Here is a 54,787-nt window from a genome sequence, read left to right as displayed (position 1 = left end):
GGGGGGGCGGGCTCCGCCCCCCGCCCTTATCGGGCTGGCCGTGAGCCGGGCGCCGCCCCCGGGGGGCTGACAGCCGCGGGGTGGGCGTCCGCCGCCGGCCCCGGCCGGCGGCGCACGCGCACCCCATCCACCACGGAGCAGTGGGAGGAATCCACATGCCCAGGCCCGACCCCGCCGCCCTCGCCCGTCCCCACTCGCCCGTGCACGACGTGGTGGCCGCCGTCGCCCGCAGGGTGCCGGCCCGCACCGCCGTGCGCACCGGAACCGATGCGGTCACCTACCGCGAACTCGACCTGTGGGCAGGGCAGATCGCCCGCCGGCTCACCGCCGCCGGAGTGGGCCGCGGCGACCGCGTCGGCGTGCTCGTCGAACCGTCGCCCGCCCTGGTCGCCGCCGCGCTCGGCGCCCTGCGCGCGGGCGCCGCCTACGTTCCCCTCGACCCGGCGACCCCGGCCGGTGACCTGGGTGCCGCCCTGTCCGGCGTCGCGGTGCGCTGCGTCGTGACCCGGGGTGCCGACACCGGCGCGACCCGTCCGGGCGGGCCCGGTGCGGGGCGGCTGCCCACCCTGGCGGTGGAGCCGTACGCCGCTCTGCCGGCGCCGGTGCCGGGCCCGGAGCGGGAGGGCGCCGCATCCCCGGTGAGCGGGCCGGACGGGCCCGCATGCGTGGCCGTTCCCCTGCCGCGAGGGCCGGGCGCCCCCGTCGGCGTGGTCGTCACGCATGCCGAGCTGTCCGCCGCGATGACGACGCGACGTGCGCTGTGTCCGGGCACCCCGGTCCTTCTGCTGACAGAGCCCCTCGCCCACGAGGCCGCCGCGGCGGGCCTGTGGGCCACGCTCGCCGCGGGTGGCCGGCTGATCCTCGCCGGCGCGGAGCAGACGCGTGCGCCCGGAGCCCTGGCAGGGCTCGTGGAGCGCCACCGGGTGACCCAACTCCTGTGCACATCGGCCCTCTTCGAGGACCTGCTGGGAGCTGCCGGCGGGCCGGGCCTCCGGCAGCAACTGCGCACGCTGGACACGGTGACGCTGGCTGCCGGACCGCCCCCCGCGTCCCTCCTCGATCGTCACGAGGCCCTGCTCGGCCGGACCGTGGCCCTCGTGGACCTGACCCGGTCCCCCACCACCGCCCCCGCGACGGGCGCGACCGGCGCGGCCTTCGACGCGGACGCCCGCGGACGCTTCGGCCGCCCGGACGCCGTCGTCCGCTGCCTCGCCCGGCCCACCGCGCGCACCCGGTCCGGGGCCGTGCCCGCGCGCTAGTCGGAGACCCGGGGCGGTCTTGCCGATCCCCCGGATCCCCCGGATCCCCCGGATCTCCCGGATCTCCCGCCGCCGAACCGGAAGGAGCACGACGCCCATGCCCTCCGTACCTCCCGATCCCGCCCCTCCCCATCCCCTGCGCCCCCTGCGTGCCGAGGAGTTCGAGGCCTGGGCCCTGGTCGTCGCCGACAGTTACGGCGAGGACCGGACGGCGTCCCAGCTGGCCGTGGAACGGACCACGATCGAACTCGACCGCACGCTCGCCGCGTTCGACGGGGACCTGCCGGTCGGCGGCGCCGCGCTCTACACGCGGGCGCTGACGGTGCCCGGCGCGATCGTTCCCGCCGCCCGCGTGGTCTGGGTGGGCGTGGCCCCGACCCACCGGCGGCGGGGCATCCTCACCTCCCTCATGCGCCGGCAGCTGCACGACGTCCACGCGGCGGGACGGGAGCCGATCGCCGTCCTGAACGCCTCCGAGGCCCCGGTCTACGAGCGCTTCGGCTACGGGGTGGCCTCGTACCAGGCGGACTACCTGGGCGACACCCGGGCGATGGCCTTCCGCCCCGGGACCGACCTCGGCCGGGGCCGCATCCGGCTGCTGCCCCGCGAGGCGGCCCGGCCGGTCCTGGAGCAGCTCTACGACCGGGCCCGCACGCTGACCGTGGGCCGCATCGACCGGCCCGGACCCTTCTGGAACGACCGGCTCTACGACGAGGAGCACGCGCGGAACGGGGCCACGGCCCTGCGCTTCGCCGTGCACACCGAGCCCGACGGCGAGGTGAGCGGATACGCCTTCTACCGGCTGCGCGGGGGCGGCCACGAGAACCCGCACAGCGCGGTGGAGGTCGGCGAGGTGCTGACCACCACCGGGCCGGCGTACGCGGCCCTGTGGCGCTATCTCATCGACATCGACGTCCACCCGTGGGTCCGCTACCGCGGTGCGCCCGGCGAACCGCTGCTGCACCTGCTGGCCGACATGCGGTCCCTGCGCACCACCGTCTCCGACGGTCTGTGGGTACGGCTCGTCGACGTCGGCCGGGCGCTCGCGGCGCGCCGCTACGCGGCACAGGTGGACGTCGTCCTCGATGTCGAGGACCGGTTCTGCCCGTGGAACGCGGGACGGTACCGGCTGTCCGCCGACGGCGGGCAGGTCTCCTGCGTCCGTACGGCCGCTGCCGCGGATCTGCGCCTGACGGCCGCCGAACTCGCAGCCGCGTACCTGGGCGGCACCACGCTGGAGACCCTCGCCCGCGCCGGCCGCGTCACCGAGCTGCGCCCCGGCGCCTTGGCACGCTCCTCGTCGGCTTTCCGGTGCGGCCACGAGCCGTGGTACTCGGCCGAACACTGACCGCGGCCACCCACCCCGCAAGCCCCGCGGAACGAGCTCCGCGGGGCTTGCGGCGTGCCGGGCCCGGCCGGTCACGGGGTCCGCTGGTTGACCCAGCGGCGCTGCCCCGACGGCCAGGGCTCGCTGCTCGCGGGGGTGGCGAGCAGGCTCCGGAGCCGGGACAGGCGGGCCCGGAGGGACGGGTACGGCCCGGCCAGGAGCAGCGCGAGAGCCGCGGTGTCCAGGGCGGCGAGCACCCCGAAGACCGCGCCCGTACCGGCGAGGAGGGCGAAGAACACGCCGAGCGGCGGACCGGCGCTCCATACGAGAGCGGTGCCCGCCGGCGCCGCGCGCGGTGCGCAGGCCGTGGCGCAGCCGAGCAGGCAGAGCAGTCCTGCCATCGCGGGAACCGTCGGGGACGGACCCGCCCCGGCCAGGCCCGCTGCCGCGACCGCGCCGAGGCCGAGGGACACGGCCGCCCGCGTACGGGGACCGGTCGCGGCCGGCCGGTGGCCCGGGGCGGCGGCGCTGCGTGTACGGGAGCGCAGGCGCGGGCCGAGCAGGGCCGCGCCCGTCGCCGCCGCGGCGAGGACCGCCCCGACGGCGTAGCCCCCGGGCGTCCGTCCCGCCAGGAGCACGCCCGCCGGTACGGCGACGGCTGTCTGCAGCGCGCACAGCAGCCGTGTCGCGCTGCCTGCGTGCCGTCCGGTCACCGTCGCGGTCGCGGTCACCCGCCGCCCCCCACTCTCTCCGCCGTGCCGGTCAGAAGAAGGTCCGGACGAGATCGATCACGGTCTCGCCGCGGGTCACCGGGATGAGCTGCCACTTGTCGAACGCGGTGCACGGGTAGGCGAGGCCGATGCCGGCCCAGTCCCCGACGCGGACGTCGTTGCCGGGGGCCAGCCGGATGAAGGCGTGCTGGTCGTTGACTTCCCTGATCACGCAGTCGTGCAGCGGCTGCGTGGATCCGTCGTCGCGGCGGACCAGTTGCGGCTCGGGCTGCCAGGCGTCGAAGGACAGGTCGCGCTTGCCGGCCGTGACCAGGGCGAGGCCCGGTTCGGGTCGCGAGGTGACCCGGCCCCAGGCCCGCAGGGCGGGTCGCAGCCGTCCCTCGCCCGCCGCCTCCCGGGAGAACGGCGACATCCAGCGGTAGAAGCCGTCGTCGTGGGCGATGTAGCAGCCGCTGCGCAGGACCGGCAGCACGTTCAGCCCCTCGGGCCAGGGTGCGGTGAGGGCCTTGGCCACCTGGTCGAAGAAGCAGCTGCCGCCGGCCGTCACCACGACGGTGTCGGTCTCGAACAGCCGCTCCTCGTGGATGAGTTCCGTCACCTCGCGGATGCGGCGCAGGAAGCCGTCGATGACCCCGAGGCTGTTCGGGGAGGGGTCGTTGACGAGGACGCCTTCGTATCCCCCCACTCCGGCCAGCCGCAGTACCGGGCTGTCGGCGACCGCGCGGGCCGTGGCGAGGGCGTCCGCCACGGTGCGGGCGCCGGCCCGGCCGCCCGTACGGCCGATCTCGACGATCACGTCGATCGGCCGCGAGGGCGCGGGCCGCAGGGCGCTGAGGGCCTCGTGCATGCGCCGGACCACCTCGGGCGAATCGGCGAAGCAGCTGAAGCGGTAGCCGGGGTCGCGGTCCAGGTCGGAGCTGACCCAGTGCAGGGACGGGGCGTCGACGAGTTCGTTGGCGAAGAGGACGTTCGCCACGCCGAAGTGGCGGTAGACGCGCAATTGCGCGGTGTTGGCGGCGGTGATCCCCCAGGCGCCGGCGTCGAGTTGGCGTGCCCAGAGCTGCGGCGCCATGGTGGTCTTGCCGTGCGGGGCGAGCTCCACACCGCGCTCCGCGCACCATTTGGCCATGGTGGTGACGTTGTGTTCCAGGGCGTCGGCGTCGAGCGTGAGAACGGGCCCTACGAACCCGTCGTCGAAGAGGTTCAGGCCCCGGGCGGCCAGCTCGGCCACCGTGCCGCCCTCCGCGGAGACCGGCAGTCCCTTGAAGCGCCAGTCGATCACCTCGTCGCCGAGGGCCCGGAGCGCCTCCCGGTCGATGGCCTCGTGCGGTGTGGTCACCGTGATTCCTCCCGTGTTCGGTTCGGTCTTCTGTGTCCGGCCGGGCCGGCCCCGCCTGCCGACCGGCCCGGCCGCCCCCTTCGGTCAGGCGAGGATCGCCCGCAGTTCGCGTGCGAACACGGCGACGTCCTCAGGGGTGTTGTAGTGATGGGGCGCCACGCGCACGGCGTGGTCCACTCCCTCGCTACGCATGAACAGCGGCGTGTGACTGCCCTGGGCCACCCAGACGTTGACGCCGCGGGCGGCGAGTTCGTCCCGCAGGCGCGGCGCCGGCGCGTGGTCGCACACGAACGTGACGATCGAGGCGTGGTGCGTGCCGGGGTCGACGAGCCGGATGCCGGGCAGTTCCTCGACCGCCGCGCGGACGAGGTCGCGCAGCGGGCTTCCGGAGGGCTCGACGGCGCTCTCCGTGCGGCGGAGCTGGTACCGCAGGGCTGCGTCGAGCCCCATGACGGCGGCGGCCGAGCGCTCGGCGTACTCGAAGCGCCGGGAGCCCTCGGTGTGTACCTGGTAGGTCGTGCCGGAGGTCATGTCGGCGACGTGCAGATCGTGGAACGGGGGGTGCGCCCGCTCGCGCAGACGCGGTCCGATGTACGCGAAGCCGGTGCCGCGCGGCCCGCGGAGGAACTTGCGGCCCGCACCGGTGAGCAGGTCGCATCCGATGTCCCGTACGGATACGGGCAGTTGTCCCACCGACTGGCAGGCGTCGACGAGGTACAGGCACGGCCAGGGGGCCAGGAGCTGCCCGATCTCCTCGACGGGGTGGACGATGCCGCACCCCGAGGGCACGTGCGGGACCGAGACCACGGCCACGTCCTCCCGGATGGAGTTCCGCATCCACTCCACGTCCAGGTCGCCGCCCGGCAGCAGGGGCACGACCTCGATCCGTACGCCGGTGCGCCGCCTCAGCTCGGTCCACAGGATGAGGTTGCCCGCGTACTCGTACGGGGTGATCCAGATACGGTCCCGTGCCGACAGGGGCAGGGCCGTGACGGCCGAGGTCCATGCGCGGGTGGCGCTGTCGAACAGTGCGAGGTCCTCGGCCGGGGCGTCGAGCACGCGGGCCAGGCTTTCGTACACGCCCTTGTCGAGCGTGTCGGCGTGCCGCAGTTCGGTCTCGTACGCACCGTCGCGCGCCTCCCCGCGCAGACAGTCGGTCATGGCGTCCACGACGGCGTCGGGCATGAGCCCGGCGCCCGCGGTGTTGAGGTGTACGGGCATGGCGGGGCTCTCCTCGTGGTTCCCGTGCGTACGGTTCAGGAAGCCCGTGCGAGAGCGGCCGCTTCCGCGAAGGAGCCCTCGGTGCCGAGCTGTTCGGGGTCGCCGCCGGCCCGCTTCCACCTGCGGTACTTGGAGGCGTAGCTGAGCAGCGTCTCCTGGTTGCGCCGGCCGCGGGACCGGGTCAGGATGCCCGCCCACAGTCCGTCCCAGCGGGCGTAGGCGGGGTCCCGCAGCAGGACGCGGTGGGCGCGCTTCATGTTCCAGAACGGCACGCCCGTGTTGAGGTGGTGCACCAGGTGGTAGTTGTCGTGGTGGCGCCCGAGCAGGAAGCGCTCGATCGCCCAGCCGTGCCGGTTGCGCGTCATCAGGATCTGGCGCGACTCGCTCTCCGGCAGCGGGTAGTGCTCGGCGAGCTCCGACAGCCAGCCGATGGCGATGGCCGTGGTGAACAGCGGCACGAACCAGAAGAGGAGCAGTTCCAGCAGCCATCCCTGCCACGTGCACACGGCGGCGATCGCGGCCCACTGCGAGAGCATCAGCACGAGTTCGGTGCGCTGGCGGATCGGCATGGACACCGCGGCCCCGTCCGCCTTGAAGAGGATGCGGTCGCGGACGACGTACGTCACGTACTCCGCGGCCCGCAGGCCGAGGATCGCCTGGGCGATGTTGCGCAGGAAGAACGCCCGGTCGGACTGGGTGTGGTCGTAGAGGCCGACGCCGACGTGGAAGTTGTAGTCGGGGTCCTTCTCCGGATCGCCGAGGAACCGGTGGTGGAAGCCGATGTGGGAGTGCCGGTACGGGTTGTACATGTGCAGGACGAGATAGCCGGAGAACACCGTGCCCAGGGTGAGGTTGAGCCGGCCGTTGCGTGCGAGCACCTTGTGCGAGGACTCGTGCAGCAGGTTCACGAAGGCCCGCTGCGTGGACCCGATGAGGACGAGCGCGACGGGGTAGAACCAGTAGGAGACGCCCACGCTCAGCCAGACCGAGGCGGCCAGGATGAGGTAGTCGCAGAGCAGCGCCAGCGGGGCATGGTGGTTGTCCAGCGTGCACAGCTCTCGGAGCTCCTTGCGCACGGTGCGGTCGAGCCTGCTGAAGTCCAGGCTGCGGAGGTCGTTCTGTACGGAGGTCGTCACGTTTCCTCTCCAGGTGCAAAAAGGGCAGCACGGCGCGGACCGGAACAGACGGGGACGGGCCTCGTCGCGGGGTCGGTTCCGGGAGCTGGGCGGCGCGTCGCGGACCCCGGCGGACGGCGGCGGGCGGCTGGCGGCGGGCGCATGCCGATCGCGCCCGGGCCGCCCCGGCCGCCGGGGGAAGGCGACTGCGTCGTGTGGCGTCAGGCGGTGGGGCCGGCGAGGATCGCGTCCAGCAGCTTCTCGGCGCCGTAGCGGACCACGTCGGTCGCCGGCAGGCCGGTGGCCTCCTCGATGGCGGCGATCTCCTCGCGCGCGCGTTCGTCGGAGAGTCCGGCGGTGATGAGGGAGAGGCCCACGATCGGGCAGCGGCCCTCCGGCCACACCCAGCTCGCCCCCTCCGCGTGCATCTCGATCGCCCGCTCCAGCGACGGCAGCGGGTGGTCCGGCAGGTACTTGATGGCCGGCCGGCTCAGGTCGTGGCACATGATCAGGGAGTCCGCGCGGCTGCCGTGCATCAGGAACAGCGGACCGCCGGAGCCCCGCGGGTGGTTGAGCGCGCCCTGCCCCTCGACCAGGACGAGGTCGCTCCCCTCGACGGCGGCGACGACCTCCTCCTCGATGATCTTGGCGACGTAGTCGACCATGATCGCGTCGATCGACACCCCCTTGCCGGTGATCATGGTGCCGATCTGCCCGGTCGCCACGAAGGCGGGTGCCAGGCCGCGGCGCAGCGCCACCTTCTCGATCTCCAGCATGGTGGTCATCTTGCCGATACCGCAGTCCGTGCCGACCGTGAGCACCGTCCGCGATCCGGGCCGGTGCGTCTGTATCTCGAACACGGGCTTGCCGTCCTCGTGGAACTCGACGACGTAGCGCTCCTTCGGCTCCCGGCGGACGTCCCAGAGCGTGGCCCCGCTGCGCTCGGCGGCGGCACTGATCTCCTCGTCCTCGGCCAGCATGGTGTGCAGCCCGTTGATCACGTCGAGGCCCCGGCCGATCGCCTCCAGGACCGTCGGCCGCCAGTGCGGCGGCAGGATGCCGCCGGTGGGCTCGGTCCCCAGCAGGACCGCGTCCGGCTCGAAGGCCATGGCGGCCTCGATGTCCGCCACGATCGGGATCCCGGCGCCGAGGCCGCCGGTGACCACCTCTCCGGCGTCCCGGCCGGCGTTGTCGCGGTCGACCACCGCGACCACGCGGTCGGAGCGGTACCGCAGGATGCCGGTCACGGTCTTGGCCGTGCTCGGGGTGATCTCCCCGTCGGCGAGGATCGCGATGCGCTTCAGATGGTCCATGTCAATGCCCTTCGATACGAGGTGCGGTGGTGGTGTGGTCTGGCACGGGGGTGTGGTCGTGTACGGGGCTGCGGTCTTGGACGGGGGTGTTGGCTTTCGCCTGCGTACGGGCTTTCGCCTGCGTGCGGGCTTTCGCCTGCGTACGGGCTTTCGCCGGCCTGCGGGCTTTAGCCAGGTGGAGGCAGACTCCGGCGATGGCGGCCGTGCCGAGGCCCAGCCAGTACCAGTCGCCGGCGCCGTGGTGGTAGCTGGTCAGGAAGACCGCCCCGCCGAACAGCGAGCCGAGGGCCTCGCCCGAAGTCAGCGAGACGCCCTGGAGGTTGGAGGACGCGATGGGGGACACGTTGGTCAGCCGGTTGAACGCGATGCTGACCATCGGCGCGTAGAGCATCTCGGCGAAGGCGAACACCCCCATGGCAACGGCCGCACCGGCCACGGCCGGCAGGCCGACGCCCAGGAGGACGATCCCGCTGCCGAAGGCGATCACCCCGAAGGCGAGCAGGGTGTTCGGCTCCACGCCGGCCCGCAGCCTGCGGTTGGCCAGGACGGTCACCCCGGACTGGAGCAGCACGATGACGACCGGGGGGCCGCCGAGCAGCACCGCCCGGAGCATCGGAGCGTCGACCGCGAGGCTCACGTAGAGCGCGAACGCGGAGTAGAACTGCCCGTAGACGAAGGCCCCGGCCACCGTGAGCCCGATGGCGCGCGCGCACTCCGGATCGCGCAGCGCACGGAGCCGCGCCCGGGAGCCTTCGGCGGGCCGGACCGTGCTCGGCGGTCGCAGTCTGCGCGGCACCCCGACGAGGAGCGTGACCGCGGCGGCGAGGTAGGCGAGGGAGACCAGGGCGATCAGCGGCCGGTTGTCACCGGAGACGTAGAGCGCGCCCGCGATGAACGGACCCAGCGCGGCAGCTGCGTTGGTGGCCATCTGCATGATCGCGTAGACGATGTTGCGGGCCGGCTCGGCGGCGAGGTTCTCCGCGACCAGCACGCGGACGAGGACTCCGTGGACGCTGTTGCCGAAGCCGGCGAGGCACAGCGCCAGCACGACCGGTACCGGGCGGGTGGTGTAGGCCAGGGCGCCGAATCCGGCGGCCGAACAGACCATGCCGGCCGCCATCGTGACGGAGTACGGCAGTCTCGGCAGCCAGCGGCTGACGGGCAGCGAGGACAGGCCGATGCACAGGAGGAAGGCGAACATGCCGAGTCCGGCGATCGACGCGTTCCCCTTGCCGCCCTGGGTCAGCATGACCGCGAGGACCGGCATCAGGGAGAACTTGCCGAACTGGCAGAACAGGTAGTTGGCGGCGACGACGCGCCGCAGGGCCGATTCGCCCATCAGGGGCCCGGCGCCCTTGCGTTCGATCACCTCAGTCATCGCTGACCCCGTCCGTCCGCTCGTAACCGACGTGCCGGGAGAGGTCGTTCTCGCGGCTGAGGTCGCGGTCGGCGGCCGGGTGCGGCACGGGCCCGGCCGTGGCGGCGGCCTTGGCGGTGGCGGAGGCCGTGGCGGACGCGGTGCCCGTTTCCGGGGCCGGCGCAGACTCCGGGAGGCGGGTGCCCGAGGACGGGGCGTCCGACTGGGGCGCGCCGGACGGCGGGGTCACGGTGAAGACCAGCCGTGCCGCGCTCGCCACGGCCTTGGCGGCCGCCTGCGCCGGAGTGGCGCCGGTGGCGATGACGTATCCGGCGCGGTCGCCCGACCAGCGGACCGGGCCGATCCGCCGGCCGACCTCGTGCAGGACGCGGACCTCGGCCACGTCCGGGTCGGCGAGGACCTCGGCCTCCCCCGTCACCGCGGCCAGTTCTCCACACGGGGCCTCGGCGAACGCGATCGCCGAGGCCCGCAGGGCCTGCGGCGGTCCGGCCAGGGGTTCCGTCCGGTCCAGCGCCCAGGCCACGGTCAGCTCTTCCATGTCCACGCCGTACGCGAGGCGCACCAGTTCGTTGATCCGGTCGCCGCCGCGGCGGCAGTGGCCCTCGACGATCCGCGGACCGGCGGAGGTCAGCTTCACCTCCACGTGGGACGGACCGTCGGTCAGGCCGACGGCGTCCAGAAACGCCCCGACCACCTCGACGGCCTCCGTACGCACGGCCTCGTCCAGGGTGGCGGGCATGGTGTGCCCGCTCTCCACGAAGCCGTGACCGGTCGACTTGTCCGTGAGGGCGAGGACGACGTGGCGGCCGGCGAAGGTGAAGGTCTCCACACTGATCTCGGGGCCGTCGAGGTGCTCCTCCATCAGGAACGCGCTCACTCCGGTGCCCGCGAACCCCTCGGCGACCGCGTCCACCCCGTGCGGGTCCACCAGGACCACCCCGAAGCTGCCGGTCGCCGCCACCGGCTTGGCGATGAACGGGAAACCGTGCTCGGCGCCGAACGCGCGCAGGTCGTCCGCGGTCCGCCCGAGGGCGGCCGCCACCGGACTCACCCCGCGTTCGGCGAGCCTGGCGCGCATGGCCCATTTGTCGGTGACCAGCCGCGCCGTCTCGCGGTGCGGCCCGCGCAGCCCCAGCCGCTCGTTGAGCGCGGCGAGGGACAGCAGCGCGTGCTCCTGGATGCTGACCACCGCGTCGAAGGGCCGGAGTGCGTGCAGATGCGCGACGAGGTCGACGAAGGCCGGATCGGTGTAGTCGGTCAGCAGCGTCACGACCGGAGCGACGGCCTCCTCGGCCCGGACACGCTCGGGGCGCTGCGCCCACCACACCTCGGCTCCCAGCTTGACCGCCGCGTCGACCATGGTCTGCTGATCGCCGAGGACAAGTACACGAGGCTTCATGGCAAGAATGGTGACAGTGGGTTGCCTAATTTGGCAACCCCCTTTGCCGAGGTGCCGCAGGGGAAGCCCGAGGCTGCCGGTCTCAGGCCAGCGCGGCTCCGCCGTCGAGGGTGAGCACCGTGCCGGTCGCGTAGCCGTTGCCCAGGAGGTACAGGTAGGCCTCCGCGGCTTCCGCGGGGCTGCCGACCCGCCGTACGGGAAGGGCGTCGCCCTGCGCCCGGAGGAAGGCCTCCGGGTCGGGCACGCTGCTGTCCCAGAGCTCGGTGCGGATCGCACCGAGGCGGACCGCGTTGACCCGCAGCGGGGCGAGTTCCAGGGCCAGGGCGCGCGTCAGGCCCTCGACGGCCGCCGTGATGCTCGCGCCGAGCGCGGCCCCGGGGGCGGGGCGGGTGGCGAAGGCGCCGGAGGTGAAGGTGATCGAGCCGCCCGTACGGAGCTTCGGCGCCGCGTACTTCGCGGCGAGCAGGGCGCCCCAGTACCGGCGCTCGAAGAACGCCCGGGACTCCGCGGCGGTGAGGTCGGCGAGCGGCTTCAGCACCAGGGGCTCCCCCGCCGTGTAGACGAGGTGGTCGAAGGCGCCGGTCCGGTCGAAGAAGGCGGCGAGCGCGGCCTCGTCGGCTACGTCCACCCGGACCCCCTCCGCCGGACCGTCGAGCCTCTTCACGGCCAGGTCGACCCGCTCCTGGCTGCTGGAGGCGACGACCACCTCCGAGCCCTGGGCAACTGCGTTCTGTGCGACGGCGAATCCGACGCCGGAGGTACCGCCCATGACGACGACACGCCGGGTGTTTGCTGTGGTGTTCATGACCAGGACGCTACGTGTCACGGGAGAGACGATGAATGGCCTGAAGTCTCGATTCCCTGTCCGGTCGTCTCGCGGTCGGGACACTAGGGTGAGCGCATGGACATACTCAGCGACACGCTCGCGGCCCTGCGCACCGGGCGTCCGTCGGTGGTCCGTACCGACGCCCGGGCGCCGTGGGGCGTGCGTTTCCAGCCCGTCGCGGGAGCCGGGTTCCACGTCGTCGTCGAAGGGAACTGCTTCCTCCTGCCGGTCGCCGGCGATCCGATCGCCCTGGGCCCCGGCGACGTCGTGTTCCTGCGGCGCGGCACCGGCCACGCCATCTGTGACGCGGCCCCCGGCGAACCGGTCGCCTTCGAGCCCTCCCGCGTCGACACCTCCTCGCCGATCGGGCGGTTCGCCGTCGAGGGCGACGGCGCCCGCAGCGTGCTGGTGTGCGGGGCCTACCACCTCGACATCGACCGGCCGCATCCGCTGCTCGGCGATCTCCCGGAGGTCATCCACCTCCCGGCCGGCCCCGGCCGCGATCCGGCGCTGCGCTCGGCGGTCGACCAGCTCTGCGCCGAGATCCACCGGCCTCAGCCGGGTTCGGACTCGGTGGTGGCGGCGCTCGTCGATCTGCTGCTCCTCTACATCCTGCGGTCCTGGTACGCCGAGTTGACCGGGGAGCGGACGCAGGGCTGGGCCTCGGCGCTGAACGACCCGTTGATCGCCCCGGCGCTGAAAGCGATCCACGAGGATCCGGCGCATCCGTGGACCGTCGAATCGCTGGGGAGCCGGTCCGGGCTGTCGCGGGCCGCGTTCGCCCGGCGGTTCACCTCGGTGGTCGGTGAGCCGCCGCTGGGCTACCTGACGACGTGGCGGATGGCCCGCGCGGCGCGGATGCTGCGCGAGACGGGCGACCCGCTGGGCGCCGTGGCCCAGAAGGCCGGCTACACCTCGGAGTTCGCCTTCGCGAAAGCCTTCAAGCGCCACTTCGGCACCCCGCCCGGGGCGTACCGGCGGGAGCGGCGGCCGGCATCGGGGGCGGCGTCGGCGTCTGCCGGGCAGGGCCCGAAGGGGACCACCTAGGGCGGTGCCGCGCTGCCTCCGGGCCGTCGCGCGGTGTTTCCGGGCCGCCCCTGGGTGCGGTGAGCCACCCGGCGACCGCGCTCAGCGCAGCTCCGGGTGACGCCGGGCTCGATGCCTCCCCACGCCCCGGAGGCGGCACGACCATGGGGCCCCCTCCTCCCGCGCGAGCTTCGCATACGCGAGCGTGCGCACCTTGTCGCTGGCGGCCGGGTCCCAACGAGCCGGGGCTCGTGCTCCGATGCCGGAGATCGGGGGCTTCGGGGAGGCGGCACCAACGCCCGGAGTGCGGCCCGGCAGACCGTCCGGGGATTCCGCTCCCCCGCGCCGGACCGGGCTGCCACGGCGGCCACCTACGCCCCGCACAAGGGTTGGCGCGACTGATCTACCCGCACCGGTAGGCATCTTGATGAACTGTCAGGGATGGGCAGACCTGCGGGCGTTTGGGTGGACGTCGGCTGAGCTCGGCCCGTACATGGTGGTTGATTCCGGGCCGTGGACGGCTCTTGACGGTACTTGGGCGTTGTGCGAATCTCTCGACAGGTCTGGACCAATTGTCTTCATCGGGTGGGGGCCCGAGCTGCCGACGTCTCCGGCGATCCTCGGATTTCCGGCGGTCCGGACCACTCACGGCCATCGGCCGGTCCCCGGGGGAGGGCCGGACGTCCCATGGTGGCCGGCGCCGTCACCGAACCCGTTCGCCGCAGCCTGCCGTCGACCTCTGAAGTCCTCACGTGCGGTTTTCCGCGCCCAACGACGCGTCCGCACGTTGACACGTGCCGCTCCTCCCTTCCGCCCTGCTCCGACGTCCTAAGTGAGCCCCGATGTCCGAAGTACTCCCCCTGCCCGACCGCACACCGGCCTCGCCGGCCCAGCAGGGCGTATGGCTGACCGACCGACTGGGACTGGCCCGCGAGGCGTTCCACATGCCGGTGCGGATCTCCTTCGACCGGATCGACACGGCTGCGCTGACCCGCGCGGTGACCGCGGTGACCGGGCGCCACCCGGCCCTGGGCGCACGCCTGGTGGAGCGCGACGGGCTGGTCTGGCAGGAGCAGGCGGCGCGGCAGCCCGAACTGGTGCAGCTCGAAGCACCGGCGGACGAGGCCGACTTGGAGAAGCTGCTGGACGAGGAGGCGGCTCGCCCGTTCGCCCTGGAGACGGGACCGCTCAGCCGCTTCACCCTGCACCGGCGTGCCGACGGCAGCGCCGAGCTGCTGATCACCGCGCACCACGCGGTCTTCGACGGCAACTCCAAGGACGTCCTGACCCGGGACCTCGCAGCCGCGTACGGATCGGCGCTCCGGCCCGCGCCCACTTCCGCGGACCCGGCCGCGCGAGCCGCACCGGCCGCCCCGGTCGTACCGGCCGCCCCGATCGCCCCGGTCACCCCGCCCGCGGATCCCGGGGTCGTACGGAGGGCCGCCGAGTGGTACGGGCCGCGGTGGGCCGCCGCCACCGACCCGGTCCTGCCGGGCGCGCCGCGCACCCCGACGGTCGCCGGGGCCGGTGAGGCGGTCGAGTGGCGTCTCGACGGCGCGGCGGCGCAGGAGTTGGCCGCTTCGGCCGCCCTCGCCGGCACGACGGTCTTCGAGTTCCTGCTCGCGGCCCTGCACGGGCTGCTGCGCCGTTACGGCGGCGAGGCGGTCCCCGTGTCCGTGCCGCTCTCCACCCGGACGCCGGAACTCGCCGATGAAATAGGGCTGTTCGTCAACGAACTGCCCGTCCACGCGCCCGGAGCCGGCACCTCGGAGACCTTCGCCGCATTCGCCACCGCCGTCCGGGCCGAGCTGCGGGCCGGATACCCGTACCGCTGTGTGCCCTTCGGCAGCGCCGTCGCCGGGCTGGGCCCCCGCGTCGGCCTGACCGCGGTCTCGCTCGGGTACCGCCGGCGCGGCCCGGACCCGGACTTCGCCGGCACCGGTGCCCGGATCGGCTGGGCCGTGCACAACCGCACCGCCCGCAACACCCTCCACCTCCAGGTCGTCGAAGCCCCCGCCCGCCCCGACGCCCCGGGCAGCGGACTCGACTTCAGCCTCCAGTTCGACCCGGCCGTGCTCGCCCCGGACACCGCCCGCCGGATCGCCGCCCACTACGGGACCCTGCTCGCGGGAGCGGTCGCCGCACCCCATGCCCGGCTGCTGGACCTGCCGCTGCTGGACGCCGCCGAACTGCGGGCCGTCACCACCGCGCCGAACGCCACCGACCGGCCCTACCCGGCCGACCGGACCGTGCTCGACCTGGTCCGCGCCCAGGCCGCCGCCACCCCCGGCGCGATCGCCGTCAGCGCAGCCGGCCGCCACCTCGCCTACCGCGAACTACTTCTCCGTACCGACGAGTTGACCGCAGCGCTGCGCGGCGCCGGGGTTCGGCCCGGTGATCTCGTCGCCCTGCACCTGGACCGCACCGCGGACCTGCCCGCCGCCCTGCTCGCCGTCCTCGCCACCGGTGCGGCGTACCTGCCGCTGGACCCCGGCTATCCGGCCGAGCGCCTGGCCCTGGTCTTGCGCGATTCCGGCGCCGTCCTGGTGCTCGCCGACCACGAGCCCGCGCCCGAGGTGGCCGCGGCCGCCCCCGCGGTCCTACGGATCCCCGCGCCGTCGGCGCAGCATCCGGCCGAGCCCGCCTCCGGCGATGCGAGGCCCGCCGCCGGCCCGGACGACGTGGCGTACGTCCTCTACACCTCCGGTTCCACGGGCCGCCCCAAGGGCGTCTCCGTCGGCCACCGGGCCCTGGTCAACCTGCTCAGTTCCTTCGCCGACCTGCTCGGCTCCGGTCCGCAGCACGCCTGGCTCGGCCTGACCTCGCTCTCGTTCGACATCTCCGCGCTGGAGCTCTACCTGCCGCTGATCACCGGCGGCCGCCTGGTCCTGGCCCCGGACGGCCTCGCCGTCGACGGTCCCGGGCTGCTCTCCCTGATCGGCTCCGAGGGCGTCACCCACGTCCAGGCCACCCCTTCGGGTTGGCGGGTGATGCTCACGGCGGGGAGCGGCGGCTCCGAGGCCCTCACCGCCGTCACCGGCCTGGCCGGCGGAGAGGCGCTGCCGCTGCCGCTCGCCCGCGAACTGCGGGCGCGCACCGCCCGGCTGTTCAACGTGTACGGGCCCACCGAGACCACCATCTGGTCCACCTGTGCCGAGGTCCCCGCCGGTCCGGAGCAGGTCAGGATCGGCCGTCCGATCGCCAACACCCAGACCTATGTGGTCGACGAGCAGCTGAACCCGACCCCGCTCGGCATCCCCGGAGAGCTGCTGATCGGCGGGGACGGCGTCGCGCACGGCTACCTCGGCCGCCCCGAACTCACCGCCGAGCGCTTCGTGCAGAGCCCGTTCGGCCCGCCCGGAGCCCGGCTCTACCGGACCGGGGACCGCGTCGTCCGGACGTCCGACGGAGAACTCGAGTTCCTCGGCCGGATCGACGACCAGGTCAAGATCCGCGGCCACCGCATCGAACTCGGCGAGATCGAGTCCGCCCTGCTGGAGCACCCGGCCCTCGCCCAGGCCGCCGTCGCCGTCCACACCGAGGAGGACGGCGAGCCCTTCCTGGCCGGCTACCTGATCCCGGCCCCCGGCTGCCCGGCGCCCTCCCCCGCCGACCTGCGCGCCCACCTGATGCGGACGCTGCCGGCCGCGATGGCGCCGCAGCGCTGGCTCACGCTGGAGCGCCTGCCGCTGACCCCGAACGGCAAACTGGACCGGCGGGCCCTGCCGGTGCCACCCCGCGAGACCGCGGCGGCACAAGGCGGCGCGGCTCCCGCCGGCTCCGCGGACGCCGGCGACGCCGACACCGACGACGCGACGACCGGAACGGTCCGCCGGATCTGGGCCGAGGTGCTCAACCTGCCCGACGTCGGCCCCGAGGACGACCTGTTCGACCTCGGCGGGCATTCGCTGACGGTCATCCAGATCGCCTCCCGGATCCGCGACGCGCTCGGTGTGGAGCTGGACTTCGACGTCTTCTTCGACGTCCCGACCCCGGCCGGCATCGCCGCCGCCGTCCGCGAACGCCAGTAGACCCACTCCTTCCGGACGACCCTGCCGGGCCCGTGCTGCCCCGTACACCGGGCACGGGCCGCCCAGCCGTGCCCTGCCCCGCCGGGCCCGTGTCCGTACTCCCGTACCTCCGTCCGTACCCCCGCACGCTCCGATCCGCCCGCCGCACGCCCGAACAGGAACTCGATGACGGATACCCAGGACCTGCCCACCGACTGGTCCGCAGCCAAGCGCGCCCTCCTCAGCCAGCGGCTGCGCGGCGCCTCGGCCCCCGCCCGGGTGGTGGACCCCCGCCCGGCGGACACCGCACCGCCGCTCTCCAGCGGCCAGGAGCGGCTCTGGTTCATGGACCAGCTCGCTCCCGGCTCCACGGCCTACGCGCTGGCTCCGGCCCGCCGGCTCCGGGGCCCCTTCGACCGCACCGCCCTCGACGCCGCGCTGACCGACCTCGTGGCCCGGCACGAGAGCCTGCGGATGACCTTCCGCACCACCGAGGCCGGCACGGCCGAGGTACGGGTCGCCGAGCCGGCGCCGTTCGCCGCCCAGCACCTGGACGCCAGCGCGGACCCCGACCCGCAGGCACGCGCCGCCGCCGAGCTCGGCGCACTGATCGCCGTACCCTTCGACCTCCAGGCCGGCCCGCTGCTGCGCGCCCTGGTGGTCCGGATCTCCGAGGACGATCACGTCCTCGCCCTCGTGATGCACCACATCATCTGCGACGGCTGGTCGATCGACCTCCTCAACCGCGAGCTCGACCTCCGCTACGCCCACCACGCGCACGGCGCTCCGGGTGAACTGCCCGCCCTGCCCGTGCAGTTCGGCGACTATGCGGCCTGGCAGCGCGACCGCCTCGAGAACGGCCCGCTCGCCGCCTCACGCGAGCACTGGCGCACCGAGCTCGACGGGGTCCCGGCCCTGGAGCTGCCCTCCGACCGGCCCCGCCCGCCGGTCTTCACCTTCGAGGGAGCGGCGACCGAGTTCCGCTGGAGCCCCGAACTCTCCCGCCGGGTCGGCGAGGTGGCGCAGTCGTACGGCGCCTCCACCTACATGGTGCTGATGGCCGCCTTCCAGGCCCTGCTGGGCCGGCACACCGGACAACGGGACTTCGCCGTCGGCTCCGCGGTCGCCGGCCGCCTCCACCGCGAACTCGAAGGCGTGGTCGGCGCGTTCGTCAACATGCTGCCGATCCGTGCCCGGCTCGGCGCCGACCTCGACTTCGGCCGGCTGATCAGCCGGGTCCGCGAGACCACGCTCGACGCGTACGCGCACCAGGAGGTGCCCTTCGAGCAGATGGTCAACGACCTCGCGGTGGAACGCGACGTCAGCCGCGCCGCCGTGTTCCAGACCACCTTCGCCTTCCAGAACTACGGCGACCACACCGCCGCCCCCACCGCGGGCCTGGACTCCGAGGGCTTCGGCTACGAGGCCACCACCACCCACGCCGACCTCGCCCTCTACATGCGCGAGGAGGCGGACGGCGGTCTCTACGGACTGCTCACCTACCGCACCGACCTCTTCGACGCCGGCACCGTCGAACGGCTCGCCGAACGGTTCGAGCTGCTGACCGCGGCGGGCGTCGCCGACCCCGCGCTGCCCCTCGACAGCCTGCCGCTGCTCAGCGCGGCCGAGCGGACGGCCGTACTGGAGACCTGGGCCGCCGGTCCCGCGCTCCCGGACGGCGGTCCGGCCACGCTCACCCGGGCGCTGGCCGAGGCGGCGGCCCGGACCCCCGAGGCGCCGGCCCTGGTCTTCGAGGACCGTACGCTCACCTACGGCGACCTCGACCGGCGGGCCAACGCCATGGCCCGGCGCCTGCGGGCACTGGGCGTGGGCGCCGACGACCGGGTGGCCGTCTGCCTGGAGCAGTCCCCCGAGCTGGCGGTCGCGCTGGTGGCCGTACTCAAGGCCGGTGGCGGCTACCTGCCCCTCGACCCCGAGCAGCCCCCGGCCCGGCTCGCCCACCTGGTCGCCGATGCCGGCGCCAAGGTGCTGATCACCGACGCCGTGCTGCGGCCGCGCTTCGGCGACCACCCGGCCGTCGACCTGCTGACGGGCGACGGCGACGCGGCGGAGCGGTTCGCGTCCGAGGGGGACGGGGCGCCGCTGGAGGAGGTTTCCGGCGCCGACCACCTCGCGTACGTGATCTACACCTCGGGCTCCACCGGCGCACCCAAGGGCGTCGCGGTGCAGCACCGCCAGATCCTCAACTACCTGGCAGGGGCACGCGATCGGCTGCGGATCGAGCCGGGGGCCTCCTACGGGCTGCTGCAGTCGCTCTCCTTCGACTTCAGCATGACCATGCTCTACCTGGCGCTCACGACGGGCGGCCGGGTGCACCTGCTGCCGCGCCGGATCGCGGGCGTGGAACTGGCCGCGGAGATCGAGCGGGCCGGCATCGACTACCTGAAGATGACGCCCTCCCACCTTGCCGCCCTGACCGCCGACGCGCCCATGGAGCGGCTGCTGCCGCGCCGTGCGCTGGTCCTCGGCGGGGAGGCCAGCAGCTGGGCCTGGGCGGCGGGCATCGCCGCACTGGGCCGGTGCGCGGTCTTCAACCACTACGGGCCCACCGAGGCGACGGTGGGGATCACCGTCCACGAGGTCACCGCGGACGGCCTGGACGCGCCGGGCAGCACCCCGATCGGCAGCCCGCTGGCCGGCGGGCGCTGCTACGTGCTGGACGAGGCCCGCAACCCCGTACCGCCGGGCGTCACCGGCGAGTTGTACCTGGGCGGGGACCGGCTGGCCCGGGGCTACCTCGGGCGCCCCGACCTGACCGCCGAGCGGTTCCTGGCCGATCCGTACGCCGCCCCGGCCGACCTGGAACCGTACGCCGCCCCGGAGGCGACCACGCCCGGGGCCACCGGTCCGGGCACCGGCGGCCCGCGGATGTACCGCACCGGCGACCTGGCGCGATGGCGCGCCGACGGGACCCTGGAGTACCTCGGCCGCGGCGACGACCAGATCAAGGTCCGCGGCTACCGGGTCGAGCCGGGCGAGATCGAGGCCGCGCTGACCGCCCTGCCCGGCATCACCCAGGCCGTGGTCCTGGCCCGCGGCGAGGGCGTCAAGCAGAACCTCGTCGCCTACCTGGAGCGCCCCGCGGGCGGCGAACCCCCGGCCGCGGCCGAACTGCGCGCCGCCCTGGGCGAGGTCCTGCCGGACTACATGGTCCCGGCCCGCTACGTGGTGCTGGAGCGGCTGCCGCTGCTCGCGCACGGCAAGGTCGACCGCAAGGCGCTGCCCGCGCCCGCGGACGGCCCCGCCCCCGGCACGCACGTCGACCCCGAGGAGGGGACCGAGCAGGTGATCGCCGCCATGTGGGCGGACCTGCTGGACCTCCCCCGGGTGGGCGCGCTGGACGACTTCTTCGAACTCGGCGGCCACTCCCTGCTCGCCACCCAGGTGGTCGCCCGGATGCGCCGGGCCTTCCCCGAACTGGCCGCGCCGGTCAGTGTGATGGATCTCTTCAAGCACCCGACGGTCCGCCAGCTCGCCGAACTGGTCGCCACCCCCGAGGGCGACCGCGGCCCGCGCCGGCTGCTGCACCTGCTCACCCCGGAGCGCCGCAAGACGGCCGCCAGCGTGGTATGCGCCCCCTACGGTGGCGGCAGCGCGCTGATCTACAAGCCGCTCGCCGACGCCATGCCGGCCGACTGGGCCCTGCACTCCATCGCCGTCCCCGGCCACGAGCTGGGCGAGGAGGCGATGGACGTCGACGAGGTCGCCCGGCTCTGCGCCGAGGAGATCGTCGCCAACGTCGCCGGGCCGCTGGTGCTCTACGGGCACTGCGGGGTCGGCGTCCGGCTGACCGTGGAGATCGCCCGCCGGGTGGAGGCCGCCGGCCGGGAGATCGACGCCGTCCACCTCGGGGGCATCTTCCCCTTCGCCCGCCCGAAGGGCCGCGGCGCCGCGCTGGCCGAGCGCTTCGCCGAGCTGGCCGCCCGGCTGCGCAGCGACCAGGGCATGATCAACGCCCTGGCCGCGGCGGGCCTGGACGTGGACGAGGTCGACGAGGAGCAGCTGCGGCTGATCGTGCACAACCGCCGGGTCGGCACCAAGGGCGCCGAGCGCTACTTCGGCGACCTGTACGAGAGCGAGGGCGGCACCATCACGGCGCCGGTGATCGCCGTCTGCGGAGACCGGGACCCGGCGACCGAGTTCTACCAGGAGCGGTTCCGCGAGTGGCACCGGATCGCCGGCACCACCGCCGTCGTGGTCCTGGACGAGGCCGGGCACTTCTACCTCAAGTACCGCGCCGAGGAACTGGCCGGCATCCTGACCGGCGTGCACCGCTCGATCGCCGCCGGCGAGGAGGAGCGGTACGCGCGCACCGACGACGCCACCTGGTGGCTGGCCGGCCTGTCCCGCGGCGTCGCGGGGACGGAGCCCGACTCCGGGCGGGACCTCGTAGGGGAACTCGTACGGGAATCCGGGCCGGTGCCGGGGCAGGAACCCGGGCCGGACTCGGGGCACGACCCCGGTCCGGACGCCGGGCAACCGGGGCAACCCGGGCGGCCGGGGCGGTCCGGTGCACCGGGGAAGGCGCGGAAGACCCGTGCGCGCCGCCGCGTCCGCCCGACCATGGGGCGCTTCCTGGCCATCGCCACCGGCCAGCAGCTCTCGATGATCGGCTCGGCGCTCACCGAGTTCGCCCTGCCGATCTGGATCTACCTGCAGACCGGTTCGCTGTTCCAGCTCGGCCTGCTCGCCGCCTTCGGCCTGGTGCCCGGCATCGTCGTGGCCCCGCTGGCGGGCGCCATCGTCGACCGCGGCGACCGCCGCCGGGTGATGCTCGGCGGCGACATCGCCGCCGGACTGACCCAGGCGGCCCTGCTGGTGCTCTACCTCAGCGACTCGCTGGAGATCTGGCACTGCTACGTGATGATCTCGCTGCTCTCCACCGCACTCGCCTTCCAGCGCGTCGCCTGGGGATCGGCGGTGCCGCAGCTGGTGCCCAAGCGCTTCCTCGGGCGCGCCAACGGCGTGGTCCAGATGGCCCTCGGCCTCGCCCAGTTCCTCGTACCGCTGATCGCGGTCGGCATCCTGCACGTGATCGGCCTCGGCGGCATCCTCGTCTTCGACGTCGTCAGCTACCTGATCGCCACCGGCGTCACCCTGGCGGTGCGCTTCCCCGACGTGATGGCCGCCACCCGGCGCGAGAGCGTCAGCGCCGAGATCCGGGCCGGGTTCCAACGCGCCCTCGGCAGCCGCCACTTCAGGGCCATGCTGTTCTGGTTCGCGGCACTGAACATCTTCCTCTCCCCGCTCTTCCTGCTCATCACCCCGCTGGTGCTCTCCTTCTCCACCACCGCCGCGGCCGGCTGGGTGTCCACCGCGGCCGGCCTGGGCGCCGTCCTCGGCGGCCTCACCCTGCTGGTCTGGGGAGGCCCGCGCCGGATGCGGCTGCGCGGCGTCCTGTTCGCCACCCTCGGTCTCGCCGCCGCCTGCGTCGTCACCGGACTGCGGCCCTCGGTGACCGTGGTCGCCCTCGGCGCGTTCGGCATGACCTACGGGCTGGCACTGCTCAACGGCATCTACGCGACGGTCATCCAGACCAAGGTGCCGATGCGCTTCCACGGCCGGGTGATCGCGGTGAACACCCTGGTCGCCTGGTCCACCCTGCCGATCGGCTTCGCCCTGGTCGCCCCGGCCGGGCCCGAACTGCTCCAGCCCCTGATGGACGAGGGCGGCGCGCTGGCCTCCAGCGTCGGCGCCCTGATCGGCACCGGCGACGGGCGCGGCATCGGGCTGCTCTACCTGGTGTTCGGCCTCGCCATGGCCGCACTGGTCCTCGTCAGCCTCTGCATTCCCGTCCTGGCGCGCTTCGACCGGGACGTCCCGGATGCCGAGTCCGACGACCTGATCGGCCTCGAAACCCTGCAGGCCCGCGCGAAAGGCGAGACGAACCGATGACCTCTGCGCTCCCGATCCCGATCCCGGCCGCGGCCCCCGCCCCGGTCCCGGTCCCCGTCTCGCGTCATCCGCTGACCGACGAGCAGCGCCGCCTGTGGTTCCTCCAGCAACTGGACCCGCAGGACGCCGGGTTCAACATGTACCTGAACCGGCGCTGGAGCGGCCCCGTCGACCCACGGGCCCTGAGCGCGGCGCTCACCCGGCTCACCGCGCGGCACCAGGTGCTGCGCACCCGGTTCGCCCTGGACGGTGACCAGCCCGTCCAACTCGTGGAGCCGGTACGGGACATCGCCCTCACCCTGGTTCCGATACCGGAGGCCTCGGAGGAGGCCTTCACCGCGGCGTGCGCACCCTTCGTCAACGCCCCCTTCGACCTGGGCGAGCGGCCGCCGCTGCGGGCCGTCCTGGTCAGTGCCGGAGAGCACGAGCACGCCCTGAGCGTGGTGGTCCACCACATCGTCTCCGACGGCTGGTCCTTCACGGTGCTGTGGCGCGAGCTGCTCGCCCTGTACCGCGAGGAGCTCGGCGAGGGCCCGGCCGAGCTTCCCGAACTCAAGCTCCAGTTCGGCGACTTCGCCCGCGCCGAACGGACCCGGCTGGACGGCGGCGCGGCCGAGGAGGCGCTCCGGTACTGGAGCACCCGGCTGGCCGGCGTGGGCGCCCTGCGGATGCCGCTGGACCGTCCCCGGCCCGCCGAGCCCACCCACCGGGCCGGATTCGCCGAACTCGCCCTCGGCCCGGACCTGGTCGCCGGACTCGACGGCATGGCCCGCGAGCAGCGGTGCACGCCGTTCATGGTGCTGCTCGCCGCCTACCAGAGCGTGCTGGCCCGCTGGAGCGGCACCTACGACTTCGCCGTCGGCACCCCGCTGGCCGGCCGCAACGAGACCGCCCACGAGGCACTGCTCGGCTACTTCTCCCGTACCGGCGTGATCCGGGCGGACCTCACCGGCGAGCCCGATTTCCGTACCGTGCTGCGCCGGGTGCGCTCCGCCACGATGGCGGCGCTGAGCCATCAGGACGTCCCGGTCGAACGGGTGGCCGCCGAACTGGGGCTGCCGGTAGTGCCCGGCGTCGGCCCGCTCTACCAGGCGGTGTTCGTCCACCAGAGCCAGTACGAGCTGGCCGGCGGCGCGGACGAGCGGAGCTCGCTGCCCGCGGGCGTCCGGACGCAGAGCATGGACTCCGGTTTCGACCGGGCCAAGACCGATCTGCTGCTGGACAGCTGGCGCACCCCGGACGGCGGGATGACGCTCTCGTTCTGCTTCGACCGGGAGCTCTTCGAGCGCGCCACGGTCGAGGCCCTGGCGCGCCGGGTCCGCGACCTGCTCGCCCGGGCCGTCGAGGACGTGGAGGTCCCGCTGCACGGCGACTGGCTGCTCACCGGCGAGGAGCGCGCCGCACTGCTGGCGCTCGGCGCCGGACCCGCCGTCACCGAGGACGCCCGCCCGGTCCTGCGCGGCTTCGCCGAACAGGTCGCCCTCCGCCCCGGCGCACCCGCCCTCGAATGCGCGGGCAACACCCTCACCTACGCCGAACTCGACCGCGCGTCCGATGAGTTGGCGGGGCGGCTGGGCCCGGTGGCCGGCCGCGCGGTGGGCGTGCGGATAGAGCCGTCCTTCGCCCTGGTCATCGCCCTGATGGCGATCTGGAAGGCCGGCGCCGGGTACCTGCCGCTCGACCCCGCTCACCCGGCCGAACGCCAGCGGCTGATGCTCGGCGAGGCGGACGCCGCCCTGCTCCTCACCGGGGACGGGCAACCGGACCTGGGGGTACCGGTGCTGGGGGTCCCGGTGTCCGGGGCGCCGGAGGCTGGAGTCCCGGTGGCTGGAGTCCCGGGGCCGGGGGTCCCCGTACCGCCCGCGAACCATCCCGACGCCGCGCCCGCGCTGCCCGGGACCGACCCGGGCGGCCTCGCGTACGTCCTCTACACCTCGGGCTCCACCGGGGTTCCCAAGGGCGTCGCCGTCGACCACGCCGCCCTGGCCGAGCGCGTCCGGTGGATGGCCGGCCCGGAGGGCTACCGGCTCCAACCGGGCGACCGCATCGTCCAGTTCGCCTCCATCGGCTTCGACACCCATGCCGAGGAGATCTGGCCGGCCCTCACCGCGGGCGCCTGCGTCGTCCTGCTGCCCGGCGGCGGCCGGATGCTGCCCGACCTGCTGCGCGGCGAGGCCGGACGGTCCGTGACCGTGCTCGACCTGCCGACCGCGTACTGGGAGGAACTGGTGGCGCTCGGCGACCAGGCCCCGTGGCCGCCGACGCTGCGCCTGGTGGTCCTCGGCGGTTCCGAGGCCCGCGCCGCCACCCTCGCCCGGTGGCGGGAGCGGCACGGCGACACCGTCCGGCTGGTCAACACGTACGGACCAACCGAGGCCACCGTCATCGTCACTGCCGGCGACCTGGACGGCGGGCCCGTCGGCCCGTCCGGCAGCGTCCCCTCCAGCGTCCCCTCCAGCGTCCCCTCCAACGGCTCCGCCGCCGGGCAGCGCCCGCCGCTCGGCCGTCCGCTGCCGGGGGTGCGGCTCTACCTGCTGGACGAGCGCGGCAGCCTGCTGCCCGCCGGCTCCGAGGGCGAGCTCCACATCGGCGGCACCGGCCTCGCGCGCGGCTACCTGGCCCGGCCCGAGCTGACCGGGGAGGCCTTCCTCCCGGATCCGTTCGCCCGGACCGCGGACGGCCGGATGTACCGCACCGGCGACCGCGCCCGGTGGCGCACCGACGGGCAGCTGGAGTTCCTCGGGCGCGCCGACGGCCAGGTGAAGATCCGCGGGTACCGGATCGAGCCCGCCGAGATCGAGGCCGCCCTCACCGCCCACCCGGCCGTCGCCCGGGCTGCGGTCCTGGTCCGCGACGGCCGACGGCTGCTCGCGTACGCCGTCCTGCAGCCGGGCGGCGCAGGGCGATCGGCGGCCGGGCACGGGACCGTCACCGCGCCGCACGCGGCCGGACTGCGCGAGCACCTCGCGCTGCGCCTGCCGGCCTTCATGGTGCCGGACGCCGTGGTGCTGCTCGACACGCTCCCGCTCAACGCCAACGGCAAGCTCGACGCCGCGGCCCTGCCCGACCCGGACCCGGCGGGCGCCGCCGCCGGATACCTGGCGCCCCGTACCGATGCCGAGGCCCTCGTGGTCGACCTCTGGCAGGAGGTCCTCGGCCTGCCGAAGGTCGGCGTACTGGACGACTTCCTCGCCCTCGGCGGGGACTCGCTCCTGGTCACCAGGGTCGCCGCGCGCATCCGGGCGGGCGTCGGCCTCGACGTGTCGATCCGCGACGTCTTCGAGAGCCCCACCCCGGCGGCCCTGGCCGCCCGGATCGAGGCCCTGCTGATCGCGGAGATCGACGCCCTCAGCGAGGAGGAAGCCACCGACCGGCTGGAGTGACCCCGCCCCCACCGCGCCCCGCCGCTCCCGCCCGCCCATCCGCCCGCCAGCCGGCACCCGCCACCGCACCCCACCGGAGACCGCCATCGCCACCACCGCGCCGCCCGCCGCCACGACCGTCCCGGAGCTCCTGGACGCGCGTGCCACCGTCGACCCGGACCGCCTGGCGCTCCAGGTCGTCGGCGGCGGGGAACTCAGCTACCGCCGCTGGCGCGAGGAGGCGCTGCGCGCCGCCGTCGGGCTGGCCGCCGCCGGGATCGGGCCGCGCGACCGGGTGCTGCTGCGGTTCTCCAACGCGCACTGGGAGCGGTACGCGGTCGCCTTCCTCGCCGTCCAGTACGCGGGCGGGGTGCCCGTCCCGGTCCGCGAGGACGTGACCGAGGCCGATGCCGCCGCCCTGGCCGCACTGGCCGGGGCGGGCACGGTCCTCCGGGACGGTACGGGTCCCCAGGACGGGGAGCACGTCCAGGACGGGGAGCACCTCCAGGACGGCGAAGCCGAACCGCCCGCCCTCCCCGGCCTGGTGGAGCTCCGCCTGGACGCCCTGCTGGCAGCGCACCCCGAGCCGCCGGCCGGACCCCCGTACCGGGTGGGCCCGGCCGATCCGGCGCAGGTGATCGGCACCTCCGGCACCACCGGCGCGCCCAAGGGCGTGCTCGCCGCGCACGGAAACCTGACCGCGGGTCTGGTCGCCCACCCCCGGCGCCGCGCCTACGCGCACTCGCGGTACGCCCTGCACGCCTTCCCGATCGGGACCAACGCGGGCCAGGTGATGCTGCTGGGCGCACTGACCGCCGCGCCCACCACGCTCAGCCTGCCGCGCTTCGACGCGGACGGGTTCGGCGTCGCGGTCGAGAAGTTCGGGGTCGGTACCGCCTTCCTGGTGCCCTCTATGGCGATCGAACTCGTCAACGCGGGCACCGCCGGGAGGTACGACCTGAGCAGTCTGCGCCTGGTCAACTCCTCCGCCGCCGCCCTCCCCGTACCGGTGGCGGCCGCCCTGGCGGCGGCGCTTCCGGACGCGACGCTGGTCAACACCTACACCTCCGCCGAGGCCTCGCCCGCGCAGATCTCCACCGTGGTCGACACCCGGCGCCCCGGCTCGCTGGGCCGCCCGGCGGACCCGGGCGACCTCCGGATCCTCGGCGCGGACGGGCTGCCCCTGCCCGCCGGGCAGGGCGGCGAGGTCTGGCTGCGCCAGCCCGGACCGCCCCGCGGCTACCTGGGCGCCGCGGGCGAGAGCGACCGGGTGTTCCGGGACGGCTGGGTGCGGATGGGCGACGTCGGACGCCTCGACCCGGACGGGTACCTGTACCTGGTCGACCGGGAGAGCGACGTCATCAAGAGCGGTGCGCTGAAGGTGTCCACGCTGCGGATCGAGGAGGCACTGCACGAGCATCCCGCGGTCGCCGACGCCGCCGCGCTCGGGCTGCCGCACCCCGTGATGGGCGCCGTCCCCGTGGCGGTCGTGGTGGCCGGGCCCGGCGGCCTGGACCCGGACGACCTGCGGCTGTTCCTGAGCGGCCGGCTGAGCCGCCCCGAGCTGCCGGTACGGATCCTGCTGGCGGGCGAACTCCCCAGGAACCCGAGCGGCAAGGTGGTCAAACACCTGCTCCGCCCCCTCTTCGAGGCGCCCGCGGAGCCCACCGGTCCCGTGGTCGCCCCGGCCACCCCGACGGAACTGCGGCTGGCGGGACTCTGGCGGCGGCTGCTCGGGCGGCCGGTCACCGATGTGGCCGCCGAGTTCTTCGCGCACGGCGGCGACTCCTTCCGGGCGGTCCAGCTCGCCGCCGGCATCAGCGCCGAGTTCGGGGTCCGGGCAGGCACGGCCGTGGTCTTCGAGCGGCCCTCGCTGCGGTCCCAGGCCGCCTGGGTGGACCACCCCGACCGGCGGCAGAGCGCTGCCGGCGCGGCCCCCGCCGGCCCGGACACCGTGACGCCCTACCTGGCCGCGCTGCGTGCGCAGCCGCACGCCATCGCGCTCACCTCGCAGCAGGAGAACTTCTTCCGCTGGATGGCAGAGGCCCCCGGCCGGGACGCCGGAGCGGTGACCGCGCTGTTCCGGGTCACCGACCGGCTGGAGCCGGAGACCCTGGGCCGGGCGCTGACCGAGGCGGTCCGGCGCCACCCGGCGCTGCGGACCCGGTTCGAGGCGGCGGGCGAGGGGGTCGTACGCGCGGTGCTGGACGCGGAGCCCCGGGTGCGGATCACGCTGACCCGGGCCCCGGGGGCCACGGACGCCGAGGTGGACGCCCTGCTGCTGGCCGAGCGCGACCGGCTCACCGACCTGGCCGTCGACCCGATGGCGCGCCTCCTGGTGGTCAGCCGGTCGGAGACCGATCACGTGGTGCTGGTCGCGGTGCACCACATGGTCTCCGACGGCTGGTCGGTCGGCGTGCTGCTGGCCGACATGGGGGTGTTCTACTCCGCGCTGCGGCGCGGCCGTCCGGCTCCGCCGGCCCGTTCGGGGCCGAGCTACGCGGAGTTGGTGGAGTGGGCGAACGCCCACTGGCCCGCCTCCCGGGCCCACTTCCAGGCCGCGCTGGCCGGGGCGCCGGAGGCCGTGGAGCAGTTCAGCGGCCGCCGGACGGTGGAGGAAGTACTCACCCAGGCACACGAGTTCGAGGTGCCGGCGGCGCTGGCCGAAGCCCTGCGGGCCCGGGCGGCCGAGCTGGGTGCCACGCCCTTCCTGGCCGTCACGGCGGCCTGGACGGGACTGCTGGCGAGCCGGAGCGGCCGCCCCGACCTGGTGGTGATGACCCCGGTGCCCGGCCGCCCGCGCCCGGACTCCGAACGGACGGTCGGCTGCTTCGTCCAGTCGCTGCTGCTGCGCGTGGACGGAAGCGGGGAACCGGGCTTCGCCGAACTGGTGGACCGGCTGCGGACGGTCTACAGCGAGGCACTGGACCACCAGCTGTACCCCTTCGCCGAGTTCAGCCCGTCCGTACCGTTCGCGGCCTGGCTCCGCTACGAGGCGTGGGCCGCGCCCGCCCAGTTGCCCGGCCTGGCCTGCGCACCCTGGGAACTGCCGCGCGGAAGCACGGTGCCCTGGCCCCTGCCGGGCGGCGACCGGGGCGTCCCCGAGCTGACCGTCCTCGAACAGCCGGACGGCGGCCTGCGCTGCTGGCTCCAGTACAACGCGCTGGCCTTCGACCTGCCCGTGATCACCGAACTGGCAAGGGAGTTCACCTCGGCCCTGACCAGCGCCTGCGGGTGATCCCCGGCTGCGGGTGATCGATCCACCGGCTGCGGGTGATCCACCGGCCCGCGCACGGCAACGGTCACGGACGTGTCACCGCCCGCCCGGTGACACGTCCGCCGTGAAAACATCGTGGTGCGCCCACGAGGCGGGCCGCCAGGGCAGGGGGGACTGATGGACAACGACAGCGGGGCCTTCAGGTTCATCGGCCTGGGAGTGGCCGTGTACGACCACGCGGAGCGGGGCCTGCCCCACCGCCCCGGCGTGACGGAAAGCCTCGCGGATCTCGCCGGCCGGCTGCGCCAGGGAGTGTCCGAGCTGCCTGCCGCCGTGCGCGCGTCCTTCTCCGCGAACCTCGTCGAGGATCCGTCGCACGCCGACGTCGAGGAGCTCTTCGCGCGCGGCCCGTGGGCGGAGCCCGACACGCCGGAAGAACCGTTACCGAACGCGACCGATCTGATGGTGATGTGGGCGGGGCACGGCATGTCGGACGGGAACACCTTGCTCCTGGCCACCCGCGACACCTTCCCCGGAGAGAACACACCGGACGGGCCCGGCGGTTGGGCCCCGGCGGTGGCCGCCGACCGGCTGGTCGGCTGGGCCGCCGCCTCACAGGCCCGACAGCTGCTGGTCGCCATCGACTGCTGTACGTCGGGCACCGCAATCGACACCATCGGCGCGGCCGACGCCGTGGCCAACCAGGCGCTGGTGAACGGCACCGCGGACACCGCGGGATTCCTCTGGATCGGCATCCTCACCGCGAGCGGCCCCGACCAGCAGGCCGCGCAGGGGCTGTTGGCCTACCACCTCGGCCAGGTCCTGAGCGCCGGCCCCGTCACCGGCGCCAAATGGCTGGCCTGGGCGGCGAACCAGCCGATGGTCAGCGCCGCGGACGTGGTCGAGGCCCTGCGCGGCCGCTGGCGCGAGAACGTCGAACCGTACTCCGAGCAACGCCTGCACTTCGTCGCCAATCCGCTGCGCAGCCGCATGGCGCACGAAGGCGAGAAGGAGAACTGGCGGGGCATGTTCGCCAATCCCCTCTACCGGCGCGGAACCGGCCCGCAGATCGTGCAGCACCTGCGGGAAGCGGCCCGGGGCGCGGGGACGGGCGCGGCCGACGGCCGCGTGCTGTTCAGCGGACGCGCCGCGGAGGCCGACACGGTCGTCGCGCGGATCCGGTCCACCCAGCCGGGCCTGTGGACCCTGACGGGTCCGCCCGGGACGGGGAAATCGGCCCTCATCGGCCGGATCGTGAGCCTGTCCGACCCGGCCGAGCGCCTCCGGATCCTCACCGACGGCGGCCCCCTGCACCACGAGGATCCGGGCGAGCGGGTCGTGAGTGCGAACGTGCACGCCCGCAACGCGTCGGCCGACGACCTCGCCGAGCAGATCGACCGGCAGCTGATCGGCGCCCACGTGATCGGCGCCGACATGACCGGCCGGTACCGGAACGCCGAGGAGCTGGTCGCCGCATTGCGCAGGGCCGACGCCGCAGAAGCCCTGACCTCCAGGCCGGTCATCGTCTTCGACGGTCTGGACGAGGCACGCGGGCTGCACCTCCGCTCCAACGGCGTCCGGAGGGAAGCCTTCGACATCGCCGAACGGCTGGTGATCCCGCTCGCCGAGTCCGCCGTCGTCCTCGTGGCCACCCGGGACCTCGCCGACGACGGCCCGGAGGGCAGGGGGCTGATCGACCGGCTCTGCGGGACCCGCGGGCCCGATCTCGATCTGGGATCCGCCTCCCGCCGCGAAGGCGGCCGGACGGCGCTGCGCGAGTACGTCGTCCGCAGGCTCACCGGCATCGCCGACGACACCATGGACCCACAGCGCGTCGCCGACCACCTGCTGGCCGACGGGGCCGACGCCGACCACACGCCCTTCCTGCTGGCCCGGCTGCTGACCGACGAACTGGCCGAGCACCCGGTGGACACCCGTACACCCGACTGGAGCGGCCGCCTCGCCCGTACCGTCGCGGAAGCGGTGGAGGCCGACCTCGCCCGGCTGCCCGCCGACGCCTGGCCCCAGCCGACCGGAACCGCCGCCGACCACGCGCGGGTCCTGCTCACGGTGCTGGGTGCGGCGCTCGGCAACGGTTTCCCCCAGGAGGAGTGGCTGTCCGTCGCCTCGTACGCGGCCCGCGAGGAGGGGCTGCTCGCGGAAGGCGAGCAGTACACCGCCGAAGACATCGACCGGCTGCTGGATTCCCTGGGACGCTACGTGATCCAGGACGTCTTCCGCGGTCAGGACGACGGCCCCCGCCCCGCCGTCTACCGGATCTCCCACCAGGGCATCCTGGACGCGCTCCGGCCACCTTTCGTACCGAACAGGGAGACACCGTTCGACCCGGCGGCGATCGCCGTCGCGAACGCGCTGCTGAACCGGTCCAACGCGATCCTGCGCTCCGGCGGCTCGGCGCCGGACGCCCCGTACTTGTGGGAGTACCAGACGGAGATCGCCGGAAGGGCGGGCGAGCAGGGCGTCCAGCGCCTGGAAGAACTCCCCCCGTACGACGGTCAGGAATGGAAACTGGCCTCCGTGATGGGCGAGGTCGGCGAACGGCTCCTGGAGCACGGGCACACCGCACGGGCCGTGGACATGCTCACCCGGTGCGTGGCCGTGTGGCGGACCTTCCAGGACCAGGACCTGATGTGGCGCGGCGCCCTGGCCGAGAACCTCGACCGGCTGGCCGTGGCGGCCATACAGGCCGGCGACCCGGACGTGGCGCTCCACGCCTTCGACGAAGCGGTGGAACACTTCGAGGCCGCCATCGAAGGCGAGCACGAACGCTTCGCGCGCGACGAGCTCGCCCGCTGCCTGATCAACCGGGCCGAGGTCATCCACCCGACCGATGCCCGGCAAGCACTGGCGGACGTGGAACGGGGCGGGGAGCTGGCCGAGGGAACGCAGGACCGGAGTCTGCGGGTTCACGTCCTGAGCGGGCGGGCCTTCGTCAACCATGCGCTCGGTCGGCCCCGGGAAGCCCTGGAGGCCATCGCGGAGATCCTCGCGTCCGCCGATGAATTCCTCACCCTCTCCCACCTGGCGCCTCGCGCCGAGGACGCCGGGAGCACAAGGGAGACCGGGGCGGACGAGGACGAGTCCCTCGCCGAGGCCGTCGCCCTGGGACTGATGAATTCGGCCGGCATCCTGTTCGCCACGGGACGGCCGATCGAGGGTATGGAAGCGGGCCGACGGGCGGTGTCCACGGCCCGCGCCCTGTACGTCCGGCGGCCCGGCCTGTACCGCCGGTTGCTCGCCCTGTCCCTCCAGAACCTCACCGCGGCCCTGCTGAGTGCGCATCTCGCGACGGAGGCCATGCCGGTCGCCCGCGAGGCCTTCGAGCAGGCCCGCAGGCTGCACGAGGAGACCGGGGCGCACTCCCTGCTCCTGGGCAGTGTCCGGAACAACCTGGCCATGGCCTACTGCTTCGAACGCCGGTTCGGCGAGGCGCTGCCACACTCCGTGGGCGCCGTTGCGATCCTGCGGGAACTGGTGGACGAACAGCCCGCATCGATACCGGTCCTGGCGTCCGCGCTGCTCGTTCAGGCCGTGGCCATGCGCGGAGACCTGCCGCAAACAGGAAATCTGGACGATGCGGTGCGCCGGCGCCTCGACGAGTCGTCCGGCCTCATGGCCGAGGCGATCGGGATCCTCGACGAACTGCTGGCAACCGACCCCGAACGTCACTCCTCCCTGTGGGTGAAGGCAATGACCCAGTACTTCCAGGCCGGACCGTACGGCCGGCGGCGGCACGAGGACGCGACCCGGGCGGAACGGGCAGTGGCGCTGGCCGAAGAGCTCTACCAAGCGAACCCCGACGCCCATCGGCCCGTGCTCGCCCAGCTCCTCACCGCCGCGGCCACGGCCCTGACCCACGTGAGGGACGCGACCCCCGGCACACCGACCGAGCCGGAGCCGTCCCCCGGGGCACTCGGGAAGTTCCTCGGCCGCCTGCCGCGCCCGGGCCTGCGGAAGACCGCCGCAGCGGCCCCCTCGCTCGACGACCTGATCGCCGCCTACGATCGCCGGGCCGTCGACCTCCTGACCCTACTGGCAGATGCGGATCCGGACGGGTACCTCATCACGTTGTGCAGCGCCCAGCGCGACATGGCGGTCAACCTCGCTGCCGGCAGTCCGCGCCAGGCGGCGGAGCTGCGCGCCGACGCGGTCCGGCGACTGCGCCCGTACGGGGAAGCGGCGCCCGATGTCTACGGCGAGGAGCTCGCCGAGTCTCTGCACGCGATGATCTTCAGTGTCGCCCGTGCCGACCGGATCGCCCTGCGCGAAGAACTCATCGGGGTCCTCGAACCCGCCCAGGGCAGGCCTGGCGATACGGCGAGCGCCACCCGGCACCAGGCCACGCGGCGACAGGTCGAAGCCCTGACCGAGGCCGGGCGCACGGAGGAGGCCGCGGGGCTCTGGGCCCGCGTCCTGGACCCCGAGGCCCCGGCCGCCACACTGCGCCGACGCCTCGGCCTCCAGGACGGCGCGGACCCGGCCGGCATCGTCACGTACCTGCGGGAAGCTCTGGCGGACCCCGGTACGACCCCCTTCCGCCGCTACTGGCTGCGCCAGGCGGGCCGGGTGATCCGTGCGCAGGATCCCGAGGGCTGGGACCAGGAGTGGACGGAATCGGGGGAACCGCTTCCGGACTGGTACCACACCTCGGCCCGGCAGGTCGCGGACGCCTACCTCTGGCTGGTGACCCCGTCGCTCGCCGCGTGCCACACCCACCTCGTCGCACACCCGGCGCTCCTGGACGAGGAGTTCGACGCGGCCTTCGAGGAGGCCGCCGAGGCTGCCGACCGGTTCGACGACCGGCCCTTGGACCCTTCCACGTTCCGGGCCGTCCGGTGGGCGGGAACCCGGGACGGCCTGGCCGCCACCACCGAGGAAGCCGTCCGGGCACGCATCACACGGTTCTGCGAGGCCGACCCGCAGGAGCAGGTCCGCCTGCTCCTGGCGGAACGCACCTTCCTGCACAACGCGGTGGAGGACCTCATGCCCGAGATCACGGAAGCGGACAACGACAACCTCCGCCTCGTGTGCGGCCTCTCGCTCCTGAATCTGAGCATCGACCCGTCAGGACTCGCCCTGTTCACACCCGTGGCCGAGGCCCTGGGCGATCCGGATGTCCTCGCAGAGGTCTGCCGTGAAGCGGGACGGGCCGGAGCGGGGGAGGATGTTCTGTACGCCCTGTTCTTCATCCTGATCTCCGTCAGCGACGAGCTGGCACTTGTGGCGTACTGCGGCGCCTACTTGGCGATCGCCCGCACGAGGGCCCACGGGTTCGAGGCGGTCCGTGATTCGCCGCCCGACCTGACCTACCTCCGGTCGGGTCCGGGTACCGCCCTGGGCGACCGCTGGCGTGCTGACCTCGCGGAGCTGCTCGTCGAGGAACCCGAACTCGCGCCCCTGGCCGACCTGTTCGACAGTATCGAGACGGCGGACCGATGACGACCCTGGCAGCACCGCACTCCCCCTCCCCCGTCCTGGACGAGCAGTGCCTGGTGGGCCACCTCTTCGCGGCGGCCACCCCGGCCGGCTACGGGCACCTCCGCGCGCTCTGGGGGGACGCCGTCAGGCGCTGGGGCGCGAGCGAGCCCATCGGGCCCGCGTCACCGAGCAGGCACCCCGCGCTGCCCCCGGAGGTGCTCCCCTCCTCGGACGGGCTGATCTGCATGGCGCAGGCCACCGCCGCCCTGCCGGGACTCCACCAGATGCTGCTGCGCCGGCACCGCGACCGCATCTGGCTGAGCGCCACCCTCTCGCCGCCCGACGGATCCTGGAACGCCCTGTGGAACCAGTGGCGTACGGTCGTCGATCCGGACGACCCGCACCTCATCGGATCCGCGGTGCTGCTCACCGCGTTCACGGACCTGCCCGCACCGCCCCGCGACCCGGCGTTGCCGGTGGTGCAGGACGCCGTGGCCGCGCACTTCCCCGCCGCGTACGTGCCATCGGCCCGCACCCGCTGGAGGTCCGCGCTCACCGGCACCGGCCTGTACCTCACCGAGCCGGTGGCGGCCGACGCCGCCGCGTCCTCCCGCTGCCTGGCGGTCATCGCCCCGCGCAACGCCGGTCGGGAGCTGGACGCGTGGACCTGGAGCGACGGCACGGCCACGCCGACGCCGTTCGCCCGGTACCTGCTGCACGCCGTCTCGCTGCGCCTGCTGATGCGCGGCCTCGACGAGCGCGGCGCCCGGGCCGAACTCCTCGCCGGCCGGGTCGACACCGGCATCCGGGAGCTCCGCGGCCTCCTGGACGCCCCGGCCGACGCCCGGCTCATCGCCTCCGGCCGGGACCTGCTCGTACGGACCGGGATCGCCCTCCTGGACCTGGTCACGGTCCGCACCAGGGTGGCGCAGGACGCCCGGGATGCGGAGATCGTGGCCCACAACCTCCGACTGGCCGCCTCGCCGGCGCTTCCCGGCATCCTCGGGCCGGCCGCTCCCTCCGGTCCGCCGGCCGAGATATCCGAGGAGGAGGCGGAACTCCACCCCGTCCAGCACGACTTGTACCTGAGTGCGGCGCTCGCCCGCCGCGCGGAGGACCTGGAGGCCTGGCTGCGTTCGGTCGAGGAACGGGCCGGCCACATCAACGCCGCCGCGCAGACGGCGGTCGCCGAACAGCTCCGCCTTGCCGACGAACGCGAGGCCCGCCGCACGGCGCGCTTCGCCCTGCGCAACACGGCTCTGGTCGGCGCGCTCCTCATGGTCCTGACCACCGTCCAGAGCCTGCAGTACCGGCTGCCGCTTCCGGGGCGGGTGGTGCCCGCCCTGATCGCCTCCCTCGGCGGAGCGGCCCTGCTGCTCGCCGGGAGCACCGTCCGCGACGCGGTGCGGGGCTCCCGGCGCGAAGTACCGGTCTTCCTTCCACTGAGCGCGGGGGTGCTGGGGGCCGGACTCGCCTGGTCCGCGGAAGGCGTGGCCGGTTGGGCGTGGGACGCCGGCCCGAGCCCCGTGCGAAGCCTCACCGTCGCCTGCGCGGCCGCCCTCGTATCGGCCGTCGGCACCGCCCTGACCCTGCGCCGCCGCACCCCGGCACCACCGTCCGGCAACCCGCAGCTTCGCCCCCACTCCGGCGGTGGCGTCAACTAGGCTGCGCGGCATGAGCGACAGCAACCTGCCGCGTCCGCCCGCGCCCGAACTGCCCGCGCGGGACGTACCCGGCGAACTCTCGCGCCTGCTGAACGGGGCCCGACGCTGGCCACTGGACTCCGACAAGGAGAGCAAGGTCCTCGCCGTGCTGGACCGCCTCGACAGTGCCCGGCTCGCGGGCCGTTGGGACGAGGTGGGCCGCAACCTGGACGAACTGGTCACGCTGGCACCGCCGGGAGCGAACGAGGCCGTCGGGGAACCGGACGGCTCCTCGGCGAAGGTGGGCGAACGGATCGACCGCATCCTCAACGAATCCACGGACCCGCCGCCCTCGCCGCCGCCCCCTCCGCCACCCTCTGCGCCGCAGCGCCACTGACCCGGGCAGCCGCCGTCCGCGCACCTCCCTCCACCGGCCAGGAGGGAGGGAGGTGCGGCGTCACGGTCCTCTGTTACTCCGCCTGCGACGGGTCGGCCGGATCGCTGATCGGCGCGCCGTCCACGTCGGTCATGAAGTCGCGGTGGACCCGCTTCTTGTCCGTCGGGGCGGGGAGGGCCGGGCAGGCGATGCCGTCGCCGTCCCGGTCGAGCCCGTTCGGGTCGAGCGCGTCCGCCCGCAGCACCGCTTGCGCGTCGGCCTGGGCCTTGAACGCGCCGCAGTCGGCCACGTGCCCCTTCTGCACGTACGGAGCGACGTCGAACGCGTGCTCCGGGGCTTCCTTGCCGGCGCACGCGGTCAGCGTGATCGCCGCGATCACGCCGACCACCGCGATGGCGGTACGACGCCCCGGCCGTTGCCGGCGGAACCGGGCCTGGTGGTGGGTGTGTGGTTGCTTTGACATGGTCCTAGGCCGATCCCACCCGGAACACCGCGACGGTTCCGTTGTCCTGGTCGACCGCGTACACCTTCCCCGTGGTGTTGTTCGTGGCCACCGAGGCGAACTGGCGGGGCGCACCGAGCGAGGCTTGTGTCAGCAGCGTGCCGCCGTTGGCCACCCCGAGGCCGCCCGTGCCCGTGACACCGTCTTGAGCGATGAAGAGCTTGTTGAAGCCCTTCAGCATCGCGACCTTGTGCAACGGGTTCCCGAGGGCGTCCTTTGACGCCTTGCAGACCAACACCTGCCCCGTAACCTTCGTCTCGACAATCCGTTCTATGCGGGCGACGGCACCGTTGCAGTGCGCTCCGGAGCCCGTCGTATAGGTGTAGACCGCCCCTGCCGCCGCGTTGTAGATCACGGAGTGGGGAAGGTAGGACGCGCCGCCCAGATCGTCGATGGTTGTATAAGTGCCGTCGTTGGGGTTCATGACGATCGTGGTGGAGACGGTCACCTTGTTCGGGTCGCAGTTCTTGGCAACGAGGTAGACCCGATTGCGGACCGGATCGACAGCGATGCTGCCACGAACGGAGTTCGAAGGGATTCCCTCCCCCTTCGCGTTGCAGCTCTGCTTCGTCGGGAACGGCGCTACCAGCTTGGCCTGGTGGCTCTGCGTCGAGATGACGAAGATGCCTATGCGGTTGACGTCTGCAGCGCCGATACCGACGTTCGACTTCGCGAGGTACACCTCGTGGCGCTCGGGGTCGAAGGCGAAGTCCACGCCATTGGCCGTAGCCCCCAGTCCGGCGGCGGGAAGTGGGATCTTCGTCGCCGCCGAGGCGCCGGCCGCGATGTAGGCGACCACCGAGTTGTTTCCGTTGCCGCTGGCGACGTAGACGTCGCCGTTCTCGGGGGAAACGGCGAGGCCCGTGACGGTCGTCTCGAAATCGGCGACGCGGGTCACTCGATTGCCGCCAGCCGTGTCGATGATCGCGACCCCGCCCGTACCCCCGACGTAAACCCGCCCCGTGTCGGAGTGGACCGCGATGCGGTTCGGGTTCGTCACACCGGCGCTGGAGACGTCGATCGGATCACCGATCGCCGTGTCGGTCTTTCCGTCGATCACGGTCACGTTGTTGCCGACGCCGGCCACGACGTACGCGCGATCGGCCTTCTCGTCGACGATTACGTCGGTCGGGGCCTGGCCCACCCGGATCGCGTCCTTCGCGACCTCCACCGGCGTGGAGGTGTCGTTCAGCACGAAGGACGACTTCGCGCCCCGGCCGCACTTGTTCTCCTCGCCGACCACGACCATGTGGTAGACCGGTTCGCCGGTCAGCAACCCGTCGGCCTTCAGGTCCTCGACCGTCCCGTAGCGTCCGTGCTTCGCACAGAAGGACTCCTCCGCTGTGCGCAGGCCGGCCGCGTCCGCGGCGATCGCGCTCTTGGTGCCCTTGTCGCCGATGCCCCTGACGGCGAACGCCACGATGGCGGCAAGGACGCCCAGGATCACGATGACCACGAGCAACTCGACGAGCGTGAAGCCGTCCTGGCGTCTGGCGCGCAAGGGGAACAGGCGATGGTCCGGTGTCATGACAGTCGGGCTTCCTTCAATCGATGGGTCACGTCCAGCCCGAGCGCACGCGCGAGCCTTTGCCTCGTCGGCCGCGTCACGAGGTTCACCGTCGCACCGGCTTGACGTCCTTGGGGCCCGGCAGGTCCGGGCACGCGATGCCCTTCCCGTCACCGTCGAGGTGGTTCGGGTCGGCCGGCGAGAAGCGCAGGACCGCCTGCGCGTCCGCCTGGCTGGCGAAGTCCGGGCAGTCGTAGGCGTCATTGCCGTAGCGCAGGAAGTAGCGGGCGTCGAAGGCCCGCTCCGGCTGCGGGCAGCGCGCGCTGCGCACGTCGTCGGGATCGCACGTCGCGGTGCTGGTGACCGGTTTGATGTCGCGCGGTTCCGGCAGTTCGCGGCATGCGACGCCGCTCCCGTCGTCAAGGTGGTTCGGATCGCTGGGGTCGGCCCGCAGCACCGCCTGGGCATCTGCCTGAGTGGCGAAGTTGCCACACTCGAAGGCGTCGCCGTGGGTGGCGTACTCCTTCGCGTCGAACGCCTTGTTGTTCGGGCAGAGCGCGGTGCGCGGGGTGCCCGGCGTGCACCACTCGCGGTCGGGCCTCTTGGCCTCTGCGGCCGAACCCCACCCGCCGCGCGCGAGCACCACGACGGCCAGCGCCACCGCGACCACCGCGATCACGAGAACACTCCGCCTGACCGCGCGTGATCCGGACAGTCTGCTCAACAGTGCCATTCCACGCCTCTGCTCATCGTGCCGCCAGCCTCTTCCGTGCGTGCTGCCGCGGACCGACGGCACTGGCCGCCGGCCCGCGGCAGGCTGGATAGGTGCATTACATCCACAGCGAGCACGGTTGTCAATGATTGACTACTGGGCGCCCGACTGCGCACCATTCGGCATGTGCGGCACAGCCATGCCGGAAACCCTCGCAGATGCCTAGGCATATCGACCCTTTGCCTTTTCGGGCCAGCGAGGCGATCCGACGGCAGCAGCCGTCCATCAGATCTATGAGGAGTAGCAAATGCAACGACAGTCCAGGCGTACCTGGAGCGCCCCGAACTCCGGCCGCACCGCCATGCGCCGGCTGCGGAACGCCTTCGCGGTAGGCGCCCTCACCACGGCGCTCGTCACCGCCGCGGCGCCGACGGTGTTCGCAACGACGGATGCGCAGGTCGGCGTCGCGAACAACATGTACCCCGCTCTGAAGGACATGCGGCCCACGATCCAGACCCTTGAGTCGTTCACGGCCTTCACGGCCAACGCGGCTTCGCAGACCGGCGGATTCTGGAACAAGCCTGCGGTCGACACGACGACGATGCGCGGCATCACGTCCGGAAGCCTGCGTCAGCAGCTGAAGGCCGCCGGCCCGTACACCACGTGCAACCCGGCCTCGTCGAACAACTGCGTCAACGGGCCGTTGCACGTCGACGCGTTCCTCTCGGCGGACGAGTCCAACGTGGACGCGGTCATCCCGACCGCCGACGGCGGCACGTGCACGGCGGGCGGAGGTGTCGAATGCAACGGCGACGTCGGCTCCAAGTACCCCGTGGCCATCGGCCACTTGGCCATCTACAGCTGTAATGGCAGCTGGGCGGGCTCGACCAAGGGCGACGACCCGTCCAACGGCGGCACTCCCCCGCTGCCGTTCGGTGCGGACGCCAACGGCAGCGGCAACGGCAAGGCCCAGTCGCCTCGCTGCGACGCCACGCCGGTCAGCGGCGGCGCCCCCACGACCATCCCGGCCCTGGTGACCTGGCTCGGGACCAGTGGCCGCCGGGTCGCGGTCGCCGACCCGGCCTCAGCGCCGTTCGGCGCGGCGTCCAAGCAGGCGCTGATCCAGAACGGGTTCACCTGGACCGACAGCGGTGTGGGTCAGAACGTGTTCCGGGGAAGCGCGTGTGACAGCGCGGGTACCGCATGCAAGGTACGCCTGGAATCGGGCATCAGCCAGGTGCGTGGCGCGGTGACGTCGAATGCCGGCGGCAACACCCAGCTGGGTCTCGTCGCGAAGTCGAACGTCGTGAACGTGAGCTGGACGTCGAGCTCCCTGAACGGCACCACGAGCAACGACCCCAACACGTGGACCGAGGTCAATTCCAGCGCGTACTCCGGCTACGGAGACATCGCCCAGTACGGCGTCGCCCTGACCGGTGGCAACGCCGGTGCGGCGGCCGCTTGGAGCGACCTGTTCAACAACAAGTGGGACATCAACAACAACATCCAGTCGACCCTCGCCGCCTACGGCTACTAGGCGATCCGGAGTACTGGGCAACGGACCGTCGGCCGGGTGCAAACACGGCCCGCCGACGGTCCCGGCTCCCCGAGGTGCGCATCCCGCGGCGGGGGCCGGGTATCGCACTGCGCACACCGCAGTGGTTGTCGACTGTCAGCCCATGAGGTCGTCACTGGCTGACCACCGGGGCACCTTGCTCCCACAAGGTGCCCCCGCTGCAGCCGCCAGCCGCGGTACCGACTCTTAGTCATCAGGCCCTTAGGAGGGGCCTCACACATGAGCAGAACACCACGCCGGCACTTCACGCCGGACGGCCGCTCCGCCGCGCTCGCGCGCGGCCGGTCGCTCCGCGTTCCGGCACTCGTCTTCGCGGTGGCGACCGTCGTGATGGCCGGCAGCCCGGCCTCGGCGGCCGGCACCAACACGACCGCCTTCGCCACTGCGGTCAACCTCAGCGACAGCGGCCGCGGCAGCTCCGCCGTCGCGATCGGAGACCTCGACAACGACGGTAAGCCGGACCTCGTCACGGCCATCCGCGCCGAGGGCCTGGGTGTGTTCCTCGGTTCGGGCGGCGGCAGCTTCGGCGCCGTGACCAAGTACGCGGCCCCCCGCACCGCGTCGAGCCTCTTCCTCGGCTCGGCACTGATCCGCGACGTCAACGGCGACGGCCACCAGGACGTCGTCAGCCAGGACTCGCGCGGCAACGTAGCCCTGGTCTGGCTCGGCGACGGCACCGGCGCCCTCGGCGCCGGTGCGGTGGTCCAGCTCAACCCGACGGCCGGGTGCGACAGCACGGGCGACAACCCGTGTGTGGTGCGCTTCCCCAGCGACGTCACCGTGGGCGACTTCGACGAGGACGGCAAGCCGGACCTCGCGACGTCCAACTCGACCACGAACAACGTCTCGGTGGTCCTCGGCAACGGTGACGGCACGTTCGGCGCCGCGACCCAGCTCGGGCTGAACGGCGCCACCGGCCCGCAGGGCATCGCGGCCGCCGACCTGGACGGCGACGGCCACCTGGACCTCACCACCTCCAACACGTCGACCGGCACAGTCTCGGTGCTGCTGGGCGACGGCAACGGCGGCTTCGGCACGGCGTCTAGCGTCTCGGCCGGTGTGAGCCTGCCGTCCAGGCTCCAGCTCGCCGACGTCAACGAGGACGCAAAGCCGGACGCCGTCATCGTGGCGCCCGGCTCACCGGGCAAGGTCGCGGTCCTGCTCGGAACCGGTGCGGGCACGTTCGCCGCGGCGAACGTCCTGTCGGCGGGAACCAACCTCACCTCCGCGTCGGTGTCCGACCTGAACGGCGACGGGCACGTCGACCTGATCGCGTCCAGCGCCGGCACGGCCGAGGTCCTGGCGTTCGAGGGCGACGGTACGGGTGCCTTCGGCAGCCCGATCTCCTTCGGCCTGAACGGCGGCCTCAACCCGCAGGGCACGGCGGTAGCGGACCTCGACGGTGACGGACGTCCCGACGTCGTCACGGCCAACAGCAACAGCTCGGCCGCGTACGTCAAGGACGCGTCGGTGCTGCTCAACTCGACGAACCGGACCCCTGCGGCCGCGAACGAGTCGCTCAGCCACATCGGTGCGGACACCTCGCTCGTCGTCGCCGCTCCCGGTGTCCTCGGCAACGACACGGACCCCGACGGCAACACGCTGACGGCTTCCCTCGTGACCGGGCCGGCCCACGGCACCCTCACGCTCAACCCGGACGGCTCGTTCAGCTACCAGCCCACCGGCGGCTACACCGGAAGCGACAGCTTCACGTACAAGGCGACGGACGGCACGGTCGACTCGAACACCGCGACCGTGACGCTCAGCGTCTCGGCCGGCTGCCACGGCCTCGCCGCCACGATCACCGGCAACGGGATCGTGAACGGCACGAGCGGCGCCGACGTGATCGTGACCGGCAACGGGAACGACGCCGTCAGCGGTAACGGCGGCAACGACACCATCTGCACGTTCGGCGGCAACGACGCCGTGTCCGGCGGCAGCGGCAACGACTACCTCGACGGCGGTGACGGCAACGACGCCATCAGCGGCGGCAGCGGCAACGACACCGTCCAGGGCGGCGCGGGCGACGACGCCCTCTCCGGTGGCTCCGGCAACGACACCGTGATCGGTGGCGCCGGCAGCGACATCCTCTCCGGCGGCAGCGACACGGACGTCTGCGCCGGAGACGGCAACGGCGGGCCGGCGCTCGCGGGCACGGACTCGATCGCGTCCGGCGGCTCCTGCGAGACCGTCGTAGAGGTGCCGTAGCCGACGAGCCGTCTCCGACGGCCTGTTACGCGGCACTGACGTGAGTCACGGGCCCGGCGATCGCATCACGATGCGATCGCCGGGCCCTTCGTGCTGCCCCGCGCACATCACCGGTGAGCGTGGTGCGACGTCAGCCGGCCTTGGCGGCCGGCATCGTCGAGTCGACGTCGACGGCGTCGAGGAGCTGGCGCGCGGCGTGGACGAGGTCCAGCCGCCAGGCGTAGATCGCGCGGGTCACGTGGTCGCCGACGTGCTCCTTGGCGTGCAGCGCCGCCTCGATCTCGTCGAGGACGACCCGCTGGCGCTCGATCAGGCGGGCCGGGCTGACGTCCCGGCGCTGGAGCAGCAGGAATTTGCTCGTGAGGTCGGCACGGATGTCTCGCAGGTGACCCACGGGCTCGCTCAGCCACCGGTTGACGGCCGTCTTCGCCGAGCGGGTGGCGGCGTAGATCGTGCGCTGCGGTCCGCGATCGCTTTCCTCGGTGCCGACCGGCGTGATCAGCCCGCGCTCGACCAGCCGCGTGATCGACCTGTAGACCATGGGCCGGGAGATGTGCCAGAACTCACCGATGTCCGTGCCCTCCACGGTGAGGGCTGCGATGGCGAAGCCGTGGCTCGGTCGTTCGGCCACGAGGGCGAGCACGATCCACTCGGCCAACGGCAGATCAGGTCGGTCAGCTTTCTCCATGGTAACCAGGTTACCAATCGGGACGGCTTGCCGTTGTGTGATGTAACAGTCTTCGATGGCCGCTCGGCTCGCGCCGCTGTAGGTAAAACCAGGAGGTCTGTACGTACCCCCAGCAGCGTCGTTCCGGGTTCGTCGGGAGCTCCCGGCCGGCGTCCGGCCCGGGTGGTCAGGGTCGGTCGCCGACCCCGGTGAACGGCACACCCGTCGCGTTCGCGTACGGGTCGCTCAAACTGTCGTACCAGTGGATGACCGGAGCACCGACGAGGATCGCCGCGATGGCGCCGACGGCGAGGAAAACGCCGAATGGAATGCGGGTGTCGCGGGTCATTCGCCCTGCCGCCATGAGCCCGGTGGCGATCAGCAACCCGACGGAGCTGCCCGCGACCACCGCGAAGACGAGGTACCAGGGGCCGAACCAGCCCAGTCCGGTTCCGAGCAGGCCGGCCAGGCGAACGTCGCCGAATCCGAGCCAGGCGGGCCGCACCCAGTGCAGGGCGAAGAAGACGGCGAAGGCGCCGACGGCGCATGCCGCGGTCACGCCGAGCCGATGCCATTGGCCGGTGGCCGCCGCGGCGGCGATCAGGCAGGCGGCGGTGAGTCCGAGCGTCGGGTAGACCAGCCGCAGCGGGAGCAGGAACAGCTCGGCGTCACAGGCGGCCAGGGCCAGTAGTCCTGCGGTGAATACCAGTGCGGCGGGGAGTACTGCCGACGGGCCGAAGCGCAGCGCCTCGGCGGCGAACAGGATCCCGGTCAGCGCTTCGAGGATCGGGTAGCGCGCGGGGATCCGCACCCGGCAGGCGCGGCAGCGCCGGCCGAGCAGGAGCCAGGACACGACGGGGATGTTGTCCCGGGCCGCGATCGGTGTGGCGCACCCCGGGCAGGCGGAGCCGGGCCGCACGACCGAGCGGCCGGCCGGTACGCGGGAGACGGCGACGTTGAGGAACGATCCGACCGCCAGCCCCAACAGACCGATGATCACGACGAATATGGATGACATGCCGCAATGGTGCCGTATCCATACATACCCGTCACCACCGAGCGGCCGCCTGGCACGGCCGGTCAGGCGGCGCTTCCACTGCCACCTGACCAACGCAATCGCCGGACGCCGCGTGCGGGCGGCGTCCGGCGGGGAGAACCCGTATCAGGGGGTGGCAGCGCAGGGGTTCGTCACGCCCTCCGCGACCTTCAGCGTGGGGACCTTGTACGTGGCGGGGTCCTTGACCTCGTACCACTGGGAAGCGGTGGACAGAAGCCCGACCTCGGCCAGCTTGTCGACGGTGGCGTACGCGTTGTTGTTGGCGAAGTACGCCTCTTCCGCGGTCTGGATCGTGGCCTTATCGGTCTTGCACGCCGCGCTCTGACCCTTGTCGTTGATGCCGCGAACGGAGAAGACGACGATGGCGGACAGGATGCCGAGGATCACGATGACCACGAGAAGCTCGACGAGCGTGAAGCCGGCTTCCGCGGTCTCGTTCCGTGCACGCATTCGCTGACGCAACGTGCCTTGCAGGTTTGTGAACATCTTTCTCCATCTACGGCGACCGACCGAAGAGCCGAGTCACGTTGTAGTAACAGCCTGATTAATCAGCGGTAGACTACTTACCGCGCACTGGGCTGACAAGGGCCAATCCCATGGAGACCTCACAGAGGACGACGTATCGGGGTGTTGTAGTCTGCCGCTGATTAATCAGCAGCTGACGACATCGCCGCGAATGGACTCGCGGTTCCTCGTCGGCCGCTGTTCTGGATGCGCGAAAGGGGTGGGTTCCTTGGCGAATGGCCGTTTTCTCCGGCGCCGCGCGGCGACGACGAGTCCCGCGGGCGAGGACGGCACCCTCCCCGAGGGAGCCCTCGCCCCCGCGCCGTCCGCGGCCTCGTCTCCGGCGGACGAAGCTGCCCGGGACACGGTGTCCGACGCGGCACCCTCCTCGTCCGAACGGCAGAAGCAGCCGCGCATCGGGGAACTCCTCGTGCAGCGCGGGCAGCTCGTCCCGTCACAGGTGGACGAGGCACTCCTGCAGCAGTCGGCGTCGGGCAAGCGGCTGGGCGCTCTACTGGTCGAACTCGGCATGGTCGACGAGCGGTCACTGATCGAGGCCCTCGCAGTTCAACTAGACCTCCCTGTGGCCGACTTGCGCCAGAGCGAGCCCGACCCCGAGGCGGCTGCCCGGGTGCCGGAGGCGCTCGCCCGCTCGCTGGGCGTCGTCGGCGTACGGCGGTCCGATGGCACGCTGCTGATCGCGGCGGGCGACCCGGCGGACCCGCGCGTGCTCGAAGAGGTCGGCCGGGCCGTCGCACCGGACCGGGTACAGCTGGCGATCGCGGCCCCGTCGGACATCCGGCGCTCCATCGACAGCGCCTACCGGGCGCTGGCCAGCGCCGGCAGCCTGGTCGAGGCCTTCGAGGCCACCGAGACCGGCCGCAACGCCGCCTCCGGTGCCAGGGTGGTCAGCGAGGACGCCCCGGTGGTGCACCTGGTCAACCTCATGCTGACCCAGGGCCTGCGCGACCGGGCCTCCGACATCCACATCGAGCCGCATGCCGACCGGGTGCGGGTCCGGTACCGCATCGACGGCGCGCTGCACGACGTGCTGAGCCTGCCGGAGAACATGGGCCCCTCCGTGGTCAGCCGGATCAAGATCATGGCCAACATGAACATCGTCGACCGGCGGCGCCCGCAGGACGGGCAGATCGCTACCGAGATCGACGGAAAGTCGGTCGACATCCGGGTCGCGACCACCCCCACCATCTGGGGCGAGAAGGCGGTGCTCCGGCTGCTCGACCGCAACCGCACCCTGTACCGGCTGGGCGAGCTCGGCATGCCCGCGGCGACCTACGAACGGTTCTCCTCCCTGCTGCGCTCCCCGTACGGCATGGTCGCCTGCGCCGGACCGACCGGCAGCGGCAAGACGACCACCCTGTACGCCACGCTCGGCGAGCTCAACCAGAGCGAGCGCAACATCACCACCATCGAAGACCCGGTGGAGTACGTGTTCCCCTCGGTCAACCAGATCCAGATCAACGACCAGGCGGGCATCTCGTTCGCGACCGGGCTCCGCTCCATCCTCCGGCAGGACCCCGACGTGATCCTGATCGGCGAGATCCGGGACGCCGAGACGGCGCGGATCGCGGTCGAGTCCGCTCTCACGGGCCACTTCGTCCTGTCGTCCATCCACGCCGGCGACGCCTGCTCCGCGCTGCACCGGTTCGCCGACATGGGCATCGAGCCGTTCCTGATCACCTCCACGGTCTCCGGGGTGGTCAGCCAGCGACTGGTGCGGCGGATCTGTGATCAGTGCCGCGAGCCCTACCGGCCGGGCGTGGACGAGCTGGCCTTCTTCGCCAAGGCCGGCGGGTCGACCGACACCGAGTTCTGGCAGGGCCGGGGCTGCAACTTCTGCTCCCGGACCGGCTATCAGGACCGGATCGGCGTCTTCGAGCTGCTCGTGATGAGCGATGCGGTCAAGCGGCTGCTCGTCGAGAACGCATCGATTGACAGGCTGCGCCGGACCGCCCGCGAGGAGCACATGGACAGCCTCCTGGACGGAGGCGTCCGTCTGGTGGAGGAGGGCGTCACGACCATCGCCGAGATCATGTCCAGCGTGTACGTGGTCTAGGCCGGACCCGGCCCCGGGCCCGGACACCGACACCGACACCGACACCGACAGCCCGGCAACGCGGCAACGCGGCAACGCGGCAAGCGACGAACGACGAACGACGACGCTGACCACCGACACTGGAACCCAGGAGAAGACCGGCATGGCCACCTTCAAGTACGTCGCGGTCGGCCCGGACGGGAAGCGCGCCACCGGTGTGCTCAAGGGCTCCAGCGTCGACGGCGTGACCGAGAGCCTGACCCGGCAGGGCTACGAGGTGCAGTCCGTCAAGGCCGAGGGCCGCAACCTGCTCCAGCTCGAACTCACGGCGACAAAGGTCGACCTGGTCGAACTGAGCAACTTCTCCCGGCAGATGGCCGCGTTCATCAAGGCCGGCGTGCCGATCCTGGACGCCCTGGAGATCATCCGGGCCGAGACCAAGGACAAGAAACTCGGCCAGGTGCTCGTAGACGTGATGGACTCGCTGCGGTTCGGCGAAAGCTTCGCCGGCGCGATGGCCGCCCACACCAAGGCGCTGCCGCCGTTCTACGTCTCCGTCCTCCGCTCAGCCGAGGCCACCGGCGAACTCGACGTTGTGATGGCCCAGTTGGGGCGCTACATCGAGCGCGACGTCGAGGCCCGGCGCAGCATCCGCTCCGCCCTGACCTATCCGGGCCTGGTGATGGGTCTGGCCCTCGCGGTCGTCCTCGTCCTCGTCCTGTTCGTACTCCCCCGCTTCAAGGTGTTCTTCGAGTCCTTCCACGCGGAACTGCCGCTGCCGACAAGGATTCTGCTGGGCTTCACCGACTTCGTCACCGCCTGGTACCCGGTCATCGCCGGCGTGCTCCTCGTGCTCGTCACGGCGGTGATCGCCGGATTGCGGACCGAGCGGGGACGGCTCCTGCGCGACCGCTTCCTGTTGGCGATGCCGGTGCTCGGCGACGTGGTCCGCTACATGGTCATCGAACGGTTCTGCCGCATCCTGACCTCGATGATCAAGGCCGGCGTGCCCATCCCGGAGGCGCTCAACCTGGCGAGCTCGGGCGCCAACAACCGGGTGTACGAACGGTCCATCGCGACGGCCCGGACGGAGATGCTCGAGGGTGGCGGCATGTCCCGGCCGATCGCCCGCACCAAGCTGTTCCCCGGCGCGGTCACCCAGATGATGCGCGTGGGAGAAGAGACCGGAACCCTCGACGACCAGCTCGAGAACGTCTCGGAGTTCTACGAGAAGGAACTGCAGCACAAACTCAAGCGGCTGACCAGCCTGTTCGAGCCGGCCATGGTCATCATGGTCGGGGTCGTCGTGGGGTTCGTGGCCGTCGCCCTCCTCTCGGCGATCTACGGCGTCTTCAACCAGGTCAGCGTCCAGTGACCGCCCCCGCACGCCGCCCGCGGCGCCAACGCGGCGAAGAGGGCGAGACCTTGATCGAGGTGCTCGTCGCCGTCGTACTCATCGGCGTTGCCTTCGTGACCATCCTCGGGGGCATGGGCACCGCGATCATCAGCTCGGTCACGCAGCAGAAGGTGACGAGCGCCGACTCGATCGTCCGCAGCGCCGCCGAGAAGGTCGTCGGCGCCCCGTACGTGTCCTGCGCCGGCGGCTACGAGAGCCCGGCGCCGCCCGCCGGGTACACCGTGACCGTCGAGGTCGCGTACTGGGACGGGGTGGGTGCGTTCGGTGCGGCCTGCAGCCCTACGGCCGATACCGGAGTGCAGAGGATCACGCTCACCGTGCACTCGACCGGCCCGCGCCCCGTCAGGGACGTGACCCTCGAGGTGGTCAAGCGGGAGTCGATGCTGTCATGAGGACACAACAGCCCACCAGGCGCACCGAGTCGAGGCCGGAGTCGGAGGCGGGGTTCACCCTGACCGAGGTGCTGGTCACCATCGTCATCATGGGGATCATCGGGGCACTGCTGCCCCAGGCGATCATCCTCGGACTGCGGTTCATGACCGGCACCGAGAAGCGGGTGGCCTCCACCAGCGCGGTGGGAACCCTCAACCGCTACTTCTACGGCGACGTGCGGAGCGCCGACAGCGTCACGACCGCCCCCGCATGCGGGGTCGCCGAGGTGATCGTCCACCTCGTCCGGCCCGGCACCGACATCGTCTACGCCTACGACGAGCCGACGGGCTCCCTCACCCGGGTGAAGTGCAGCGCCGGAGGCGTCGTCACCACGGTGCTCGGCCGGTTCGACACCACCACATCACCCAGCCCGGTGACTCTGACCTGCGGTGCCGAGACCTCGTGCACCTCGCCCATGGAGGTAACGCTGACCGTGCAGAGCGCCCCCGCCGCACCCCCGACGGCCCTCACCGCGGTCCGCCGATCGAGCGCGTCATGACCGGCCGCCCGCATCCGCGCCGCCTCGACCCGCGCCGTCTCGACCCGCGCCGTCTCGACCCGCGCCGTCTCGATCCGCGCCGTCTGAATCCGCGCCGCCTGTGCGGCGGCGGCCGTCCGCGCCGCGACGAACAGGGCGCGACACCCCGCGCTCTTCAAGGACGACCCCGCCGGGCCTCAGTCCGTGCCCTACCTGAACGTCATCGCCGCCCGCGCGGACCGGAAGGACAACGCGGACTACCAGAAGATCGTCAAGCTCTACGCGTCCCAGGCGGTGCAGGACGAGGTTCGCCGCACCAGCAACGGCACCGCCCACCACATCGAGCTGCCCGCCGCCGAGCTGCAGGCCGAGGTAGCCCGCATCCAGAAGCAGCTGAAGCGATGACCGCCACCGTGGAACTGCGCGAGGTCGCGAAGGAGTTCCCCGGAGGAGCGCGCGCCGTCGACGGAGTCAGCCTCAGCGTCGAGGAGGGCAGCGTCTTCGGTGTCGTCGGGCACAGCGGTGCGGGCAAATCCACCCTGCTGCGCCTGGTCAACGGCCTGGAGGAACCGACCTCGGGCAGCGTGCTGCTGAACGGCCAGGACCTCTCCGCCCTAGGCGAGCGCAGGCTGCGGCCCGTCCGCCGCGACATCGGCATGATCTTCCAGCAGTTCAACCTCTTCCGTTCGCGCACCGTCCTGGGCAACGTGCTCTACCCGCTGCGCCTCGCCGGGATGGACCGCGCCGCGGCCCGGGCCCGCGCCGAGGAGACGCTGGAGTTCGTCGGGCTCGCCGGCCACGGGAAGCGCTACCCCGAGCAGCTCTCGGGCGGCCAGCGCCAGCGCGTCGGCATCGCCCGCGCGCTCGCCACCCGCCCCAAGGTCCTGCTGTGCGACGAGGCGACCTCCGCCCTCGACCCGCGGACCACCGGCGAGGTACTGGCCCTGCTGCGCCGGGTCAACCGCGAACTGGGCGTCACGATCCTCCTCATCACCCACGAGATGGAGGTCGTACGGACCCTGTGCGACCGCGTGGCGGTCATGGAGGACGGCAAGGTGGTCGAGAGCGGCGAGGTCTACGAGGTCTTCGCGCGGCCCCGCCACGCGACCACCGCCGCTTTCGTCCGCTCCGCACAGCACGGCGAGCCGGACGCCGGACTCCTGGAACGGCTGCGCGCCCGCCACCCGGGCCACCTGGTCACGCTGCCCGTCGTGGACGGCAGCCCCGCCCTGGACGGCCTCTCGGAGCTCCTGCGCGTCCACGGCGTCGACTTCACCTTCGTCCACGGAGGCGTCGCCGAGGTGCGCGGGCGCCCCTTGGGCAGCGTGACGCTGGAACTGCGCGGCGAACCCGCCGCGGTCGAGGCCGTGGCCGAGGCGCTGAGCGTCCCCCACCGCGCGGAAGCGGGTGTCCGGTGAAGGCGGACTGGAGCACGTTCTGGCCCAAGGTCCTCGACGCCACCGGCGAGACGGTCTACATGGTGCTGATCACTCTGGCGCTGTCGACCGTCAGCGGACTGGTGGTGGGGCTCACCCTCTACGCCACGCGCAAGGGCGGTGTCCTGCCGAACCGGATCGTCCACACGGTCCTGGGCCTGCTCATCAACGTCATCCGGCCCGTGCCGTTCATCATCGCGATCGTCGCGCTCGCCCCCGTCACGCGCGGGGTGGTCGGCACGATGATCGGCACGAACGCCGCGATCTTCCCGATGACCGTCGTCGCGACGTTCGGGGTGGCCCGGATCGTGGAGTCCAATCTGCTCTCCGTCGAACCGGGCGTGATCGAGGCGGCGCGCTCCATGGGCGCGAGTCCGCCGCGGATCCTGCTCACGGTCCTCGTCCCGGAGGCGCTCGGCCCCCTGGTCCTCGGCATGACCTTCCTGCTCGTCGCGCTGATCGACTTCTCGGCGGTGGCGGGGACGGTCGGCGGTGGCGGCGTCGGCAACCTGGCGATGACCTACGGCTACCTGCGCTTCGACACCTCGGTGATGGTGGTGACGGTGCTCGTGCTGATCGCCCTCGTGCAGTCGGCGCAGCTCCTCGGCAACGTGGTGTCCCGCAAGGTGCTCCGCCGCTGACGCCGGCCGGCACCGCGCACCGCGGCGGGCCGCCGCCCCCGTCGGGGGAGGGGGCGGCGGCCCGTACGGTCAGGACCGGGGCGGCGCGAGCCGGTCGACTCGCGCATGACGGCACCCGTTGCGGGCATGAGCGCCGTACCCCCTACCCCTTTGGACCGTGGAGACGAGGAGTGCTGGTGCTGCCCTTCAAGGTGACCGAGAGCGGTGTACTGATCATCCGGCTGCGAGCCGACCTGGATCTCTCCGGGCGGGCGGCCGCCGCCTGCGCGATCGACGACTGCCTCGGCGCCCACCGGTCCGCGCCCGTCGTGCTGGAACTGTCCGACGCACCGCTGAGCGGCGCCGCGATGAGCGCGGTCGTCCGGACCCACCACATGTGCCGCGCCGCGGGTACGCCGATGGCCGTCGTCGCGGCACGCGCCGAAACGCGCCGGGCCCTGGCCGCGGGCACGGGCGGGCCGTCCGTCCACCCCGCCCGTACGGCGGCCGTCGCCGCGCTCTCCGCCGCCGTGACCGAGGCCGCCGCGGCGGCCTGACACCGCTCCGGCGTCAGTCGGCCGGCTCCTCCGGCGCGGCATTGCCCGGTCCGGCAGCGGGCCGGTCACCCTGCTCGTGCCCGCTGTCGGCGCGGGGCTTCCGTCCCTTCCCGGTGTCGATGAGGTCGGGGGCGCCGGGGCCGATGGGCGGCAGGTCGGGCGTGAGGGCATCGCGCTTCTCGGGCACGCGGTCGGGGAGTTCGGGCTCTGACGGGGCACTGCGCATCAGGAGGTCTCCTCAGGGTGTGGCCGTACGGTCCGGAAGGACGCGGCAGCGGCGAGCCGGCTGCCGCCCCCTCTTAGCTCCGCCTGCCCCGTCCGCCGGGGCTCACTCGTACGGCCTCGTACGGCCTCGTACGGACCGGGGCCGGCCACGAGGGCCCCTCCCCTCATGCGGTCCATTTCCATGCGGTGATCTCCGCCGGGTCCACGCCGGTCGCGCGCAGTTCGCGTCGCAGCCGGTCGCGGAGGTCCGCGTAGCGGCCGGCGAGGCTCCGGGACCGGGCGGAGTGCGCTCCGAGGTGGGTCAGCATCGCGATGGCGAGGTCGTGGCGGGTGGCTCCGTTGAGGGCGAGCAGGTCGTACGGAGTGGTCGTGGTCCCCTCTTCGAGGTACCCGCGGACGTGGAACCGGTCGGGGTGCGGACGGCCGTGGAGCAGTTGGTGGACGGCCGAGGGGTAGCCGTGGAAGTCGAAGACGACCGGGGTGGTGTCGCCGAAGAGGGCGTGGAAGGCCTCGTCGGACAGGCCGTGGGGGTGGTGGATCGGTGGCGCGAGCGCGCAGAGGTCGACGACGTTGACGAAGCGGATCCGGGCTTCGGGCAGGTCGCGCCGCAGGAGGTCGGCAGCGGCCAGCGATTCGACCGTGGGGATGCCCCCGGCGCAGGCGAGCACGACCTCCGGGTCCCGGCCCGCATGGGTGCCGGCCCATTCCCAGGCGGAGGCGCCGGCCCGGCAGTGCGCACGGGCGGCCTCCAGATCGAGCCACTGGGCGGCCTCGTGCTTCCCCACCACCACCGCGTTGATCTTTCCGGTCTCGTCGAGGAGCCGTTCCATGGTGACCAGCAGGGTGTTGGCGTCGGGCGGCAGGTAGACGCCGGTGACGGTGTTCTTGCGGTTGAGGAGGTTGCTGATGAATCCGGGGCCCTGGTGGCTGTACCCGTTGTGCTCCTGGCGCCAGCCCTCGCTGCTGAGGAGGTACGTGAGGCTGCTGACCGGGGCGCGCCAGGGGACCTCCCGGGACGCCTTCAGCCACTTCGCGTACTGATTGGCCATGCTGTCGACGATGGCGGCGAAGGCCTCGTAGGTGGGGAAGAGGCCGTGACGGCCGGTGAGCAGGTAGCCCTGGAGCCAGCCCTGGCAGTTGTGCTCGGACAGCATTTCCATCACCCGGCCCGATCGGGTCAGGTCCTCGGAGTACTCCTCGACGGGCCATTCGTAGGCGCGGCCGCTCGTGGCGAGGACGGCGTCGAGCTTGTTGGAGGCCAGTTCGTCCGGTGAGACGATGCGGAAGTCGCGGCCGACCGCGGTGTTCCGCATGAGGTCGGCCAGCCAGCCGCCGAGCACGCGGGTGGGACTCGCCTCCGCCGAACCGGGGCCGTGGGGCACGTCCACGGCATGGCGGGCGAGCGGCGGCAGATCGAGCGGCCTGCGCAGCTTCCCGCCGTTCGCGGCGGGCTGCGCTCCGATCCTCGTGTCTCCTTCGGGGACGCCGGCGAGGACCTCCGCCACGGGCCGGCCCTGCGCATCGAACAGCTCCCGGGGCCGGTAGGAGGCCAGCCACTCCTCCAGGGCCCGCAGCTGCTCCGGGTCCTCGCGCGCGTCCGGGAGGGGTACCTGGTGGGCGTGGAAGGTCCCCTCGATCGCCGTGCCCCCGGACTGCGCGGGGGCTCCCTGCCCCTTGAGGCTCCGCAGCACGATCACGGGCCAGGCGGGGCGCACCGGCCGCTCACCCGTACGGGCGCGGTGCTGGAGGTCGCGGATGACGGTGTGGGCGTCCAGGACGGCGGCCGTCAGGGGCTCCCCGGAAGGGTCGTCCCTGACGTCGACGATCCGGGGGGCCCAGCCGTAGCCGCGGAAGAGGTGCGTCAGCTCCTCGTCCGTCATCGTCGCGAAGACCGTCGGGGAGGAGATCTTGGCAC

Annotated in this window: 36 protein-coding genes (1 of these 36 only partly in view); 20 read left to right on the top strand and 16 right to left on the bottom strand. The window is 72.9% G+C overall.

The window, feature by feature from the left end; genetic code table 11:
• The first annotated feature begins 155 nt into the window (after nt 1-155).
• Both ACIA8F_RS09415 and ACIA8F_RS09410 read left to right on the top strand, forming a co-directional pair.
• Nucleotides 156-1,259, top strand: a complete 1,104-nt coding sequence (locus ACIA8F_RS09415) for an AMP-binding protein (protein WP_399377661.1) — start codon at nt 156-158, stop codon at nt 1,257-1,259.
• A 97-nt stretch (nt 1,260-1,356) separates the two neighbouring features.
• Nucleotides 1,357-2,607 carry a GNAT family N-acetyltransferase gene (locus ACIA8F_RS09410; protein WP_399377660.1) on the top strand — a complete coding sequence of 417 codons (1,251 nt, stop codon included), beginning with the start codon at nt 1,357-1,359 and terminating at the stop codon, nt 2,605-2,607.
• Between the two features lie 71 nt (nt 2,608-2,678).
• Here the strand turns inward: ACIA8F_RS09410 and ACIA8F_RS09405 are convergent, their stop codons facing one another.
• The 8 genes from ACIA8F_RS09405 to ACIA8F_RS09370 all read right to left on the bottom strand — a co-directional run bounded on the left by ACIA8F_RS09405 (nt 2,679) and on the right by ACIA8F_RS09370 (nt 11,887).
• Complete coding sequence (locus tag ACIA8F_RS09405; RefSeq protein ID WP_399377659.1) at nt 2,679-3,317, bottom strand: hypothetical protein; 639 nt, start codon at nt 3,315-3,317, stop codon at nt 2,679-2,681.
• Nucleotides 3,318-3,348: 31 nt separating this feature from the next.
• A complete protein-coding gene (locus tag ACIA8F_RS09400) occupies nt 3,349-4,656 on the bottom strand; it encodes an amino acid deaminase (protein WP_399377658.1) in 1,308 nt (435 codons plus the stop codon).
• Between the two features lie 84 nt (nt 4,657-4,740).
• A complete protein-coding gene (locus ACIA8F_RS09395) occupies nt 4,741-5,877 on the bottom strand; it encodes an aminotransferase class V-fold PLP-dependent enzyme (RefSeq protein WP_399377657.1) in 1,137 nt (378 codons plus the stop codon).
• Nucleotides 5,878-5,912: 35 nt separating this feature from the next.
• Nucleotides 5,913-7,013, bottom strand: coding sequence for a fatty acid desaturase (locus ACIA8F_RS09390; protein WP_399377656.1), 1,101 nt, complete (start codon nt 7,011-7,013; stop codon nt 5,913-5,915).
• 200 nt (nt 7,014-7,213) lie between these two features.
• Nucleotides 7,214-8,305, bottom strand: a complete 1,092-nt coding sequence (locus ACIA8F_RS09385; protein WP_399377655.1) for a DUF1611 domain-containing protein — start codon at nt 8,303-8,305, stop codon at nt 7,214-7,216.
• 1 nt (nt 8,306) lies between these two features.
• Entirely contained in the window at nt 8,307-9,683 is a 1,377-nt protein-coding gene (locus ACIA8F_RS09380) for an MFS transporter (RefSeq protein WP_399377654.1), read from the bottom strand.
• The gene (locus ACIA8F_RS09375) at nt 9,676-11,082 is read right to left on the bottom strand and encodes an ATP-grasp domain-containing protein (protein ID WP_399377653.1); all 1,407 of its coding nucleotides are present in this window, start codon (nt 11,080-11,082) and stop codon (nt 9,676-9,678) included. Before ACIA8F_RS09375 ends, ACIA8F_RS09380 begins: the two co-directional genes overlap by 8 nt.
• Before the next feature lie 82 nt (nt 11,083-11,164).
• Complete coding sequence (locus ACIA8F_RS09370) at nt 11,165-11,887, bottom strand: SDR family oxidoreductase (protein WP_399377652.1); 723 nt, start codon at nt 11,885-11,887, stop codon at nt 11,165-11,167.
• Between the two features lie 96 nt (nt 11,888-11,983).
• On the opposite strand from ACIA8F_RS09370, the gene ACIA8F_RS09365 reads away from it, so the two are divergent.
• From ACIA8F_RS09365 to ACIA8F_RS09330, 8 genes are all read left to right on the top strand, one after another.
• Complete coding sequence (locus ACIA8F_RS09365; RefSeq protein WP_399377651.1) at nt 11,984-12,955, top strand: AraC family transcriptional regulator; 972 nt, start codon at nt 11,984-11,986, stop codon at nt 12,953-12,955.
• Between the two features lie 821 nt (nt 12,956-13,776).
• Nucleotides 13,777-16,965, top strand: a complete 3,189-nt coding sequence (locus ACIA8F_RS09360) for an amino acid adenylation domain-containing protein (RefSeq protein ID WP_399377650.1) — start codon at nt 13,777-13,779, stop codon at nt 16,963-16,965.
• Nucleotides 16,966-17,130: 165 nt separating this feature from the next.
• Entirely contained in the window at nt 17,131-22,860 is a 5,730-nt protein-coding gene (locus tag ACIA8F_RS09355) for an amino acid adenylation domain-containing protein (protein WP_399377649.1), read from the top strand.
• Nucleotides 22,857-26,243 (top strand): amino acid adenylation domain-containing protein, encoded by a 3,387-nt coding sequence (locus tag ACIA8F_RS09350; RefSeq protein ID WP_399377648.1) that lies wholly within the window; start codon nt 22,857-22,859, stop codon nt 26,241-26,243. Before ACIA8F_RS09355 ends, ACIA8F_RS09350 begins: the two co-directional genes overlap by 4 nt.
• Nucleotides 26,244-26,280: 37 nt before the next feature.
• A complete protein-coding gene (locus tag ACIA8F_RS09345) occupies nt 26,281-29,460 on the top strand; it encodes an AMP-binding protein (RefSeq protein ID WP_399377681.1) in 3,180 nt (1,059 codons plus the stop codon).
• A 156-nt stretch (nt 29,461-29,616) separates the two neighbouring features.
• Complete coding sequence (locus ACIA8F_RS09340) at nt 29,617-34,899, top strand: hypothetical protein (RefSeq protein ID WP_399377647.1); 5,283 nt, start codon at nt 29,617-29,619, stop codon at nt 34,897-34,899.
• Nucleotides 34,896-36,542 (top strand): CATRA conflict system CASPASE/TPR repeat-associated protein, encoded by a 1,647-nt coding sequence (locus ACIA8F_RS09335; protein WP_399377646.1) that lies wholly within the window; start codon nt 34,896-34,898, stop codon nt 36,540-36,542. Before ACIA8F_RS09340 ends, ACIA8F_RS09335 begins: the two co-directional genes overlap by 4 nt.
• A gap of 10 nt (nt 36,543-36,552) precedes the next feature.
• Nucleotides 36,553-36,918 (top strand): hypothetical protein, encoded by a 366-nt coding sequence (locus ACIA8F_RS09330; protein WP_399377645.1) that lies wholly within the window; start codon nt 36,553-36,555, stop codon nt 36,916-36,918.
• Between the two features lie 73 nt (nt 36,919-36,991).
• Here the strand turns inward: ACIA8F_RS09330 and ACIA8F_RS09325 are convergent, their stop codons facing one another.
• The 3 genes from ACIA8F_RS09325 to ACIA8F_RS09315 all read right to left on the bottom strand — a co-directional run bounded on the left by ACIA8F_RS09325 (nt 36,992) and on the right by ACIA8F_RS09315 (nt 39,606).
• Nucleotides 36,992-37,381 carry an excalibur calcium-binding domain-containing protein gene (locus tag ACIA8F_RS09325; RefSeq protein WP_399377644.1) on the bottom strand — a complete coding sequence of 130 codons (390 nt, stop codon included), beginning with the start codon at nt 37,379-37,381 and terminating at the stop codon, nt 36,992-36,994.
• 4 nt (nt 37,382-37,385) lie between these two features.
• Nucleotides 37,386-38,948: a prepilin-type N-terminal cleavage/methylation domain-containing protein gene (locus ACIA8F_RS09320; RefSeq protein WP_399377643.1), complete on the bottom strand. Its 1,563-nt coding sequence runs from the start codon at nt 38,946-38,948 to the stop codon at nt 37,386-37,388.
• 85 nt (nt 38,949-39,033) lie between these two features.
• The gene (locus tag ACIA8F_RS09315) at nt 39,034-39,606 is read right to left on the bottom strand and encodes a hypothetical protein (RefSeq protein ID WP_399377642.1); all 573 of its coding nucleotides are present in this window, start codon (nt 39,604-39,606) and stop codon (nt 39,034-39,036) included.
• Nucleotides 39,607-39,946: 340 nt separating this feature from the next.
• Between ACIA8F_RS09315 and ACIA8F_RS09310 the strand changes: the two genes are divergently transcribed.
• Together ACIA8F_RS09310 and ACIA8F_RS09305 are read left to right on the top strand one after the other, a co-directional pair.
• Nucleotides 39,947-41,176: a molybdate ABC transporter substrate-binding protein gene (locus ACIA8F_RS09310; RefSeq protein WP_399377641.1), complete on the top strand. Its 1,230-nt coding sequence runs from the start codon at nt 39,947-39,949 to the stop codon at nt 41,174-41,176.
• 258 nt (nt 41,177-41,434) lie between these two features.
• Nucleotides 41,435-43,423 carry an FG-GAP-like repeat-containing protein gene (locus tag ACIA8F_RS09305; RefSeq protein WP_399377640.1) on the top strand — a complete coding sequence of 663 codons (1,989 nt, stop codon included), beginning with the start codon at nt 41,435-41,437 and terminating at the stop codon, nt 43,421-43,423.
• A 130-nt stretch (nt 43,424-43,553) separates the two neighbouring features.
• Here ACIA8F_RS09305 and ACIA8F_RS09300 read toward each other — a convergent pair whose 3' ends face one another.
• The 3 genes from ACIA8F_RS09300 to ACIA8F_RS09290 form a co-directional block, all read right to left on the bottom strand.
• A complete protein-coding gene (locus ACIA8F_RS09300; protein ID WP_399377639.1) occupies nt 43,554-44,111 on the bottom strand; it encodes a PadR family transcriptional regulator in 558 nt (185 codons plus the stop codon).
• Nucleotides 44,112-44,277: 166 nt separating this feature from the next.
• Entirely contained in the window at nt 44,278-45,108 is an 831-nt protein-coding gene (locus tag ACIA8F_RS09295; protein ID WP_399377638.1) for a prepilin peptidase, read from the bottom strand.
• A 144-nt stretch (nt 45,109-45,252) separates the two neighbouring features.
• On the bottom strand, nt 45,253-45,597 hold the full coding sequence (locus ACIA8F_RS09290; RefSeq protein WP_399377637.1) for a type IV pilin protein: 345 nt from the start codon (nt 45,595-45,597) through the stop codon (nt 45,253-45,255).
• A gap of 283 nt (nt 45,598-45,880) precedes the next feature.
• Here ACIA8F_RS09290 and ACIA8F_RS09285 point away from each other — a divergent pair, with 283 nt between their 5' ends.
• From ACIA8F_RS09285 to ACIA8F_RS09250, 8 genes are all read left to right on the top strand, one after another.
• On the top strand, nt 45,881-47,728 hold the full coding sequence (locus ACIA8F_RS09285) for a GspE/PulE family protein (RefSeq protein ID WP_399377636.1): 1,848 nt from the start codon (nt 45,881-45,883) through the stop codon (nt 47,726-47,728).
• Between the two features lie 142 nt (nt 47,729-47,870).
• The gene (locus tag ACIA8F_RS09280; RefSeq protein ID WP_399377635.1) at nt 47,871-49,082 is read left to right on the top strand and encodes a type II secretion system F family protein; all 1,212 of its coding nucleotides are present in this window, start codon (nt 47,871-47,873) and stop codon (nt 49,080-49,082) included.
• The gene (locus tag ACIA8F_RS09275; RefSeq protein WP_399377634.1) at nt 49,079-49,516 is read left to right on the top strand and encodes a prepilin-type N-terminal cleavage/methylation domain-containing protein; all 438 of its coding nucleotides are present in this window, start codon (nt 49,079-49,081) and stop codon (nt 49,514-49,516) included. The genes ACIA8F_RS09280 and ACIA8F_RS09275 overlap by 4 nt, the downstream gene beginning before the upstream one ends.
• A complete protein-coding gene (locus ACIA8F_RS09270; protein WP_399377633.1) occupies nt 49,513-50,055 on the top strand; it encodes a type II secretion system protein in 543 nt (180 codons plus the stop codon). The genes ACIA8F_RS09275 and ACIA8F_RS09270 overlap by 4 nt, the downstream gene beginning before the upstream one ends.
• A 183-nt stretch (nt 50,056-50,238) precedes the next feature.
• Nucleotides 50,239-50,439, top strand: coding sequence for a MetQ/NlpA family ABC transporter substrate-binding protein (locus ACIA8F_RS09265; RefSeq protein WP_399377632.1), 201 nt, complete (start codon nt 50,239-50,241; stop codon nt 50,437-50,439).
• Nucleotides 50,436-51,452 (top strand): methionine ABC transporter ATP-binding protein, encoded by a 1,017-nt coding sequence (locus tag ACIA8F_RS09260; protein WP_399377631.1) that lies wholly within the window; start codon nt 50,436-50,438, stop codon nt 51,450-51,452. Before ACIA8F_RS09265 ends, ACIA8F_RS09260 begins: the two co-directional genes overlap by 4 nt.
• Complete coding sequence (locus ACIA8F_RS09255; protein ID WP_399377630.1) at nt 51,449-52,111, top strand: methionine ABC transporter permease; 663 nt, start codon at nt 51,449-51,451, stop codon at nt 52,109-52,111. Before ACIA8F_RS09260 ends, ACIA8F_RS09255 begins: the two co-directional genes overlap by 4 nt.
• Before the next feature lie 176 nt (nt 52,112-52,287).
• Nucleotides 52,288-52,647, top strand: a complete 360-nt coding sequence (locus ACIA8F_RS09250) for an STAS domain-containing protein (RefSeq protein ID WP_399377629.1) — start codon at nt 52,288-52,290, stop codon at nt 52,645-52,647.
• Nucleotides 52,648-52,660: 13 nt separating this feature from the next.
• Here the strand turns inward: ACIA8F_RS09250 and ACIA8F_RS09245 are convergent, their stop codons facing one another.
• Both ACIA8F_RS09245 and ACIA8F_RS09240 read right to left on the bottom strand, forming a co-directional pair.
• Complete coding sequence (locus tag ACIA8F_RS09245) at nt 52,661-52,873, bottom strand: hypothetical protein (protein WP_399377628.1); 213 nt, start codon at nt 52,871-52,873, stop codon at nt 52,661-52,663.
• Between the two features lie 163 nt (nt 52,874-53,036).
• Nucleotides 53,037-54,787, bottom strand: the 3' portion of a protein-coding gene (locus ACIA8F_RS09240) for a phosphoketolase (RefSeq protein ID WP_399377627.1). It continues 607 nt past the right edge of the window; only the last 1,751 of its 2,358 coding nucleotides appear in the window; its start codon lies beyond the right edge, outside the window — the gene reads right to left on this strand; the stop codon is at nt 53,037-53,039.

It is taken from the genome of Streptomyces sp. NPDC051563 (assembly GCF_044454225.1).
GTDB lineage: Bacteria > Actinomycetota > Actinomycetes > Streptomycetales > Streptomycetaceae > Streptomyces.
Note: the sequence above shows the minus strand (reverse complement) of the source record. Positions and strands in the feature narration are given on the sequence as shown.

What these genes read in the sequence shown, in the direction of transcription:
- ACIA8F_RS09335 (WP_399377646.1), top strand. Translation starts at nt 34,896, where the DNA reads ATGACGACCCTGGCAGCACCGCACTCCCCCTCCCCCGTCCTGGACGAG.
- ACIA8F_RS09310 (WP_399377641.1), top strand. Translation starts at nt 39,947, where the DNA reads ATGCAACGACAGTCCAGGCGTACCTGGAGCGCCCCGAACTCCGGCCGC.
- ACIA8F_RS09395 (WP_399377657.1), bottom strand. Translation starts at nt 5,877, where the DNA reads ATGCCCGTACACCTCAACACCGCGGGCGCCGGGCTCATGCCCGACGCC.
- ACIA8F_RS09380 (WP_399377654.1), bottom strand. Translation starts at nt 9,683, where the DNA reads ATGACTGAGGTGATCGAACGCAAGGGCGCCGGGCCCCTGATGGGCGAA.
- ACIA8F_RS09295 (WP_399377638.1), bottom strand. Translation starts at nt 45,108, where the DNA reads ATGTCATCCATATTCGTCGTGATCATCGGTCTGTTGGGGCTGGCGGTC.
- ACIA8F_RS09360 (WP_399377650.1), top strand. Translation starts at nt 13,777, where the DNA reads ATGTCCGAAGTACTCCCCCTGCCCGACCGCACACCGGCCTCGCCGGCC.
- ACIA8F_RS09325 (WP_399377644.1), bottom strand. Translation starts at nt 37,381, where the DNA reads ATGTCAAAGCAACCACACACCCACCACCAGGCCCGGTTCCGCCGGCAA.
- ACIA8F_RS09385 (WP_399377655.1), bottom strand. Translation starts at nt 8,305, where the DNA reads ATGGACCATCTGAAGCGCATCGCGATCCTCGCCGACGGGGAGATCACC.
- ACIA8F_RS09350 (WP_399377648.1), top strand. Translation starts at nt 22,857, where the DNA reads ATGACCTCTGCGCTCCCGATCCCGATCCCGGCCGCGGCCCCCGCCCCG.
- ACIA8F_RS09280 (WP_399377635.1), top strand. Translation starts at nt 47,871, where the DNA reads ATGGCCACCTTCAAGTACGTCGCGGTCGGCCCGGACGGGAAGCGCGCC.
- ACIA8F_RS09415 (WP_399377661.1), top strand. Translation starts at nt 156, where the DNA reads ATGCCCAGGCCCGACCCCGCCGCCCTCGCCCGTCCCCACTCGCCCGTG.
- ACIA8F_RS09365 (WP_399377651.1), top strand. Translation starts at nt 11,984, where the DNA reads ATGGACATACTCAGCGACACGCTCGCGGCCCTGCGCACCGGGCGTCCG.
- ACIA8F_RS09270 (WP_399377633.1), top strand. Translation starts at nt 49,513, where the DNA reads ATGAGGACACAACAGCCCACCAGGCGCACCGAGTCGAGGCCGGAGTCG.
- ACIA8F_RS09370 (WP_399377652.1), bottom strand. Translation starts at nt 11,887, where the DNA reads ATGAACACCACAGCAAACACCCGGCGTGTCGTCGTCATGGGCGGTACC.
- ACIA8F_RS09320 (WP_399377643.1), bottom strand. Translation starts at nt 38,948, where the DNA reads ATGACACCGGACCATCGCCTGTTCCCCTTGCGCGCCAGACGCCAGGAC.
- ACIA8F_RS09300 (WP_399377639.1), bottom strand. Translation starts at nt 44,111, where the DNA reads ATGGAGAAAGCTGACCGACCTGATCTGCCGTTGGCCGAGTGGATCGTG.
- ACIA8F_RS09330 (WP_399377645.1), top strand. Translation starts at nt 36,553, where the DNA reads ATGAGCGACAGCAACCTGCCGCGTCCGCCCGCGCCCGAACTGCCCGCG.
- ACIA8F_RS09410 (WP_399377660.1), top strand. Translation starts at nt 1,357, where the DNA reads ATGCCCTCCGTACCTCCCGATCCCGCCCCTCCCCATCCCCTGCGCCCC.
- ACIA8F_RS09245 (WP_399377628.1), bottom strand. Translation starts at nt 52,873, where the DNA reads ATGCGCAGTGCCCCGTCAGAGCCCGAACTCCCCGACCGCGTGCCCGAG.
- ACIA8F_RS09375 (WP_399377653.1), bottom strand. Translation starts at nt 11,082, where the DNA reads ATGAAGCCTCGTGTACTTGTCCTCGGCGATCAGCAGACCATGGTCGAC.
- ACIA8F_RS09290 (WP_399377637.1), bottom strand. Translation starts at nt 45,597, where the DNA reads ATGCGTGCACGGAACGAGACCGCGGAAGCCGGCTTCACGCTCGTCGAG.
- ACIA8F_RS09260 (WP_399377631.1), top strand. Translation starts at nt 50,436, where the DNA reads ATGACCGCCACCGTGGAACTGCGCGAGGTCGCGAAGGAGTTCCCCGGA.
- ACIA8F_RS09355 (WP_399377649.1), top strand. Translation starts at nt 17,131, where the DNA reads ATGACGGATACCCAGGACCTGCCCACCGACTGGTCCGCAGCCAAGCGC.
- ACIA8F_RS09340 (WP_399377647.1), top strand. Translation starts at nt 29,617, where the DNA reads ATGGACAACGACAGCGGGGCCTTCAGGTTCATCGGCCTGGGAGTGGCC.
- ACIA8F_RS09305 (WP_399377640.1), top strand. Translation starts at nt 41,435, where the DNA reads ATGAGCAGAACACCACGCCGGCACTTCACGCCGGACGGCCGCTCCGCC.